Raw genomic sequence first — 56,821 nt, 5'->3', positions numbered from 1 at the left:
TTCCTGCCGGGAGCGGCCCTTTTCATTGTTCTGCGTCTGGTAGGTGGCCGTTTCGCTATCGATAGTAGCGAGTTGGCGGACGCCTTATACCGAAGCCACCATTTTTTTCCGCCCCGCCCTCAGCGCCAGCACGCCGCTGCCGACCAGCAGCAGGATGGCGACCGCGTAGATGTCGGTGGTTTCCGTATATCCCACGGCCTTTGACAGAAATCCGGCCAGGATAGCGGGAAGGCTGAAGGAGAGGTAGCTTTGGATATAGTAGGCCGAGAGCAGGCCAGCGCGTTCGTCGGGCTTGGCGAGCGGCATGATGCTGCGCACGGCGGCGAGGAAATTGGTGCCGAGGCCGGCGCCGGCGATCAGCGTGCCGGCGATAAGGATCGGCACTTGAGCTATATGCACGCCGGCAACGATGGTGAGAATGCCGAGCGTCATGGTGGATATTCCGAACGTCAGCGTCGTTGCTGCAATTTTTTTGCGCAGTAAGAATACAGTCGTCGCAGCGCTGACCGTCAGCGCGGCAACCACTGAGCCACCGACGAGGGGCGCGGTGCTGCCTGTCGTGGTACTCACCAGTGACGGAACCAGCGAGAGATAAAAGCCGGCCAAGGCCCAGACGGCGATATTGATCGGCGTCAATGCCAGCAGCGTTCGGCGGGCTTGCGGCGGGACGGTCACTTCGGGCTTCAGCGAGGCAAGCAGGCCGGCCCTGCGGCGGGTCGTTTCGGGTATCGCCCAGATCAGGATGGCTTGTGCCACGAGGAGGACGAGCGTGACGGCATAGACGAGGAACATTGGCGCCGGCGCATATTGCACCAGGGCGCTGGTGCCCAGCGCGCCGATCGCCATGCCGGTCAGAGGCGCGATGCTGTTGGTGACCGACCCCTTGGCGGGATCGAGATCGACAAGGGCAGCGCCGATGGAGCTTGCCGCCGCCCCCGTGGCAAAGCCCTGCACGATACGGGCGGCGATCAGCCAATTCGGGCCGTCGGCCATTAAAAACAGCGCCATCGCCACCATATTGAGGAGGAGTGAGACGAAGATCACCGGCCGGCGCCCGAGGTGATCGGAGATCGAGCCGACGATCAGCAGCGAGACAAGAAGGGCAAAGGCATAGACGGCGAAGATTACCGTGATCAGCACCGGCGAGAAGGCGAAGGCCTGCTGGTAAATGCGATAGAGCGGGGTCGGTGCCGAAGAGGCGGCAAAGAAGGTGGCGCTGGTGGCGGCATAAAAGAGCGGCGCCAGCCGCCGGCCGAGCGGCGTTTGTGAATTGGCGGTGGATTCGATCGGAGTCATCGATTACATCCTGCCTAAAGCTAAAAAGTTGCGTTAACCGCTATGTAGTACTTGATGCAGATAAAAGCAAATAATTTGCGTTAGTGGCGCGTCCTGTTTTTGCGCGCCGCCAGCAGCAAAGGGAAAGATTGGCATAGATCATGGGTTCCAAGGACAATCCGCGCCCCGGCGGGCGCAGCGCCAGGGTTCAGGCCGCGGTGCACCAAGCGGTTCGCGATATGCTGGCCGTGATGGATCGTGCAGAGGTGACGATCCCGTTGATCGCCCAGCGCGCTAATGTGACGCCATCGACGATCTATCGCCGCTGGGGTGATTTGCAGGAGCTTCTGGCCGACGTCGCCGCTTCGCGCCTGCAGCCGGAGATGGAGCCGGCCGAGACGGGCAGCGTCTATGAGGACCTGCAGGCCTGGGTCGAGCAATATGCCGACGAAATGTCCTCCGGTGCCGGACGGGAGATGACCCGCGATATCCTGTCCGTGCCCGACACGGCCAATGCGGAAAAATGCAGCGGCTACACCCAGCAGCAATTGCGCGTCCTCATAGCCCGGGCACAGGCTCGGGGCGAGCCATTCCCGACGCTTACTGAACTGATGGATTACGTCATCTCGCCGATCATGTACCGCATCCTCTTCGAGCAGCCACCGAACGCCGAGTGCGTTCGCAGACTGATCTCGCGGGTGATATCGACGGCAGCGGCCAAATCCTGACGCAAAGGCCTGAGCCGGGCGAATCACTCACCAGCGACACCAACGTCTTTTCATCGTTTTGGTTGTGTTACCCGCAACTGACGAACAAGTAAGCCGGTGATCGCACTTTAAAATTGCTTCATCGGGGCAGTTACCGTGGGATATACGGTCGCGCGTTAACTATCATGTTGGTTCGCTATTGAAAAATAATACAAAAGATGATGCTAATAGTTAATGATGAATTCAATGGCAACGCGAAGGGGACTAGTCAATGCTGAATGAATTCAAGGCATTTATCGCCAAAGGTAATGTCATGGATCTCGCGGTCGGCGTGATCATCGGCGGCGCCTTCGGAGGTATCGTAAAATCACTGGTTGACGATATCATCATGCCAATCGTGGGCGCGATTTTCGGCGGCTTCGATTTCTCGAATTACTTCCTTGGCCTTTCCTCGGCGGTCAATGCACCGACGTTGGCTGGTGCCCGTGCGCAGGGCGCGGTTCTCGCTTACGGTAGCTTTATCACCGTTCTCATCAACTTCCTCATTCTTGCCTGGATCATCTTCCTGATGGTCAAGGGCGTGAATACGCTGCGGGCGCAGGTCGAGCGCAAGGACAACAAGGTTGCCGAGGCAGCGCCGCCGCCCGCCGATGTCCAGCTGCTTACCGAAATCCGCGATCTTCTCGCCAAGCGCTAAGTCGCTTCGACAGATCCGTTCTTCAAAAGCCTCGGCCTCGCAAGGGCCGGGGCTTTTATTCATCACGGAAATCGATCGGTCGCTAAGGCAAAGTCATGGGATTTCGCAGCCGTTCTGCTCTATGAAGGCGAAAACCGGAGACTTTGCATGTCGATATTGAATAGCCTCAGCCCGCGCGCCCTGGCAGCGCCCGAAAGCGGGATCGTCGAAGTCGTGAATTACGCTCGTGGCCGCGACGGCCTGCTGCCGCTGTGGGTCGGCGAGGGCGATCTGCCGACGCCGGATTTCATCAATCGCGCCGCCATGGCCTCGCTCAATGCCGGCGAAACTTTCTACACCTGGCAACGCGGCATCCCGGAACTGCGTCAGGCCCTGTCGGCCTATTACGCCCGGCACTTCGATGTCTCCCTGCCAATGGAGAATTTCTACGTCACCGGCTCCGGCATGCAGGCAATTCAGCTCTCGGTGCAGGCGATCACCTCGCCCGGCGATGAAATGATCTACTTCTCGCCCGCCTGGCCGAATATCGCGGCGGCGCTGGAGATTGCCGGCGCCCGCTCGGTCGGCGTGCCGCTGCAATTCGAGAATGGTAAGTGGACGCTTGATCTCGAGCGGCTGAAGGCGGCGATCACGCCGAGGACCAAGGGCTTGTTCATCAACACGCCGTCGAACCCGACCGGCTGGACTGCGACGCACAAGGACCTCTCTGATATCCTGGCGCTTGCCCGCGAGCATGGCCTCTGGATCATGGCCGACGAGATCTATGCACTTTACTATTATGCCGGTGGCCGGGCTCCTTCCTTCCTCGACATCAAGGAAGCCGACGACAAGATCTTGTTCGTCAATTCCTTCTCGAAGAACTGGTCGATGACCGGCTGGCGCGTCGGCTGGATCGTCGCACCCGCCGAGATTGGCCAGGTGATGGAAAACCTCGTGCAGTATTCGACCTCCGGCGTGGCGCAGTTCATGCAGAAGGGCGCGGTCGCCGCACTGAACGAAGGCGACGATTTCGTCCGCTCCAACATCGCCAAGGCCACCCGCTCGCGCGATATCCTTTGTGACGCGCTGCTCGCCACCAACCGCGTCCAGACCCTGAAGCCGGACGGCGCGCTTTACGCCTTCCTGAAGATCGACGGCGTCACCGACAGCCGCAAGGCCGCCATCGACATCGTCGACAAGACCGGCGTTGGCCTCGCACCTGGAACCGCCTTCGGCCAAGGAGGCGAACTCTTCCTGCGCGCCTGCTTCCTGCGCGATCCGGCACAGGTGGAAGATGCGGCCGAGCGGTTGAGCCGGTATGTTTTGAGTTTGTGAGCCCATAGGCTTGCTGGCAGATGAATTGACTAAACCCGGCCGCTGAGCCGGGTTTTTTGTGTGTTTGACCCGGATCACTAAAATCCCACCAATCCCGGAAAACCCCTCCTAACCATAGCAACAAACTTCCCCTCCTAACGGCCCCCACAGCGCGCGCTTTTAATCAAATCGCACGAATACAACCCTCATATATCCCCTGCTTAAGACTTGGCGGGGACGCGAAGAATGACGGTGTTGGTGACGGGCGGAGCCGGCTATATCGGCAGCCATATGGTCTGGAGATTGCTGGATGCCGGCGAGGACGTCGTGGTCGTCGACCGTCTGTCCACCGGCTTTCGCTGGGCTGTGCCTTCGGCCGCGCGCTTCTATCTTGGTGATGCCGCCGATGAAACCCTGTTGCAGACGATCTTTGCCGAAAACGATATCGACGCCATCATTCACTTTGCCGGATCCTCGGTCGTGCCGGCCTCGATCGAAGACCCGCTTGGCTATTATGAGAACAATACCGGCAAGACACGCACCCTGATGAGTGCGGCGATCAGAGCCGGCATTCGCCATTTCGTCTTTTCGTCCACCGCCGCAGTCTATGGCTCGCAGCCCGCCGATAGACCGGTGAAGGAAAGCGCGCCCCTCCTGCCAGAAACGCCCTACGGTCAGTCCAAGCTGATGTCGGAGCTGATGCTGCGTGATGCTGCCACGGCGTATGATTTCCGCTATGTGGCGCTGCGCTATTTCAACGTTGCCGGCGCCGATCCGCAGGGGCGGGCCGGGCAATCGACCGATGGCGCCACCCATCTGGTCAAGGTTGCCTGCGAGGCCGCACTCGGCCGCCGCCGTCAGGTGGAGATCTACGGCACCGACTATCCGACGCATGACGGTACCGGCGTGCGTGACTATATCCATGTCTCCGATCTCGTCGACGCGCATTTGATGGCGCTCCGGCATCTGCGTGATGGCGGCCGGCCGCTTGTCGCCAATTGCGGCTATGGCGTCGGCTATTCGGTGCTGGATGTGCTGAACATGGTCATGCGCGTGCATGGCCGTGCCTTCCGGATTCACATGGCGCCGCGCCGGCCGGGCGATACCGCCAGCGTCGTTGCCGACGCCACGCTTGCCCATCGCGAACTGGGCTGGACGCCGAAGTATAATTGCATGGAGACGATCGTGCGCTCGTCGCTGGAATGGGAACTTCAGCTCGCCGACAGATCCGGCTTCGATGCTAGCGGCTTACGCAAGGTGTTCGCGGCACCCAGTCTTTGACATCGGATATTCAAGCCGATCCGTGGCCGAGAAAGGCCGGGGCATTGCGGTGCACTGCTTCCATCAGAAAATCGATAACAGTACGCACACGCGGCGACTGGCGCAGGTCGCGGTGGCAGGTGATCCAGTAGTGACGCTTCAGGTCGACGTCATCCGGCAGCACCATCTGAAGATCCGGATGCCGGCAGGCGATGAAGTAGGGTAATACGCAGAGCCCAAGCCCGTTCTTCGTCGCCGTCAATTGCGCGAAGATGCTGGAACTCTGGAATTGCGGCTTGATGCGCGGATGGATATCGCCGAGATAATCGAGACCGGGCGCGAAGATCATGTCTTCGATGTAGCCGACGAAGGCATGGTCCGGCAGATCGTTACGGCTTTCGACCGGCGGGTGGTTGGCAAGGTAGTCCCGTGATCCATAAACCTGCAGATGGTAGTCGGTGAGTTTCTCGGTGAAGTAGGGGCCGGCTTTCGGCGGGTCGAGCACGACGACGATATCGGCTTCCTTGCGCGACAGCGACATGATCTGCTGGATCGTCACCAGCTCCAGCGAAATGTTCGGATAGCGCGCGGTGAACTCCGGCAGCATGGTGGTGAAGAAGAAGTTGGAAATACCTTCCGGCGCGCTGATGCGTACCACGCCGCGCTGCGCCGCCGAGCCGACAGTCAGGTCCGCCCGCAGCCGCTCGGTTTCCTGTTCCATCCGCTCGGCCGTGTCGATGAAGCGCTGGCCCATGCCTGTCAGCACGTAACCGCGCGGATTGCGCTCGAAGAGCTTGACCTTCAAGGCGAATTCCAGCCGGTCGATGCGGCGTGAGACGGTGGCGTGGCTGCTGCGCAATTGCCGTGCGGCGGTCGAAAGCTGCCCCGTCCTCGCCACGGCCAGGAAAAATTGCAGATCGTCCCAAGTGAAATGCGGCGCGCTCTTCATGTCTTCCCTTCTGTTCAAAAATGAACAGACCTTGTTTGGAATTAGTTCCAAACACCGCTTGCGTCAACGCACGATTTCCGTGATCTTGAATGTTAGGAAAGTCGTTTTGAGGAGAACGGCTCGCCAATTTTGAACAGATTCATGTTTGCCAAATCTCTGGGAGGAGAGGATATGCGAAAGAGTCTCATTGCATCCCTGGCACTTCTGCTTGCATCCGGCACCGCGGCCTTCGCGGCTGGTGCGTCCGACGGTGTGGTGAAGATCGGTATTCTGAACGACCAGTCGGGCGTCTATGCCGACTTCGGCGGCAAGTCCTCGGTGGAAGCGGCCAAGATGGCTGCGGAGGATTTCGGCGGCAAGGTGCTGGGCGTGCCGATCGAGATCATCAATGCCGATCACCAGAACAAGCCGGACATCGCCTCCAACATCGCCAGGCAATGGTATGACCAGGATAAGGTCGATGCCATCATGGAGCTGACGACCTCGTCGGTGGCGCTCGCCGTGCAGGCCGTCGCCAAGGAAAAGAAGAAGATCGATATCGTCACCGGCGCGGCGACGACGGATCTCACCGGTAAGCAGTGCTCGCCCTATGGCTTTCACTGGGCCTATGACACGCATGCGCTGGCCGTCGGCACCGGCGGTGCTCTGGTCAAGCAGGGGGGAGATACCTGGTTCTTCCTGACCGCCGACTATGCCTTCGGCTATTCGCTGGAGCAGCAGACCGGGGATTACGTCAAGGCAAGCGGCGGCAAGATCCTCGGTTCGGTGCGCCATCCGCTCTCGACCAACGATTTCTCGTCCTTCCTGCTGCAGGCGCAATCGTCCGGCGCCAAGGTCATCGGTCTTGCCAATGCCGGCCTCGACACGGCGAACGCCATCAAGCAGGCGTCGGAATTCGGCATCACCCAGGGCGGTCAGCATCTGGCGGCGCTGCTCTTCACGCTCGCCGAAGTCCATGGCCTCGGCTTGCAGGCGGCGCAGGGGCTGACGCTGACCGAGGGCTATTACTGGAACCTCGACGACAAGAGCCGCGAATTCGGCAAGCGCTTCTTTGCCCGCACCGGCAAGATGCCGAACATGATCCATGCCGGCACCTATTCCGCCGTGCTGCAATATCTGAAGGCTGTGCAGAAGGCCGGCACCGACGACACCGAAGCGGTTGCCAAGGAGCTGCACGAAATGCCGGTCGATGACGTCTTCGGACGCGGAGGCACGGTCGGCGCGAATGGCCGCATGATCCACGACATGTATCTCCTTCAGGTCAAGAAACCCGAAGAGAGTAAGGAGCCGTGGGACTACTACAACGTGCTGGCGACCATTCCCGGCAAGGAAGCCTATATCGATCCGGCCAAGAGCGGCTGCGATCTGGTCAAGCCATGACAACGCGGGCGACCTGATGGCGATACCCGCGACAAAGCAACAGGAAGTGCCACGGGTGGTCTTGTCCGCCCGTGGTCTTCGCCGCGATTTCGGCGGCTTCACGGCCGTCAAGAATGTCGATCTCGACGTGCATGATGCCAGCGTCCACGCCCTCATCGGTCCGAACGGCGCCGGCAAGACGACGGTGTTCAACCTGCTCACCAAGTTCCTGCAGCCGACGCATGGCACTATCACCCTGCTTGGCACCGATATCACCCGAACGAAGCCGGACAAGGTGGCGCGCATGGGACTGGTGCGCTCCTTCCAGATCTCTGCCGTCTTTCCGCATCTGACCGTGCTCGACAATGTCCGTGTCGCCTTGCAGCGGTCGAACAATCTGGCGCATCAATTCTGGCTGCCGGTCTCGGCACTGGCGAGCCTTGACGACCGCGCCGAGCAACTGCTCGCGGCCGTCGGCCTGACGAAGGAGCGCGATGCCGTCGCCGCCGATCTCTCCTATGGCCGCAAGCGCGTGCTGGAGATCGCAACGACGCTGGCGCTCGATCCGAAGGTGCTGTTGCTCGACGAGCCGATGGCCGGCATGGGGCTGGAGGACGTCAACACCGTCTCCGCCATCATCCGCGAGGTGGCGCGTACCCGCGCGGTGCTGATGGTCGAGCACAATCTCTCCGTCGTCGCCAATATCTGCCACCATGTCACGGTGCTGCAGCGCGGCGAGATCCTTGCCGCCGGCGATTACGCCACGGTCAGCCAGGACCCGCGCGTCCGCGAGGCCTATATGGGCACGGAGGAGGACTGACGATGGCAGCACTGCTCGAAGTCCAGGGCCTCAACGCCTGGTATGGCGAAAGCCACATATTGCACGGCGTCGACATGAATGTCGCCGAGGGCGAGACTATCACTATTCTCGGCCGCAATGGCGTCGGCAAGACGACGACGCTGCGCACCATCGTCGGCATCGTCCGGGCGCGCAAGGGCAGGATCGCCTTTGCCGGCGCCGACATGATGCAGGTGCCGCTGCACAAGACGGCGCATAAGGGCATCGGCTTCGTGCCGGAGGAGCGTGGCATCTTCTCGACGCTCACCGTCCACGAAAACCTGATGCTGCCGCCGGTGGTGGCTGCGGGCGGTATGACCGTGGACGAGATTTTCGAGCTGTTTCCCAATCTGCACGAACGCCGCAACAGCCCCGGCACCAAGCTTTCCGGCGGGGAGCAGCAGATGCTCGCCATGGCCCGCATCCTACGCACCGGCGTCCGCATGCTGCTGCTTGATGAACCGACGGAAGGGCTCGCCCCCGTCATCGTCCAGCGCATCGGCGAGGTGCTGAGGAAGTTGCGGGAGCGCGGCATGACCATTCTTCTGGTCGAGCAGAACTTCCGCTTCGCGAGCCGCATTGCCGATCGCTTCTATCTGATGGATCACGGCCAGATGGTTGCGGAATTTCCGGTCGGCGAATTGCCGGAACGGATGGGCATGCTGCACAAGGTTCTGGGGGTTTGACGCCATGACCACGATATTCGGCATTCCACTCCAGGCGCTTCTCGGCCAATTGTTGATCGGGCTGATCAACGGCTCCTTCTATGCGCTTCTGAGCCTCGGGCTCGCGATCATCTTCGGTATGCTCCGGGTGATCAATTTCGCCCATGGCGCCTTCTACATGCTCGGCGCCTTCACCGCCTATCTGCTGCTTGCCTATGCCGGCATCGGTTACTGGCCGGTGCTGGTGCTGGCGCCGCTGATTGTTGGCCTGTTCGGCGCTGTGGTCGAGCGGCTATGCCTGCGGCAGCTCTACACGATCGATCCGCTTTACGGCCTGCTCTTCACCTTCGGCATGGCGCTGACCATCGAGGGCACCTTCCGCTATCTCTATGGCTCCTCGGGCCAGCCCTATGCGGTGCCGTCGGCGCTCGCAGGCGCGAAGAACATCGGTTTCATGTTCCTGCCGGTCTATCGCGGCTGGGTGGTCGTCGCCTCGCTCGTGGTCTGCATCGGCACCTGGCTGCTGATCGAAAAGACCAAGCTCGGCGCTTATCTGCGCGCCGCGACGGAAAATTCGGTGCTCGTGCAGGTCTTCGGCGTCAACGTCCCGGTGCTTCTGACGCTGACCTATGGTTTCGGTGTGGCGCTTGCGGCTTTTGCCGGCGTGCTGGCGGCACCCATCTACCAGGTCTCGCCGCTGATGGGATCGAACATGATCATCATCGTCTTTGCCGTCGTGGTCGTTGGCGGCATGGGCTCGATCATGGGCGCCATCGTCACCGGCTATATGCTGGGGGTTGCCGAGGGCCTGACCAAGGTCTTCTATCCGGAAGCCTCTAATATCGTCATCTTCGTGATCATGGCGATCGTGCTGCTCCTCAGGCCCGCGGGCCTCTTTGGCCGGGATGTGTGACAATGACCGATATCACCTCGCCCAAATCCAGCACACGCCCGGCATTGACAGTGCAAAAGCTGCTGCTGGTCGCCGGCCTCGTCGTTCTGATCTGGGTGCCGTTCTTCATCTATCCCATCTTCGTCATGAAGGTGCTCTGCTTCGCGTTGTTTGCCTGCGCCTTCAACCTGCTGCTCGGCTATACCGGGCTGCTGTCCTTCGGCCATGCGACCTTTTTCGGCGGCGCTGCCTATTTCACCGCGCATGCGGTGAAGGAATGGGGCCTGCCGCCGGAACTTGGCATATTGATCGGCGTCGGCGGCGCGGCGCTGCTCGGCCTGATCATGGGTTTCGTCGCCATCCGCCGCCAGGGCATCTATTTCTCCATGATCACCCTGGCGCTCTCCTACATGTTCTATTTCTTCTGCCTGCAGGCGGAGTTCACCAAGGGCGAGGACGGCATCCAGTCGGTGCCGCGCGGCTATCTCCTAGGCATTCTCGATTTGAACAACGCGTTCAACATGTATTACTTCGTGCTGGCGGTGTTCATCATCGGCGTGCTGATCATTTGGCGCTTCATCAATTCACCCTTCGGCATGATCCTGAAATCGATCCGTGAAAACGAGCAGCGGGCGATTTCGCTTGGTTATTCCGTAGCGCGCTACAAGCTCGGCGCCTTCGTCATGTCGGCGGCGCTGGCCGGGCTCGCCGGCGCGGTCAAGGCGCTGGTCTTCCAGTTCGCGACGCTCACCGACGTCGCCTGGCAGATGTCCGGCGAGGTGATCCTCATGACGCTCCTCGGCGGCATCGGCACCTTGATCGGCCCGCTCTTCGGCGCCGGCCTGGTGGCGACGCTGGAAAACTATCTCGCCACCTCGGATTTCCCCGTCACCATCATCACCGGCATCGTCTTCATGGTCTGCGTCCTGCTCTTCCGCCGTGGCATCATCGGCGAGTTCTATGCATCGCGGCTGGGACGGAAGCTTGGGTTTGAGTACCGACGGTAAGCTGGCAGAACATGGATCGTTTCGACTACATCATCATCGGTGCCGGCAGTGCCGGCTGCGTGCTGGCTAACCGGCTGTCGGCGGATCGCAACACCAGGGTGCTCCTGCTGGAGGCAGGGGGCAGTGACAATTACCACTGGATCCACATTCCGGTCGGCTACCTCTATTGCATCAACAATCCCCGCACCGACTGGTGCTTTACTACCACTCCGGAAGAAGGGCTGAACGGCCGCGCGCTGAACTATCCGCGCGGAAAGGTGCTCGGCGGCTGCTCCTCGATCAACGGCATGATCTATATGCGCGGGCAGGCGCGAGACTACGACCTCTGGCGGCAGCTCGGCTGTGCCGGCTGGGGCTGGGATGATGTTCTCCCCTATTTCGTGAAGTCCGAGGATCACCACAGGGGCAAGGACGAGATGCACGGCGCCGGCGGCGAATGGCGGGTCGAAAAGGCCCGCGTACGCTGGGCCGTGCTCGATGCCTTCCAGGCGGCGGCGCGAGAAGCCGGCATTCCGGAAACCGCGGATTTCAATCGCGGCGATAATGAAGGCTCCGGCTATTTCGATGTCAACCAGCGCTCCGGCATCCGCTGGAACACGTCGAAAGCCTTCCTGCGGCCAGCGTTAAAGCAAGGCAATCTCAGCGTCCTCACCAAGGCACAGGTGCGCCGCCTCATCATCGAGGGCGATGCCGTTACCGGCGTCGAATTCCAGCATGACGGGGTGGCGAAGCGCGCCTATGCGACCAGGGAGACGGTCTTGTCGGCCGGGTCGATCGGCTCGCCGCAAATCCTCGAACTCTCCGGCATCGGCCGCGGAGAGGTGTTGAGCGAGGCCGGTATTGAGGTGGTGCGCGAGGTGAAGGCAGTCGGCGAGAACCTGCAGGATCATCTGCAGCTGCGCATGGCCTATAAGGTAACAGGCGTGCCGACCTTGAACGAGAAGGCGACGTCGATGTTCGGCAAGGCGGCGATCGGGCTCGAATATCTCGTCCGCCGCTCCGGGCCGATGGCGATGGCCCCGAGCCAGCTCGGCATCTTCACCCGTTCCGGCCCGGACAAGGAAACGCCGGATCTGCAATATCATGTGCAGCCGGTCTCGCTCGACAAGTTCGGCGATCCCGTCCATCCCTTTCCGGCGATCACCGCCAGCGTCTGCAATCTGAGACCTGAGAGCCGCGGCTCGGTGCATATCCGAAGCCCCGATTTTGCCATGCAGCCGGCGATCAGCCCGAATTATCTCTCGGCATCGCGCGACCGCGAAATCGCGGTGCGCTCCATCCGCCTGACGCGGCGGATCGTGGCGCAGCCGTCTTTCGCCAGGTTTCGGCCGGAAGAGTTCAAGCCCGGCCCGTCCTATCAGACCGATGCCGATCTCGATCGCGCCGCCGGCGATATCGGCACGACGATCTTTCATCCGGTCGGCACCTGCCGCATGGGCGGCGATCCGCTGAGCGTAGTCGATCCGCGCTTGCGGTTCCGGGCGCTGGCAAGGCTCCGGATCGCCGATGCCTCGGTGATGCCGTCAATCACGTCGGGCAACACCAACTCGCCGACCATCATGATTGCCGAAAAAGCCGCCGAGATGATCCTTGCCGACAACCGCTGAGCGCCTATTGATTAGGGAAGCAAGGATAGGGAGATTCGAATGGACAGCACGGACGAGGTCATCATCGAGCGCCGGGGATCGGCGGGTCTCATCCGCCTCAACCGGCCGCAGGCGCTGAACAGCCTGACATTGCCGATGATCCGGGCGATTGCGACGGCGCTGGATGATTTCGCTGCCGATCCCTCCATCGCCAGCGTCATCATCAAGGGGGAGGGCGAACGGGCCTTGTGCGCCGGCGGGGACATCCGCCTGCTGCACCAGAGCGGCAAGGAAAAATCGGATGGCGCCGAGACCTTCTGGCGCGAGGAGTTCCGTCTCAACCATGCCATTGCCCATTATCCCAAGCCTTATGTGGCGCTGATGGACGGCATCACCATGGGTGGCGGCGTCGGTCTCTCGGCGCATGGTAGCCACCGTGTCGTCACCGAGCGCACGCGGCTTGCCATGCCCGAAACCGGCATCGGCTATTTCCCCGATGTCGGCGCCACCTGGCTGCTGTCGCACATGCCCGGCGAAACCGGCACCTGGATGGGTTTGACCGGTCTCGCCATCAATGCCGCCGATGCCATCCATGCGGAGTTGGCCGATCATTCCATTGCCTCTTCGGATTTGCTGGCCTTGATCGAGAGGATCGCTGCGCTGCCTTCCGCCGCATTGCCGACAGATGTGCACAGGGCAATTGCAGGCCTGGCTCTCGATGCCGGCGAAAGCCGTCTTGCTGCCAACCGCGATGCAATCGACCGGGCTTTGGCGCATGACACGGTCGAGGATATCCTGCAGGGGCTAGCGCGTGAGCCCGGCGATTTCGCCGCTGAAACGGCTGAGGCGATCCGCACCCGCTCGCCGACCAGCCTGAAATTGACCTTGCGGCTTCTGCGTGCCGGCCGGGCGAGCGCCAGCCTTGCCGAATGCCTCAATCGTGAACTCGGTGCCTGCCTCGGCATATTGTATAATCCGGACTTCTACGAAGGCGTGCGTGCCGCTGTCATCGATAAGGACCGTAATCCGAAATGGTCGCCGGCAAGCCTTGCTGATGTCGATGCCGCCGCCATCGAGCGCTTCTTCGTACCGGCGCAACCGCCGCTTTTCGCAGCGTAAGAGAGAATGGGAGGAGAGCATCATGACACGGATCGCATTCATCGGGCTCGGCAATATGGGTGGCCCTATGGCCGCCAATCTGGTCAAGGCCGGCCACGCCGTCATCGGCTTCGACCTCTCGCATGACATGCTGAAGGCAGCGGAGGCGACGGGCGTCAAGGCCGCAAGCGTGCTGACCGAGGCACTGGCGGACGCCGAAGCCGTCATCACCATGTTGCCGAAAGGTCAGCACGTGCTAACCGTCTGGACCGACATCTTGCGCTCGGTGCCGAAGGGCACCTTGCTGATCGACAGCTCCACCATCGATGTCGACAGCGCCCGCAAGGCGCACGCCATGGCCGGGGATGTCGGTTGCCTGTCGCTCGACGCGCCGGTTTCCGGCGGCACCGGCGGCGCGGCGGCGGGAACGCTCACCTTCATGGCCGGCGGCTCGTCGGAGAGTTTTGCGGCCGCCAAGCCGCTTTTGGAAGTGATGGGAAAGAAGATCGTCCATTGCGGCGATGCCGGCGCCGGCCAGGCTGCGAAGATCTGCAACAACATGATCCTCGGCATTTCCATGATCGGCGTCTGCGAAGCCTTCGTTCTCGGCGAAAAGCTCGGCCTCTCGCATCAGGCGCTGTTCGACGTCGCCTCGACATCTTCAGGCCAATGCTGGTCGATCAACACCTATTGCCCGGTGCCGGGCCCGGTGCCGACGTCACCCGCCAACAACGACTACAAACCCGGCTTTGCGGCGGCGCTGATGCTGAAGGATCTGCGCCTGTCGCAGGAAGCGGCATTGTCGAGCGGCGCATCGACGCCGCTGGGCGCCGAGGCAGCACAACTCTTCGCGCTGTTCGAAAAGCAGGGCAATGGCGGCCGCGATTTCTCGGCGATCATCGAGATGTTCCGGGAGTTAAACTGACGTCACCGCCACATGCCGCGCATCCGCGCGCCGACATCGACGCGCACCTGCCGCGCCTGGATCGCGGCGGGGCTGTCTGATCGCGCCTGCGGCCAGCCGCAGACTTCGAAGAACTGCAGCAAAGTCACCGGAATGAAGCGGGTACGCGAGGCGAAGACGTGCCGGTCGCCCTGCGAGTGCTGGCCGTGGGTGAAGAAGCGTTGCGGGATGACCAGGTCGAGGCCGTCCTTGGCGCGGGTCATCGCGACATAGAGCAGCCGCCGCTCCTCCTCGATCTCGGCGGATGATCCGACGGCGAGGTCGGCCGGGATGCAGCCATCGACAGCGTTAAGGAGGAAGACCTTCGTCCATTCCTGACCCTTGGCGGAATGAATGGTCGAGAGGATGAGATAGTCCTCGTCGAGCAACGGCACGCCGGCCTGGTCGCTGGTGGCATCCGGCGGGTCGAGCGTCAGTTCGGTGAGGAAGCGCTCGCGCGAGCCGTAGCCGCCGGCAATCTGCTCGAGCTGGATCAGGTCGGCCTGCCGCGTCGAGGCATCCTCATGCGCCCGTTCCAGATGTGGTTCGTACCATTGCCGCACGAGGCCGATTTCGGCCGGCCAGCCGGCCTTGCCGCTCTTCAGCTCCTGCATGGTCGCAACGAAACCCGTCCAGTCCTCGCCCGAGCGCGGCGGTGCCGGAAACTCGGCAAGAGCCGCCATCGGGCTGGCCTCTTCGCCGATATGGTCGAGCACGCGCTGCGCGGTCGAGGGGCCGACGCCCGGAATCAGCTGCATCAGCCGGAAGCCGGCGACGCGGTCGCGCGGGTTCTGGGCAAAGCGAAGGGCGGCCAGCATATCCTTGACATGGGTGCTGTCGAGAAACTTCAGTCCGCCGAATTTGACGAACGGAATGTTGCGGCGGGTCAGCTCGATTTCCAGCGGCCCGCTGTGACTTGAGGTGCGAAACAGCACGGCCTGCTGCTTCAGCTTCGCGCCGCTCTCGCGGTTTTTCAGCACCTGGTCGGCGATATAGCGCGCCTGATCGGCCTCGTCGCGCACCGTCACCAGCCGCGGGCGTTCGGCGCTCTGGCGCTCCGTGCGCAGGTTTTTGGTGAAGCGTTCGGAGGCGAGGTCGATGACCGCATTGGCGGCGGCAAGGATCGGCTGCGTCGAGCGATAGTTACGGTCGAGCGTGACGATATTGGCTGATGGCGTGAAGGCGGTGGGGAAATCGAGAATGTTGCGCACCGTCGCGGCGCGAAAGGAATAGATCGACTGCGCATCGTCGCCGACCACGGTCAGCCCCTGGCCATCGGGCTTCAGCGCCAGCAGGATCGACGATTGCAGCCGGTTGGTATCCTGATATTCGTCGACCAGCACATGGTCGAAGCGGCCGCCAATGTCTTCCGCGATCAGCGGTTCGTGCAGCATGTGCGCCCAGTAGAGCAGCAGGTCGTCGTAATCGAGAACGTTCTGCGCCTGCTTGGCCTCGACATAGGCGGCAAAGAGGTCGCGCAGCTGCTTGTCCCAAGTGGCGCACCAGGGGAAGAAATCGCGCAGCATCTCTTCGAGCGGCGCTTCCGAATTGACGGCGCGGGAATAGATGGCAAGGCACGTCCCCTTGGTCGGGAAGCGGCTTTCCAGTTTGGAGAAGCCGAGATCGTGCCGAATGAGGTTCATCAGGTCGGCACTGTCCTCGCGATCATGGATCGTGAAGGCGGGGTCGAGGCCGATCTGCTCGGCGTAGTCTCTGAGAAGCCGCGCGCCGATGCCGTGAAACGTGCCGGTCCAGGCGAGCGCGTCGGCCATGATGCCGGCATTGGCGCCGAGAATCTCGCGGCAGATGCGCTCGACGCGGCGGCCCATTTCGGCGGCGGCGCGTCGGGAAAAGGTCATCAGCAGGATACGGCGGGGATCGGCGCCCTTGACGATCAGATGTGCGACGCGGTGGGCGAGCGTGTTGGTCTTGCCGGAGCCGGCGCCGGCAATCACCAGCAGCGGCCCGGCAATATGGCTGCCTTCGACCGTGGTGCCGTGCTCCACCGCCAGCCGCTGCTCCGGGTTCAGCTTTTCCAGATAGGCGGCGCTCATGGGCTCTCCTGAAGGCTTCGCACGGCAGGCGCGCGAATGCGGAATCGGCGGCGAATCACGATCGCAATCATATCCGAATGTTCGATGAATGTTCCCAATTGTCCAAAACTGTCAAGTTCGGCCGGTTTTACACGCCGATGTGACCTTCCCGCCGAGGAACTACTTCAGATTTAACGAATGCCTGCTCGAAAACGGCCTTTTGCGTACTTATGTAACATTTGTGACAGTCGATTTTTGGAGCGCAGAGGTGAGGGGTCCCGAGCATGAACGAGACAATCGCCACCGGATTGCGCCAGCCTGGAGGGCCGGTTGGTCTGCCGGATGGGCGCGTCGCGCTGGTGGAGATGGGCGACAGTCGCCGCTGCCTGAGCGTGATTGCCGCCAACGGGACACGTCATGAGGTCTGCCGACCCGGCGGCCTGCCAAGCGGCCTCGCTGTCGATGGCAACAATTGCTTCTGGGTAGCCGGCGGCTCTGAAAATTCCCTGGTTCGCCTCTCGCCGGAAGGCCGGACGCTGCAGGTCATCGAAGGCGGCAGCGACGGCCCGTTTCTGTATCCGAACGATCTTGCCTTCGGCCCGGACGGCTTGCTCTATATGACCGATTCCGGTGTCCGCGCCTCCGATCTGCACGAAGGCTCCGATATCAATCCGGATTTCTTCCGAGCTCCCTATAATGGCCGCGTCTATCAGATCGACCCCGGCGAGGGCCGCGTGTTGCGGGTGCTCGCGACCGGCCTGCTCCATGCCAGCGGCATCGCCTTCGGTTCGGACGGGCGGCTCTATTACAGCGAGACCCTGACCGGGAAAATCCATCGTCAGGTCGTCGGCGCACGGCAGGAGCTGTTTGCACAGGTGATACCGACGCCCGCCGTCACGGCGCTGCGCGGCCCTGCGGGCATGGCCTTCGATCGCGATGGCGTGCTTTATTGCGCGCTCTACGGGCTGGGCGAAGTCTGCCTGATCGATCCCGCCGGAAAGATTACCGGCCGGATCCGCACCAACGGCATGCGGCCGGGCAACATCGCTTTCACGCCCGACGGAAAATATGCGCTCATTAGCGAGCAGGAAAACGGTGCTTTGGAAAGAATAGTGGCGCCACGTCCGGGGCTGCCGCTGCATATGCCGTCCATCTAGAGCGATCTAGCCTGAAGACTGCTTGGACGTGCCCGGAGACCGGGCACGTCCTCATTCATGTCGATCCGCTGCTTATTCGGCGGCCGGGATCTGCTTGTTGTCCTTGCCGGATTTCTCGTCAGCCGGCGTTGCATCGTTGGCAACCGCTTTGGCATGGCGGCGGCGCCAGTCGCCGAGGAAGAGCAGGATCGGCGCGGCGATGAAGATCGACGAGGCGCCAGCGACAAGTATGCCGAACACCATCGGGATCGCGAAGCTGGAGACGGCGCTGCCGCCCCAGATCGCCATCGGCACCAGCGCCAGGAAGGCGGTGGCGTTGGTATAGAGGCTTCGCGCCAGGGTCTCGTTGATCGACTTGTCGATGATGTCGCGCAGCGGCATCGACTTGTAGAGCCGCATGTTTTCACGCATACGGTCATAGACCACAACCTTGTCGTTCACCGAGTATCCCACAAGCGTCAGGATCGCGGCGATGGCCGTCAGGTTGAAATCGAGGCCGGTGATCGCGAAGAAGCCGATCGCCTTGGTGACGTCGAGGACCAACGTGACGATGGCGCCGACCGCGAACGGCCATTCGAACCGCACCCAGATGTAGACGAGCATCGCCAGGCTGGCGATCACGACCGACAGGATGCCGGCCCAGGCAAGCTCGCCCGAGACCTTCGGACCGATGACATCGGTGCCTTCAATGGTCGCGGCTGGGTCGATCTTGGTGATTTCTGCCTTGAGCTTGGTCACCGCGGCTGTCTGTGCCTCTTCGCCGCCGTCCTGGCGCTGGGCGCGGACAAGGATACTGTTGTTGTCGCCGAAAGACTGCAGTGAGATTTCGCCGAGGCCGAGTGTGTTCAGGCCCTCGCGGAACGTCGACAAGTCGGCCGCGTCCTTGGTCTTGACCGACATCTGGATGCCGCCGCGGAAATCGACGCCGTAGTTGAGGCCCGGATGGATGAACAGTACCACCGAGGCGATCGACAGGATCGCCGAGACGGTGACGCCAAAGAAGCGGGCCTTCATGAAGTGAATGTGCTTGTCATAGGGGCTGAAGGGGATCAGCGGCCTGATGTTGAGCACCTTCAGCTTGCGGCGACGGGTGATGGCGATCATCACGACGCGCACGAAGGCGACGGAGGTGAACATCGAGATAATGAGGCCGAGACCCATGGTGACGGCAAAGCCGCGAACCGGGCCGGAGCCAAAGTAGAACAGGATGGCAGCCGCGATCAGGGCTGTCATGTTGCCGTCGATAATCGTCGAATAGGCCTTCCTGAAGCCGTTATCGATGGCGGCGAAGGCACCGCGGCCCTTGCGGGTTTCTTCGCGGATACGTTCGTTGATGAGAACGTTGGCATCAACCGCAAGGCCGATACCGAGGACGATGCCGGCGATGCCGGGCAGCGTCAGCGTGGCACCGACCAGTGTCAGGGCCGAGAAGGTCAGAATCGTGTGGATGAGCAGTGCAATATTGGCGAGGATACCCCAGGCGCCGTAGAGTACGAAGATGAAGGCGGCAACCAAGACGAAGCCCACCAGGCCGCTATAGATGCCCTTCTGGATCGCATCGGCGCCGAGGTCGGCGCCGACGGTGCGTTCTTCGATGACCGTCAGCTTGGCCGGCAGGGCGCCGGCGCGCAGCAGGGCTGCGAGCGTGGTGGCGCTATCGGCGGTGAAGTTGCCGGAGATCTGGCCCGAACCGCCGGTGATCGGCTCGCGGATATTCGGTGCGCTCAGCACCTTGTTGTCGAGCACGATGGCGAAAGGCTTGCCGACATTTTCGCGGGTGATTTCCGCAAAGCGGTTGGCGCCGGCGCTGTCGAAGCGGAAGGTGACCAGTGGCTCATGCGTGTTCGGATCGAAGCTGACGCGGGCGTCGGTCAGGCGGTCGCCGGAAAGCTCGATACGATCGAGCACCGGATAGCTCTGGCCCTGCTCGTCCTTGAGGATCGTGACGCCGGGGCCGGGATTGTTCGGATCGACATTGTCGGCGAGCAGATGGAAGGACATCTTCGCGGTCGAGCCGAGAAGCTCGCGCAGGCGCGACGGGTCCTGTGCGCCTGGAAGCTGCACGAGAACGCGGTTGGGACCGACGCGCTGGATGGTCGGCTCGGCGACGCCCACCTGGTCGACACGCTTGCGGATGACTTCCAGGCTCTGCTGGACGGCGGAATCGACGTTGCTGGCGATACCGGCCTTCGAGAAGGACATGGTGATCGCGCCGGCGTTCGGGGCGATCGTCAGGTCGGACTGGCCGGCTGAAAGACCGGATGTGATCGTGTTGGCAAGCGTCTGCAGCTGGGTCACCGCATCGCCGCTCTGCGTCGGATCGGTGAGCGTTACGACGATCTGGTCGCCGTTGCGGACGATCGAGCGGGTCAGGATGTTCTTGTCGCGCAGGACGCGGCGCGAATCCTGCTGCAAGGATTGCAGCCGGCCGTTGGTCAGATCCTTCTCATCGACTTCGAGGACGAGATAGGAGCCGCCGCGAAGGTCGAGGCCGAGTGGTACCTGGCTATGCGGCAGCCAGTTTGGGATTTTGCTGAGGGTCGACTGCGGAAGTACGTTCGGCAAGGCAACGAGAAAGCCAAGCACGATGATCACCGAGTAGAGTGCCACCAGCCATCGTGAAGTGCGCATGGGTATTATCCTTGGAAATACACTTATGCCCGCGGCGGGGCCGCTGGCGGACGTAGGTCATGTCGGGGATGCGCCGATGGGCGCGTTAACCGGTCAGACGAGGCTGGCCGGCGGCGCGCGGGCGAGATAGGCGCGAAATGTAAAGATTTCCGGTCGCGTGACGTCGCCGCGATCGCGCGGCTGCCACGGGTCGATGAGACGTCCGAAAGACGGAATGGCCGCGAGCGTTATCGGCCCGATATCGTGCCAGGTGGCTTTCGGCAGGGCCGAGCGGTCGGCGACGACCATGCCGCGCAACGGATCGCGCTGGGCGATGTAAAGCGGTTGGCTGTCCCTGCCCGAGGAAAAGGCTTCCGCATCCGCCCGCGCGGCGAGATTGATGCCGCCACCGAGCGCCAGTCCGAGATAGGCGAAGAAGGCGACGAACAGCGAGGCGATCACGCGCGTTCCGGCGTGGTGCGTCCTCTCATCGTTCTCTTCGTTGTCGGCGGCGCCGAATTCGAACGGGTTCAACGGTTATAAAGGCCTTCATTCCTTCGTCGGAGCAGGTTCCGACGGTTCGGTCATGATATCAGGACGCTCCGCGTCTTCATAGTGCGGCCTGTCATGATGCACTTGAGCCAACCGGTCAACCATGCCCAGCGCAATTTCCCGCTCTCCCATGATGACGGTATCGGCGCCATATTGCTTGAGCACGTCGATTTCAGCGTCGGAATGGGCGCGAGCGACGATCAGGATCGATGGGTTGATGGCGCGCGCCTGTTCCGCCGCACTGCAGGCTTCGAAGGTGTTGGGGATGGCGATGACCAGACTGCGGGCCTCGGCGATATTGGCATATTCGAGGGTCTTCGCGGAGGCGGCGTTGCCGTAGATCGTCTCGATCTCCGCCAGCTTCAGCTCGGCGATGCGCTTTTCTGCATCCTCGATGACCACGAAAGGCGTTCCGGATGATTTGAGATTTTCCCCGACGATGCTGCCGACGCGGCCGTAACCGATCAGGATGGCGTGGCCGGTGAGCGTAACCGTGCGCTCCTCCTCGTCGACAGCAACGGGGGAGGGCTGCTCGGCAGCGGCCGGTGGAGCTTCGCTTGCCGAGGGTTGCTCAGCCTGCGCGGCGGGCTCGACCACCTCCGGTACTTCGCTCGGGCGCTTACCGTCCAGTCTCTTCCGCAGCCAGTCACACGCGAAGAAGACAAGCGGATTGAGGATGATCGAGATGATCGCGCCGCCGAGGATCAGGTCGCGGCCTTCGCTTGGCAATAGGCCGAGCTCGACGCCGAGGGCGGCGAGGATGAAGGAGAATTCGCCGATCTGCGCCAGACTGGCCGAGATGATCAATGCCGTACTCATCGGCTTGCGGAAGGCCAGAACAATGAAGAAGGCGGCGGCAGATTTACCGATGATGATGATGAACACCGTCGCCAGCAGCGGCAGAGGGTTTTCGATCAGGATGTTGGGGTCGAACAGCATGCCGACCGAGACGAAGAACAGCACGGCGAAAGCATCGCGCAGCGGCAGGCTTTCCTGCGCCGCCCGGTGGCTGAGCTCGCTTTCCGCGAGAATCATGCCGGCGAAGAAGGCGCCGAGCGCCAGCGATACGCCGAAGAGTTTCGCGGCCCCGAAGGCGACACCGAGCGCGATGGCAAGAACGCCGAGGCGGAAGAGCTCGCGCGAGCCGGTATGGGCGATGCGATGCAGGATCCAGGGAATGACCCGCCGGCCGACGACCAGCATCAGTCCGACGAAGGCGGCGACCTTGAAGAGCGTCATGGCGATGATGCCGGTAATGCCCATGTCGAGACCGAACAACCGGTTGAGGCCGGCCGATAGCGGCTCGACCGCGCCATGGCCGTTGCCGGAAATGCTGGCGGCGGCGGGAATGAGGACGAGGGCCAGCACCATGGCCAGATCCTCGACGATTAGCCATCCAACGGCGATCTTGCCGCGCTCGGTCTCGATCAGCCGCCGTTCCTGCAGGGCTTTCAACAGAACGACAGTCGAGGCGACGGAGAGCGCTAGGCCGAAGACCAGGCTGCCGCCGAGCGGCCAGCCCATCAGCGCGCCGAGCCCCCAGCCGAGCAGGGTGGCAAAGCCGATCTGGACGATGGCGCCGGGGACGGCTATGCCGCGCACCGACAGCAGGTCTTTCAGCGAAAAATGCAGGCCGACGCCGAACATCAGGAGAATGACGCCGATTTCAGCGAGTTCAGGTGCAAGACCTTGGTCGGCGACGAAGCCCGGCGTATGCGGGCCTGCAAGCACGCCGGCGATGAGATAACCCACAAGCGGCGGCAGTTTGAATCGATTGGCGATGGCGCCAAAAATGAATGCCAGCACAAGGCCCATGACGATGGTCGAAATCAAAGGCGTGTCGTGTGGCATGAGCCATCTCCTCGATACTGGAAATCCCGCGTAGTTTATGACATATTTGGCTTATGTTGACCAATATGGGTGGTTTCTGGTTGTGAATCAAGGCAATAAACCAATGATTCTCACTCCTGCGCTCTGCCGAGCGGCGCGTGGGCTGCTGGACTGGACACAGTCGGACATCGCGGAAAAGGCCGGCGTGTCACGAAGCACGATTCGTGACTATGAGGGCGGCCATCATGATATTCACCGGGCAACGGAAGCGCAATTACGCCTCGCCTTCGAAGAGGGCGGCGCCGTCTTCGCGGAAATGCCGGAGCTTGGCTGGGGCGTCTGTCCACGTCGCGCCCCGAAGCAGGGCCAGGACTAGGGAGCGGGCGTGAGGCAGGCTGGCGAAACGCGATAGGCGTAGATCGTCTTGCCTTTCTTGTAGCCGAACTCGGGCGACCAGCTCTTGATCAGTTCCGATCGGCCAGCCGTGCAATCGAGCGGTCCGTCGTCGACATAGAGCACATCAGCGGTCGTATTCGAGGGCAGCGAGAAATTCTGCTCGTAATAGCTCTTGGGGAAGCCGCCGAAATTGCGGGCATGGATGCGATAGGGCTTACCCTTCAGCGTATAGAACAGGTCGGCGAGAATATCCCGGTCGCTGGAGACGATGTCGGGCAAGTTCGCCTTGGTCGCGATATCGGCGACCTCCAGGCTGATGGCGCTGCGGCCGACATAGCGCTTCATCACCAGATCGCCGTTCGGCAGCTTGATGTCATAGGCAAGGACAGTGAGCACCGGCAGCAGGAAGGCAACGACGGCGCCGATGATCAGCGAAACGACGAGGCCCTTCTTCGTCAGGCGATAGAGAATCCAGACGGCGAGGATGGTGCCGGCTGCATAGGCAGCGACGGCCCAGTTGGCATAGGCCTTGGCGAACAGCGCCTGCAGCGTGATCATGGCGACGACTGGAACCGACAGCCAGATAAGCAGCTTTTCCCTATCGTCGCTTTTTCCGCGGATTAACCGCCAGGCGGCCCAGAGCATGGCATAGAAGATGACAGGGCCGACGACGCCGAATTGCGCGCCGAGGAAGCCGAGCCCGCCGAGCAGATGCTGCACCAGCCCGCCGCCGCTACCCCCGCCATTCCACCGAGCGATGCTCTCGGTATGGCGCACCGTCGCCGCGTCATGGGCGAAGTTCCACCAGAGGTTAGGGAAAACGACGATGGCGCCGACGATGGCGGCGATGAACACGTCGCGCCAGGCAATGCGCGCCGAACGCAAGGTCAGCATGGCGATGCCGACGCCCGGCAGCAGAAAAAGCACGGAATATTTCGTCAGAAAGGCGATGCCAAGGCTGGCGCCGAGGATCAGCGCCTCGAGGAGGGACGAGCGCCGGGTCAGGCCGAGAAAGGCCCAGATGGCAATGGTGACGAACAGGATCTGGATCGTATCGGTCGATACCAGCACCGCCGACAGCGAGGCGGCCGGCAGGGTGACGAAGATGACGCCGACCCAAGGCGCGATCTCTTCTCCCGTATCTCCGGCAAACAGCCGCCGCGTGGTCAGCATCAGCATCAGCGCGGTGGCAAGATGGAAGAGCGGCGCGGAAACGCGGATCCAGAAGGTCGAGTCCGATCCCGATATCGCATTGAAGAAACGGATGACCCAGGCGATCATCGGCGGCTTGGAATAATAGCCGAAATCGAGGTTCTGTCCCCAGAACCAGTATTGCGCCTCGTCGACGAACAGATCTGTCCTGTTGAAGACGAGCATGATCACGCGCCAGAGCGTGATGCCGAAGATGATGGTGAAAGCAAGCCGCAGCGAAAGTCTCTGGTGGCTAGATTCGGAATTGGTCGTGTCGGACATTGACAGGTCGATCTCGGTGCCGGGTCGTGGGGCTTCATACGGAACTATCGAGCTCGACGCCAGCTCCCGATGCGCGGGAAAGACGGCGGAAAGCGCGGCGCGATGCCGCGCACATAGGACCCTTTCATGGGGGATATGTGTCGCCTATGGGCGTTGGAAAGGAATTTTCAGAGTACCCGCGGGGAGCTCTTCACGCGCACCTCTTCGAGGCGGCTCAGAAATGTGAAGGCGGCAAGCGTCATGCCGGCGGTCAACAAGGCAGTCAAACCAAGAACAATCATTGCTCTCTCCACGTCGACATCGAAGGTGTCTCTACTTGCAGGATTAAAGCATGAAGCTTGCCCGTGACTTGCGGGCGGCCCCGGTTTTACTCGAATCGGCCAGTGAGCGAAATTGAACCGGGAACAGTTCAAATTAAAACGGAGGGTCCGACGACGGCTATTAACCTTCAAGCAAGGAATTAACCATAAACATGGAAGCTGCACGTCGGAATGGGACAATTGTTACTCGTTCTCACCAGGCATGAAGCCGCCCCGTCGTACCGGGCTCGATCCGGTATCAATCTCATCAAACAGGTCCGGGAACAGACTTTGATGAACGAGCGAGCTTCAGTGTGCCGCGATCAATCGATCGACGGCGACCTCCGCCCTTTCTCGTCCTCTCATAGCGTCTGAACCCGATTATCAGCGGTTTCGCCGGGGCTCTTTGCGCCCGGCAGTTCGGCAGGGACGATTTTGGCGCAGGATTCGCCGTCAGATCAGGCAGGGCGGACGCAGGCGGGAAGCCTTCGCGATCGCTTGCGTTTTGCGGGGCTCGCCGCCGAGCAATGCGAGATCGTGCGCCGCAATCGGCCGATGCTCGAGACTCATCTGAAAGCAGGCTTGCGCGATCTCTTTCACCGTTTCCAGACCTTTCCGGACGCCGCGCGCAATTTTGCCAGCGAGAGCCAGCTCGAACGGCTGCAGGATCTGCAATCCTCGCATTGGGACGTGCTGACGGATGCCCGCTTCGACAGCCTCTATGCGGAGCGCGTCAAGGTTCTCTCCGACAGCGAAAGCAAGATGGGGCTCGACCCGCGCTGGCACGTCGCCGGCCATGGCGTGGTTCTGGAACATATTCTGGCCGGCATCGTCGAAGAGATGGGTGGCCGGGCCGTTTTGCCGGGAACCAAGCGCCGCGCTCGTGAACTGAGCGAGCTGGTCAAGGCTGCCGTCCGTCTTGTCATGGTCGATGTCGAAATCGCGGTATCGCTGCGCTTCAACGAGCTGCGCCTCAATCATCAGCGTGCGCTGGCCGATCAGCGGGCCGCCGATCAGGCGGAAGTGGCCGGTCTCTTCGCAGATGTCATCCAGGGTCTTGCCGAGCGCGACCTCACCGTTCGCATGCCGGCCGACGCCCCGCCCGCCTACACCGAACTGGTGGAAGCGCTGAATGCCGCGCTGGACGATATCCAGCAGCAATTTACGGCCCTGTCCGGCGGCATACAGGCGGCCGAAGCGACGACGAATGCCATCGCTCGCGATTCCCGGTCCCTTGCGCAGGATTCCACGGAACAATCCAAGGGGCTCGCCACCTCCGCGAGACAGCTCGCTGAGCTTGCCGAGCAGATCGGCGGCAATGCGACGAGCACCCGGTCGGCCGAGCGCGCCGCCGCCTCCACGCGCGTTGCGGTGGAAGACAGCGGTCAGGTTGTCGGCCAGGCCATCTCCGCCATGGCCGACATCGAGACATCGGCCGAAAAGATCGGCCAGATCATCGGCGTCATCGACGAGATCGCATTCCAGACTAACCTCCTGGCTCTCAACGCCGGTATCGAGGCGGCGCGTGCCGGCGACAGCGGCCGTGGCTTCGCGGTCGTCGCCCAGGAAGTCCGCGCTCTCGCGCAGCGCTCCGCCGATGCCGCCCGCGAGATCAAGGTGCTGGTGACAGGCACCAAGGCGCAGGTCGACGCCGGCGTGCGGATGGTCGGTCGTACGCAGGAGGCGATCGGCAGTATCGTGCGCCAGGTGACCGATATCAACGACGCCATCTCCGGCATCGCCGCCGCCACCGACGAACAGGCCGCGGGCCTGCGCAGCGTGACTGTCGAGATCGGCAGTCTCAGCGAACGCGCTTCCGCTGCCCGCAGCCTCGCCGGTCGTTCGCAGGAGGGTGCCGATCACCTCCATGACACCATCCTCGACCTCGGCCGCACGATCCGCGAGTTCCGCCTTGAGCGCGAACGGCGCCATGCCGTGGCGCCGCGTTCGGCGGTCGGCGCGCAACGTCTGCCGGCCCCCAGGCGCGACGACGTCTTCGGCCTGCGTCAGGACGATGATGTCGAATTCGATTTTCCGCCTCGCAGGGCAGCAGCCGGGGGCGAACGGAATGCCTATTGACCACTCTATTACATGTGAATGCGGGCCACGGTGCTCGATTTCAGGCAACAAGGATTGAAGCGATGGCGAGCAGGAAAGGCGAAAAGACAGTCAGTCTGGCCGCGGTGCTGGACCTCAACGAGGCCTCGGCGCTTCGCGGCAAGCTGATGGGGCTGCGCGGCAGCAATGTCGCGATCGACGCCTCGGGCGTCGAAAGGATCGGCGCCTTGTGCATTCAGGTCATCATGGCCGCCGCCAAGACTTGGGATGAAGACAAGCTGTCCTTCACCTTTTCGAAGGTGTCGGATGCATTTCAAAAAACGCTGCAGATGATCGGTATCGACATCGATCACCTGCTTGCCAAGGAGATCCGGCAATGAAGAAAAAAGTGCTGACCGTGGACGATTCACGGACCATTCGAAACATGCTTCTCGTCACCCTCAACAATGCCGGCTTCGAGACCATTCAGGCTGAAGACGGCATCGAGGGGCTGGAAGTCCTCGAGGAAGCCAATCCCGACGTCATCGTCACCGACATCAACATGCCGCGCCTTGACGGTTTCGGTTTCATCGAGGGTGTGCGCCGCAACGACAAGTACCGCGCTATCCCGATCCTGGTGCTGACGACCGAAAGCGATGCCGAAAAGAAGAACCGTGCCCGCCAGGCCGGTGCGACGGGCTGGATCGTCAAGCCTTTCGACCCCGCCAAGCTGATCGATGCCATCGAGCGTGTAACCGCTTAAACAGGATCCGTCCCTCATGGATATGAACGAAATCAAAGAGATTTTCTTCCAGGAGTGCGAAGAGCAGCTCGCCGAACTGGAATCCGGTCTCCTGAAAATGAATGATGGCGACCGCGATCCGGAAACCGTCAATGCCGTCTTCCGCGCCGTTCATTCCATCAAGGGTGGGGCAGGGGCCTTCGGTCTCGATGATCTCGTCTCCTTTGCCCATGTCTTCGAGACGACGCTCGATTGCGTTCGATCCAACAAGCTGGAGCCGACCCAGGATGTCCTGAAGGTCATGCTGAAGGCCGCCGATGTGCTGGCGGATCTGACCAATGTGGCCCGCGACGGCGGCAGCGTCGATCCTGCCCGTAGCCGAGGCCTGGTCAAGGAGCTGGAGGCGCTGGCCCATGGCGAGTTGCCTTCGGCGTCCGCCACTGTCGAAGCTGCGCCCAAGCAGGCAAAGCCCGTCGCACTCGCACCGGCCCCGGTCGAGGTTGCGCCTGCCGCGACGGATGATAGCGGTTTCCAGCCGATCCCCTTCAGCTTCGATGATGATTTCGGTGCTGACGAAGCGCCCGTAGCCATGCCGGAATACCAGGTCAGCTTCAAGCCGCGCGCCGATCTCTACGCCAAGGGCAATGATGCGACGCTGCTGCTGCGCGATCTCGCGCGCATCGGTGAGCTGAGCGTTCATTGCAATATGGATGCCCTGCCGGGCCTGGACGAAATCGATGCTGAAGGCGCCTATTTCGCCTGGACGATCTCGGTCCGGACGGACAAGGGCGAAGATGCCATCCGCACCGTCTTCGAATTCGCCGAATGGGATTGCGAGCTCGATGTCCGGCGGATCGAGGATGCCGCCTCGAAGGGTGACGATGAGCTGCCGATGGTGCCCGTGCCATTCGATCTCTCTGCCCTCGACGATGATGGCGCCGGACAGGCCGCGGAAGTGGTCGAGCAAGCGCCGCAGCCAGCGAATGATGTGGCCGCCGCGGTTGCCGCCGCCGAGACGGTAAGCAATATCGCGCAGCTCGCCGCCGCCCGCGTCGAAAAGAAGGAAGCTGCGGCTGCCGCTGCCAGTGCCGCCGCGCAGAACAATGCCGCCGCTGCCGGCGTCGGCCAGACCATCCGTGTCGATCTCGATCGCGTCGACCGCCTGATCAACCTCGTCGGCGAACTGGTCATCAACCAGGCGATGCTGTCGCAGAGCGTCATCGAAAACGACAATAACGGTACATCCTCGATCAATATGGGCCTCGAGGAGCTGCAGCAGCTCACCCGCGAGATCCAGGACAGCGTCATGGCGATCCGCGCGCAGCCGGTGAAGCCGGTCTTCCAGCGCATGTCGCGCATCGTCCGCGAAATCGCCGATATGACCGGCAAGTCGATCCGTCTGATCACAGAGGGTGAAAACACCGAAGTCGACAAGACGGTCATCGACAAGCTGGCTGAGCCGCTCACCCACATGATCCGCAACGCTGTCGACCACGGCGTCGAGACCCCGGAAAAGCGCGCGGCACTCGGCAAGAACCCGGAAGGCACGGTTCGCCTGACGGCAAAGCATCGCTCTGGCCGCATCCTGATCGAGCTGGCCGACGACGGCGCCGGCATCAACCGCGAGAAGGTCCGCCAGAAGGCGATCGACAATGACCTGATCGCCGCCGATGCCAATCTTTCCGACGAGGAAATCGACAACCTGATCTTCCTGCCGGGCTTTTCGACCGCAGACAAGATCTCCGACATTTCCGGCCGTGGCGTCGGTATGGACGTGGTCAAGCGCTCGATCCAGGCGCTCGGCGGCCGCATCAACATCACCTCAAAGCCGGGACATGGCTCCGTCTTCACCATGAGCTTGCCGCTGACGCTTGCCGTCCTCGACGGCATGGTGGTGACTGTGGCCGGCCAGACGCTGGTCGTGCCGCTGACCGCAATCGTCGAAACCCTGCAACCGGAAGCCGCCGCTATCCATTCCTTCGGTGCCAACCATCGCCTGATCTCGATCCGCAACAGCTTCTGCCCGCTGGTCGATGTCGGACGCATCCTGAACTTCCGCGCCACCCAGGCCGATCCGGTCGAAGGCGTCGCGCTGCTGGTGGAATCGGAAGGCGGCGGACAGCGCGCTCTCATGGTCGATGCCATCCAGGGCCAGCGTCAGGTCGTCATCAAGAGCCTCGAGGCGAACTACACCCATGTGCCCGGCATCGCTGCGGCGACCATCCTCGGCGATGGGCGTGTCGCGCTCATCCTCGATGTCGATGCCGTGGTCGGCGCCTCGCGCGGCCAGTCGCTGAAGGCTGAAATATCCTACGCAGCGGTGGGTTGAGCCTATGTCCGACGCGATCAAGAGCCTGACCCATGGTGCCCGAGAGCTGATCGCCTTCCGGATCGGCGATCAGGAATTCTGCGTCGACATCATGTCCGTCCGCGAAATTCGCGGCTGGACGCCCGCAACCGCGATGCCGCATTCGCCCGGCTATATGCTTGGCGTCATCAATTTGCGCGGCGCCGTGCTGCCGATCGTCGACCTCTCTGCCCGGCTCGGCATGGGGCGCGCCGAGCCAACCGTGCGGCATGTGATCATCGTCGCGCAGGTCAAGCGCAAGGTCGTGGGCCTTTTGGTCGATGCCGTGTCGGATATCCTCACGGTCACCGACGACACGATCCAGCCGACGCCGGAAGTCTCTTCCGATTATGAACGGCAGTTCGCGCGTGGCGTCCTGGCGATCGACCGCCGCATGATCTGTCTCATCGAACTCGAAACCCTGTTCCCCGAACACGAAAGCCAGGCCGCATGAGCGTGATGGGAGCAATAGATCTAAGAGTATCCCCGGACGAGGTGCTGGCCAGCGGCGAATATCCGCTGACCCGCCGGGATCTCTCCGAAATCGCCGCCATGATCTATTCGGACGCCGGGATCTCTCTGAACGAGACCAAGGCATCGCTGGTCTATTCGCGGCTGTCCAAGCATATCCGCGCGCTCGGCCTGCCGGGCTTCCGCGATTATTGCCAGCTCGTTTCTTCGCCGGCAGGCGCCGTCCAGCGGCGCGAGATGCTGTCGCACTTGACGACCAATTTCACGCGCTTCTTTCGCGAAAACCACCATTTCGATCATCTGCGCGACGAGGTCCTGCCGGGCCTTCTGGCGCGCGCCAAGGCGGGCGGTCGCGTCCGCATCTGGTCGGCGGCCTGTTCCGACGGCCAGGAGCCTTATTCCATCGCGCTCACGGTTTTGTCGCTGATGCCGAATGCCGCGGACCTCGATTTCAGGATACTGGCGACGGATATCGATCCGAAGATTCTCGGCCTTGCCCGCGCGGGCGCATATGACGAGGCAGCACTCGAAACTGTCTCGCCCGCCATGCGCAAGCAATGGTTCCAGGAAGTGGAGATCCAGGGGCGCCGCAAGTTCCAGATCGACGATCGCGTCAAGCGGCTGATCACCTTCAACGAACTGAACCTCCTGGCGCAATGGCCGTTCAAGGGCAGCTTCGACGTCATCTTCTGCCGCAACGTCGTCATCTATTTCGATGAGCCGACGCAGACGAAGATCTGGTCGCGTTTCGCGGGTCAGCTGCAGGACAACGGCCATCTCTATATCGGCCATTCCGAGCGGGTCGCCGGCGACGCCAAGCACCTCTTCGACAATATCGGTATCACCACCTATCGCCATATCGGCAAGCACGGGGGGAGAAAACCATGAGCGCTCCCGCCCGCGTTCTCGTCGTCGACGACTCGCCCACCATGCGCGGCCTGATCACCGCCGTCCTGCGCTCCGATCCTGAGGTCGACGTCATCGGCCAGGCCGGGGATGCGCTGGAAGCGCGTGCCGCGATCAAGGCGCTCAATCCCGACGTCGTGACGCTCGATATCGAGATGCCGAACATGAACGGCCTCGACTTCCTCGAAAAGATCATGACGCTGAGGCCCATGCCGGTCATCATGGTCTCGACCATGACGCATCGCGGCGCGGAGGCGACGCTGGCCGCGCTGGAGATCGGTGCCTTCGATTGCGTCGGCAAGCCGGTGCCGGGCGAGCCCCGTCCCTTCGGCGATCTCGCCGAAAAGGTGAAGGCGGCGGCCCGTTCGCAGCGGCAATATGTCAAGCCTGCCGCCAGCCATGCCCCGCCGCCCGCGGTTGCCGATTTCCGTGTCGGCCGCAAGATCGTTGCGATCGGCTCCTCCACCGGCGGTGTCGAGGCGTTGATCGCGGTGCTGCAGAAATTCCCGGCCAATTGCCCGCCGACGGTCATCACCCAGCATATGCCGCCGAGTTTCACCCGCAGTTTCGCCGAGCGTCTCAACCGTCTCTGCGCCCCCGTGGTGCAGGAGGCGAGCGACGGCGCGCGGCTGGAGATCGGCAAGATCTATCTGGCACCCGGCGGTGAAAGGCATCTGCAGGTCGCCAGCTCTTCGGCGCCGCATTGCCGGCTGGTCGAGGGCGGGCCGGTCAACGGCCATCGCCCTTCCGTCGATGTACTGTTCGATTCGGTGGCCGAGCTTGCCGGCCGCAACGCCGTGGGCGTGATCCTGACCGGCATGGGGCGCGATGGCGCCGCGGGTCTTCTCAAGATGCGTCATGCCGGCGCGCGCACTATCGGCCAGAACGAAAAGACCTGCGTGGTCTATGGAATGCCGAGGGTCGCGTTTGAGCTCGGTGCAGTCGAACAGCAGTTTCCGCTGAACGCCATTGGCGAGGAAATATTGAAAGTAACAGCCGCCCGAAAGGAAGGGAGCGAATAATGTCTCTAGCGGAGAAAATCAAAGTTCTGATCGTCGACGATCAGGTCACCAGCCGCCTGTTGCTCAGCGATGCGCTGACGCAACTGGGTTTCAAGCAGATCACTGCCGCCGGCGACGGCGAGCAGGGCATGAAGATCATGCAGCAGCAGCCGCATCATCTGGTGATCTCGGACTTCAACATGCCGAAGATGGATGGTCTCGGCCTGTTGCAGGCCGTTCGCACCAATCCGGCAACCAAGAAGGCCGCCTTCATCATCCTGACGGCGCAGGGCGATCGCGCCCTGGTGCAGAAGGCGGCACAGCTTGGCGCCAACAATGTTCTCGCCAAGCCCTTCACCATCGAAAAGATGAAGGCTGCAATCGAGGCCGTGTTCGGAGCGCTGAAATGATCCTCGAGGCCACCGCCCGTCGTGTGCATATCATTCAGGGCGAGTATAAGGTCATCGGTGACCCCGAGGTGGTCCTGGCGACCATTCTCGGCTCGTGTGTGGCGGCATGTTTGCGCGATCCGGTGGCTGGCGTCGGCGGTATGAACCATTTTCTGCTGCCGGGAATGGCGTCCTCGCCGACAAGCGGCGGCGACGCCACGCGCTACGGCGTGCATCTGATGGAACTGCTGATCAACGGTCTTCTGAAGCAGGGCGCGCGTCGCGACCGGCTGGAGGCGAAGGTTTTCGGCGGCGCAAAGACGATCGCCACCTTCTCCAATGTCGGCGAACAGAATGCGGCCTTCGCCATGCAGTTCCTGCGGGATGAAGGCATCCCGGTCGTCAGCTCCAGCACGGGCGGCGAGCATGGGCGCAAGGTGGAGTACTGGCCGGTTTCCGGCCGTGCGCGGCAATATCCGCTGACCGGCGCCGAAACACAGAAGACCGTGGCCCTGGAACAGCGCCCCGTTGCAGCCCCGAAGCCTGTCGACAATGCGATCGAATTTTTCTGATCAGCGAGGACTACCCGATGACCAACATCCAGCGCGCCGACATGACCGCCATGCAGGAGACGCTCCCCGCCATCCTGATGCGGATCGTCGCGGAACTGCACGATATCGCTTACCTGATCGAGCGCATCGAGCCGCAACTGCTCGATCTCAGCGGCGTCAATGTGCTGGAATCGCCTGACGCGATGAAGGTCATGCAGGGCATCGATCTGGCCGTACAGAAGACACGCGGTATCGCCGAATTCATCGATACCATTACCGGCGACATGCCGGATGGCTGGATGGTCGATGTCGCGACGGCGCTGAGCCTGGTGAAGCTCACCGAGATGCAGAAGGCACTGGGCGGCAGCCAGCGTCACGGCCATTCCCAGCCGCTTGCCAAGGCTGCCGGCGATTTCGATTTCTTCTGACCGCAACCGCCGGTACCTGGTATTGTTTTTCCTATACTTTTTTAAATAGTTTTCTTCTCGCTTCTCTCGTTTTCCCCGCCGGACGAAACGCTCGCACAAGTTTCGATTCCTATCTTCGCTGCAGGGCACAAAGCCATCAGGTCTTTGACGAATCGTGCGAGAACAGAATGAATCTGTTAAATCAATTAGTTCCCTTGTTCAGGAATCTGCAGAATCTCGGGAGGACGCGGTTGCTGACTCTCGCCGGCGTGGGCATTTTGTCCGTGGCGCTGGTCCTGTTTGCAGCCCTTTACGTCAACAAGCCTGCCCAGGAGACGCTTTATGTCGGCCTGGATGCGACCGATCTGAATCAGATCAGCATTGCGCTTGCCGAAGCCAAGATCAATTTCCAGGTGGGGGCGGACGGCACCAGCCTGACCGTGCCGACCGGCATGACCGGCAAGGCCCGCGCGCTACTTGCCGAGCGCGGCCTGCCGAACAGCACCAATGCCGGCTATGAGCTCTTCGACAATGTCGGCTCGCTCGGCCTGACCTCCTTCATGCAGGAAGTGACTCGTGTCCGTGCGCTGGAGGGCGAAATCGGCCGGACGATCACCTCGATCTCCGGCATCAGCGCGGCGCGTGTTCATATCGTCATGCAGGATGTCGGCAACTTCCGGAAGGCGGACCAGAAGCCGACGGCCTCGGTGATGATCCGGGCCAATGCCGAAGCGGCGCGCAAGGCCGCCCAGGCCATCCGCCATCTCGTCGCCTCCGCCGTGCCCGGTCTTGAGGTCGACGACGTCACCATCCTCGATTCCACCGGGCAGCTGCTCGCCTCCGGCGACGATCAGAGCAATGGGGCTCTGAACCGCAATCTCGGCATCGTGCAGAATGTTCAGGGCGAAATCGCATCGAATATCGACAAGGCGCTGGCACCCTTCCTCGGCATGGACAATTTCCGCTCCAGCGTGACGGCCCAGCTGAACACCGACAGCCAGCAGGTGCAGGAAACCACCTACGATCCGGAATCAAAGGTCGAGCGTTCGGTCCGCACCACCAAGGAAGCGCAGAAGTCGCAGCAGCGCCAGTCGGACACGGCGGCGACCGTCGAGCAGAACATTCCGCAGGCCGCACCTCAGGCCGGCGGCAATGGGCCGACATCGAACGACCAGACCGACAAGCGCGAAGAGCAGACCAATTACGAAATCAATAGCAAGACGACCGCAACGGTCCGCAACAGCTACAGGATCGAAAAACTGTCGGTCGCTGTGGTGGTCAATAGGGGCCGTATCGCCCAGATGGTCGGTCAGCCGGCCGATCCGGCAAAGGTCGATGCCTATATCGCCGAGATGCAGAAGATCGTTGCAACCGCTGCCGGCCTCGATCCAAGCCGCGGCGACGTGGTGACGGTCAATGCGATGGACTTCCTCGACACCCAGCTGCTCGACGACAACGCGTCGGGTCTCAACATCATGGATGTGCTGAGCCGCAATATCGCAGGCATCATCAATTCGCTCGCCTTCGTCGCGGTCGCCGTCCTCATCATCTGGCTGGGCTTCCGTCCGCTGATCCGCTCGCTTGGCGGCGGTGCCAACGGCACGGCTCTGCCGGACGCGGCCGGGCTCGAATTGCCGGATTTCGCACCCGGCGCGGTCGGCGGACCCGGCGCGGCGCTGATGGACGGCTTCGGTTCGGATTTCGGCTTCGACAGTACCGACGATCTGCTGACGATGGGCGAGGACAACAGCACTTTCAATCGCCGCGTCAAGGAAGGGCCGGAGCGTCGCCTCTCGCGGATGGTGGAAATCAGCGAGGAGCGAGCCGCCAAGATCCTCAGAAAATGGGCCGTCGACAAGGCCGCCTGATAAAAGGACCGGGGAGATCCCGGTCTTTTCGCGTGAACGGATAGGATGCAACAAGGTCGTTGCAATCCTGGATTTCGCGAATATTTGCTGCAAGCCACCATCACGAAATCAGGCTGTATGAGATGTTGGCAAGTGAAGAAGAGAAGGCAAATTTCATTGCTGGGTAGAAAGAATCGACTTACAGTCTGCTCATCTGTCCGCAACAGTGCCGAATCGGCGCGAATCGGGCTGTAATCCGCCCCCGGTGAATTCAAGGTTTGAAGATGCAGGGACGCGGAGAAATCAGTTTATAGTTTGTTGATTGGGTTTCCGGCGATCTGGGCCAATGCGATTGCCGAAGTGGAATTCATGTTAGCGCTTGCGCGCCGTGCCTCCGCCGGATGCGTTTGAGGCGTAACCGTAATTTAAGTTGGCGCAGGCGCCTTTTTTGAAGATCGATGTCGGTTTTCGGGGGGGTGCCCTGGGTCCAGACCGAGCAATGCTCTCGTTGACGTCCCATCGTCCGACAGTGGCAGGAACGCAGAAAATGGACATGCAGATATCGCAGGCGAGCAAGGGCGATAAGGATGCGCGAGCAGCCGCCCCTTCCAGCGCCATGTCGCGCGATCAGCTCATTCTGCAACTGACTGCCGTTGCGGGACCGGCCTATCTCCAATCCGGCCTGCGCGTGCTGACGGATTATGTCGGCGCCTCTCACTATCTCCTGGCGCGCTGCGACCTGATTCAGGAGAGCGGGCTCGATTTCGTCGTGTCTTCGGATTGGCCCTTCGATCTCGTCCGGCGCCTGGCTTCCGAACTCACGAACGGCTATGGCCGTGCCGGCGAGCTGGAAAAATCCATGTCGCTGTTCCAACCGGTTTTTGCCTTCCTGCCCGATGATGTCGAGCCGCCGGAGGGTGTCAGCCGTCACTATTGCGCGCTGACCTTCAATGTCGGGCGCACGCGGTTCTCGCTGATGCTTCTGGCCCGTGACAGCCTGTTGCTGTCGCCGGAGCGGTTGCGCGATGTCGGGCTGCTGGCGGGCTATTTCGCCAGCTTCACCCGCAGTGTAGAAGGCAAGCTGGAGCGCGATTTCGATTTGACCGAGCGCGAACTGGAATGTCTGTTCTGGATTGCCGAGGGCAAGACCAGCGACGAGATCGCTATGATTCTTGGCATCTCGCGCAATACCATCAACAACTACATCACCAGCGTCATGCGCAAGACCGCGACGAAAACGCGATCGGAAGCCATCGCGTTTGCCGTCAGAAACAACCTCGTTTGAAGGCCTATTGAATGCGATATCAGCCGGGCAAGGCGACGGACATGTCGGGCGAGACGAAGCTTAGTCGTTTGCATCGGATTTCCGGCCGCTCCGATCTCTTCCCGAAGCTGGTGTCGATGCAGAAATTGATCGACGCGCAGAATTTCGCACTCTATCGGCTCAGCGGTTCCGGCCTGCCGAGCAAGCAGCGCCTGGTCTGCGAACTGGAGAACTGGGGTTCGGCCAATCCCGTCATGAACAAGGCCTTCGTCGAGGCCTATGGCGAAGCGATGATCGAGCATATCGAGAAGTCGCTGCTACCTTTGATGTGGAACGGCCGCGACAGCGACAGCACGGCCGAGACGCCGGATTTTGCCGCTTTCACCCAGCGCCTGAAGCCGCATCTCCTGCCTTTCGCCGGTGTTGCTTTTCCGGTGCGGCTGGGCTCGGTCGGCAATGGCTATGTCGTTTTCACCGCGAAGTTCATGGACGTGGCGAGCGACATGATCGTCGAGCTGCATGGCCGCAGCTGCCAGATCATGATGGAGCTTCTGTCGCTCGATGAGCGCCGCTCGCCGGCCGCCGAAGCATTGAGCGAACGAGAGATTGCCTGCCTGCAACTGGCCGGCGACGGACGGATCAGCGAGGAAATCGCCGAAAAGCTCGGTTTGTCGGTACATACCGTCAACGCCTATCTCGGCTCGGCGACGATCAAGCTCGACAGTGTCAATCGCATCCAGGCGATCGCGAAGGCGATCCGCTTCGGTTACATCAGTTGACGCCGACGCTCCTCAGCGGATCTTCATATCGTAAATTCCGGAATGATTCAGGCGTCCTCAGGCCGCCTGCGTTGCGCTGCCGATCGCATAGCGGGCATCCTTGAGACTGCGGGCGAGAAGTGCTGTATTCTCGTCCGGATCAGCGGATGCTTTCTCGAAGGCGATGTGGTTGATCTCGATGCCGGCATGATGGTCGGCAAGCGCGAGCTTGGCATAGATGGTGACGCCACGCGGCTTGATTTCGAGGTCGATCGTGACCTCGGCCGGGCCGCTCCAATCGAGCTTGTAATCGCCGCCGAGCCCGAAATTGACGATGCCGGGAAGGAAATAGAGCTCGGCGGCCGAGGCCACGAGGTCCGCAAGATTGCCGTATCGTTCGAATCGCAGCAGCGAAATCAGATCGGCGGCGTCGAGAAGCCGCAATTCGCTGGCGACCGGGCTGATGGCCTCAGCGAGAATGCGTTCACGTTGAGCAGAGTAGGGGCATTTTTTCATTCGATTTATCGTACCCGTGTTCTATTCGACTGTGCGTAGATCCGATGGATTAGCTCTGCGACGGCCTTGTAAAATACTGACGGGATGACACTATCGACCGAGACTTGCGCAAACATGGAGCGTGCGAGTGGCGGATCCTCGAAAACGGGAATGCCGTTTGCCTCTGCAATCTCTCTGATTTTCAGCGCGATGAGGTCCTGACCCTTGGCAACGACGACGGGCGCGTCGCCTTCCTCGCGGACATAGCGCAACGCCACGGCGAAATGGGTCGGATTGGCGATAACAAGGGTTGCGCGTGGCACCTGCTTTATCATCCGCCGGCGGGCGCGGTCGCGGGCAACCGAGCGCTGGCGCGACTTGACGATCGGATCGCCCTGCGACTGCTTGAATTCGTCCTTGATCTCCTGCTTGGTCATCTTCAGCTGATCGAACCAATGGTGACGGCTCCACAGCACGTCGGCAATGCCGACGACGGCGGTTGCCAACAGCACGATCATCAGGATTCTCTGGACGATGGTCGACAGCCGAACGAAAATCGTCTGCGGATCGGAAGCCAGCGAATCGATCGCGTGGAAGAACTGGCCGCGCAGTACGAAGAACATGATGATGCTGACCACCACGATCTTGGCGAGCGACTTGCCGAATTCCACAAGGCCGGATGTGCTGAAGATGCGGTTCCAGCCGGAAACAGGCGATATGCGCGAGAATTTCGGCTGAATGCGGTCGAGAACCGGCGTGGGCAGGTTCTGGAACATCGAGGAGCCGATCCCGAAGATGAAGAACAGAACGATGGCGGGCAACACGAGATTGCCGACTTCCCAACCGATTCGGGTAAACAGTGAAAGGGCGTCCGGCCCCGTTTCCAGCTTCCATTGATCCGGCTTCTCGAAGAGGTCTCGCAGCACCTCGCCCATGCGCCCCATGCGCTCCGGCAGGAAGAAGGTGACATAGATGACGGTCGCCAGCATGGAAGCAAAGATCGTGGCTTCCCGGGAGTGGGGCACATTGCCCTTCTCCATGGTGTCGCGGAGTTTTTTCTCCGTCGGTTTCTCTGTTTTACTGTCCTTGTCTTCGTCAGCCAAAGCAGCCGTCCTTCGCGAAACGGAAAGAGGCCGCGCAGCACGCGCGGCCCTGTTTTGAACAGTCTAGGACGATTCAGGTGAGTCGCGTCGAACTTACGCGGCTTTCTCCACAGGTGTCGTGTCCTTGGCCTTGAGTTCGATCTGGCCGGAATTGGAAAGCCGGATGGCTTCCTGCGCGATGGCGCGTCGGGCGACGGCGATTTCGCGTGCATTGACGCCGTTGCTGGGCACCTGCAGATCGGATTCGATCATGCGGCGCTGGCGTGGGCTGATCGATGCGAGCACGATTTCGCGGATGTCCATGGTCGAGCCGCGCAGCGCCATGGTGATGATATCCGAGGCGATGTCGTTGAGCAGCAGCACACGGCTCTGCTGCGGCATGAGCATGAGGTCGTCGAAGAGGAAGATCTTCGGGCGAACCTTGTCGACCGATTCCTTGCTCAGCGTTTCGAGCGACGTCAGCAGGGTATCGACCTGCGGCTTGTCGAGCTCGTTCATCAGCTCCGCCACCTTGGTCGAGCCGGATGCGTTGCGCTCGGCTTCGATCTCCGTCATCAGCCCCTGGACGCGGTTCTCGATGATCTGCGCCGCTTTCGGGCTGACATCCTTGAGATTGACCGTGCGGTTCATGATGTCGGCGCGCTGCGCCTCCGGCAGCTGCAGGAGGATCTTGGCGCCGAAGGAGGATGGCATCATCGACAGCATATAGGCGATGGTTTGCGGATGTTCGCGCAGGAAGAACTTGGCGACGAAGGCCGGATCCGCTTCGCCGAGGCGATCCCAGATCGAAGCCTCATAGGCCTGGAAGGCCGTGCGTCGGCCGAGCAGGCTATCGACCTCGTCCGGCGTCAGGCCCTCTTCGAGAATGCTCTCGATCGCCTTGGCATTGTCCATCAGGCCGGCGCCTTCGGTGAAGAGATCCTCGAATTCCGCCACGAGCTGCGCCAGTTCGTCGGGCGGAATGAGCCGCAGCGATTGCGCCGAGGCAATGATGAGCTGCAATTCATGCTGCGTGAAATATTTCAGCAGCCGTCCCGCCACTTGTTTTCCCATGGCAAGAAGAACGGCTGCGGCCTTCTCGGCCTGAGACAACGGTTTCTCGGCAAGGGCGCCGCTGAAATCGTCAAAGTCCATCATGGTCTTCATCTCCGTCCCGAACAGGGAGTGGCTTATTCTGAAAAGAAATCAGGCTTTCATTGCCCGATCCCGAAATGATCTTCGGGAATAGTATGCAAAATCAAATAAACGGAGCGAAATGACTCATTTCGCCTTGTTGTTGGACAGCTCGATCAGCTTGATGCCGAACCGGGTATCGTCGTGTTCCAGGACGGTAATTTCGCCCCGGCCGATGCAGCGGCCGTTTACGGTGATTTCGACGGGTTCACCGATCCTCTTGTCGAGGGCGATAATCGCGCCTTCGGTCAGGTTCATCAGGCCGGAAACCTGCATGCGGCTGCTGCCGAGCACGATCTGGACGTCGATCGGGATATCCATGATCAGGTCGAGATTGGCGCTCAGCGCGCTGCCGGGAGCGGCCGTTTCGGCAAAGGCGGAGGGGCCGCCGAAATCGCCTGCGCCGAAGGCGGAGCCTGCATCGTCGCCACCGAATTCATCGCCGAAGGCCGAAAGACCGGTGGCCGGCTCGGCGCCGAACGCGTCGAGATCGAAATCCGGCGCGACGCCGTCGGTATCTTTCTTCAGGACGCCACGCAGGCCGTCGATAGCCTCGTCCAATGCGGCGTCGCTGCTTGCGATTTCGAGCGAATCCTCGCTGCTTTTCTGTGTCGTCTTCGTAGCCATGAAATCACTATTCCAGTTGAAACTTGCCTCAAGCTGCCGTGGGTGCGGGCCGCACCCCGGCCGCTCAATTCATCAGGTGTCGAAGAAGCTCGTCGTCGGAATTCACGGTGTCCTTGACGCGTACCGTGTAGTTCTCGCCGGAGCGGCCGAATTCGCAGACATAGAGGTCCTTGCTGTTGGCGCTGACCTCGACCTGGACGTCGCTCGTATCCATAAAGGGAATGACATCGCCGACGGCGAGCCTGGAGATCGTGTCGAGCGTCAGCGATTGCAGCCGGATGCGGGCTTCGAGCGTCACCTGCGAGCGGCGTACCTGCTCGTTGAGTTGCTCCGCCCACGCGCCGGTCGAGGCGGATGGGTTCTTCGCTCGCGGCGCGCTGACCACGGTGCGCAGCAGCTCGTATTGCGGAACGATGACGACGATTTCCGAAACGGTCTTGCCGAGCGAGATCGTCATTGCGATGGCGGCGGCGAAATCGTCGGTCTGGCCGGCAACCGGCGTCGGACGATCCTCGATATTGTAGGGCGGATCCAGATAGGGTTCGAAGCCGCCGGTCGCGTTGACGGCCGAGCGCAGCACGTTGGCGATCTTGTCGAACACCATGACGGAGAGGTCGAGTTCGATTACCGAAAGCGGCCGCGCGGCGGGGGAGTCGATTGTCTCGGGCTGGGCGCCCAGCAGATGCTCCATCAAGGTCATGACGAAGCCCGTGCCGCAGCCGAGCAGGAAGTTCTGCGACCAGTTGCGCAGGGAGCCGTTCACCAGGGCGCAATTGCTGCCGATGCCGGCGACGAGCTCGCTCATCAGGCCCGACCGGCAGCCGGCATAGCCGACGGAGACATCCAGGCCGGTTTCGCTCTTGATGATGTCGGGGAGGAACTCGGCATAGACCTGGCCGAAGGCCGTGCCCAGCTTTGCAAGCGTCGCAGGGTCGCCAAGGCCACCGGTCAGCTTGGCGAAGAGGACGGGATCCATCGTCTGTTTTGGGTGCGTTGATTGCTGGCTCATGATCGTCAGGCCGCCTTGCTCTCACCGCCGGGGTTCATCATTTCCTGCTCGACCGCGTCGATGGACGGCCGCTCATAGGAGGAGATCGTCTTGCGGCCGTATTCGAGCGCCACCTGCGGCACGGAGCCGTTCATGTAGGCGAGCAGCGTCTGCTTCACGATCACGTAGAGGCGATGCTGCTTGTTGCGCACGATCTTGATCTGCGAGACCAGCGGCGCGCAGACGGAGTAGGACAGAATGATGCCGAGGAAGGTGCCGACCAGCGCCGAGCCGATCAGGTGCCCGAGCACCTCAGGCGATTCGTTGATATGGCTCATGGCCTTGATGACGCCGAGGACGGCGGCGACGATGCCGATCGCCGGGAAGGAATCCCCCATGATCGTGATCGCATGATAGGGCTTCATCTTGTCGTGCTGGATAGTGTTGATTTCTTCGTCCATCAGCGCCTCGATCTCGTGCGAGCGGGCATTGCCGATGATGATGAGGCGGACGTAATCGCAGATGAAGGCCGTCAGGTCCCGGTTCTTCAGCACCGTCGGAGCGGCCTGGAAGATCACCGATTCATCTGGATTGTCGATATGGGCTTCGATCTCGTTGCGCGACTTGGTGCGCAGGTCCCGCATCAGTGCATAGAGCACGCCGAGGGTGTCGAGATAGTCACGCTCTTTGGGAACCGCATGCCTGAAGGCTTCGCCCAGCGCCTTGCCGGAGTCCTTCAGGACCTTCATCGGATTGGCCATGATGAAGCCGCCGATGCCGGCGCCCGCGATGATGACAAATTCGAAGGGCTGGAACAGCGCGTTCACATCCCCACCCATCGCCATGAAGCTGCCAATGATGCAGCCGCAGGTCACTACAAATCCGATAATAATATTCATCGCCGGTCCACACCTGAACGTTGCTTCCTCAAATCAACTAGGAAACCTGCCTTGCGTGAGGCTGTTCGGCACGTCAGTCAGCAGGCCTTTTGTCGTGTCAGCCTCGCACAAGCCAATGTCGGCACAGTAACGGCTAAGGGCATCTATGCCCGGCTAACGACATGTTGGAACGCCGCGCTATCGGGCGTTTCCTGTCCCGTTATTCTCCAATGTCCGGAGGGCGTTGAAAATGCAGTCTGGTATTTATGTGTCGTTGTCATCGCAGATGGCGCTCGAGCGGCGCCTGACAACGGTCGCCGACAACATGGCCAATGTGAACACCACCGGTTTTCGTGGCACAGAGGTCAAGTTCAATCAGGTGCTCAGCAACACCGAAAACAAGCTCAACGCCAAGGTCGCCTTCGTTTCGCAGGGCAATGATTATCTCTCCACCAGCAATGGCGAATTGCAGAACACCGGCAATCTCCTCGATTTTGCCGTCAAGGGCGAAGCCTGGTTCGGCCTCAATACGCCAGCCGGCCTGGTGCTGACGCGCGACGGCCGTTTTACGATGACGGACAGCGGCGCGCTGGTCTCGGCACGCGGTTATCCCGTGCTCGATCCCGGCGGTGCGCCGATCCAGCTCGATCCCACCGGCGGCGCGCCGACCGTCTCCTCGAATGGCACGATCACGCAGAACGACAAGCAGGTCGGCCAGATCGGGCTTTATACCTCCGATGTCAGCAAGGGTTTCCTGCGCTACAACAACAGCGGCGTACTGCCCACCGATACGCCGCAGCCGGTGATCGACCGCTCCAATATCGGTGTCGCCCAGGGCTATCTTGAAAATTCCAACGTCAATGGCCTGCGGGAAATGACAGAACTGATCGAGGTCAGCCGCGCCTTCGACAATATCACGTCGCTCACCAACAGCAGCGAAAGCACGCTCTCGGAAGCGATCAAGACCCTCGGCGGCAGCCAGTAAGAAGGGCGGATCATGTTCGAGGATCGGATGCCGGAGGGGGCGTTGTCCCCAAGGTTGCCGCATATGGCCGCGCTGGCGGAGCACTATGCGATGACGGAAAACGCGGTCGCTCATGGCGGTCATGTGCGGACTATCGCGGCCGGGCACTACACGGTCGCCGGCCTTTCCAGGCATGTGCGTCTCGGCGAGTTCGTTGCCCATCGGTCGGCGACTGGCGTCCATCTCGGCGAGGTCGTACGCGTCGAACCGGAATTGACCTATGTCTGTCCGATCGAGCCGGGCGAGCCGATCGGTATCCACGACACCGTCATCCGCAAAGGCGCCTTTCGTATCGCGCCGTCGGAAAGCTGGTGCGGGCGCACCATCAATTCGCTGGGCGAGCCGATCGACGGCCTGGGGCCGCTGACGGCGGGCACGCAGCCGCGCTCGATCTCCAACACCGCGCCACCTTCCATGACGCGCAAACGCGTCGAGACGGGCTTCAAGACCGGTGTGCGCGCCATCGATATCTTCTCGCCGCTCTGCCTCGGCCAGCGTCTCGGCATTTTCGCTGGCTCCGGCGTCGGCAAATCGACGCTGCTATCGATGCTCGCCCGCGCCGATGCCTTCGACAAGGTGGTGATCGCGCTGGTCGGCGAGCGCGGCCGTGAAGTCCGTGAATTCATCGAGGATACGCTCGGCACCCACATGCAGAAGTCGGTCGCGGTCGTTGCGACCAGCGACGAGAGCCCGATGCTGCGCAAGATGGCGCCGCTGTCGGCGATCACCATCGCCGAACATTTCCGCGACCAGGGCGACAATGTGCTTTTGATCGTCGACAGCGTCACGCGCTTTGCCCACGCCATCCGCGAGGTTGCGACCGCATCCGGCGAGCCGCCGATCGCGCGCGGCTATCCGGCGTCCGTCTTCACCGAGTTGCCGCGTCTTCTGGAGCGCGCGGGGCCGGGGCCGGAAGGCACGGGCACGATCACCGCGATTATTTCGATCCTCGTCGATGGCGACAATCATAATGACCCGATCGCCGATTCCACCCGCGGCATTCTCGACGGTCACATCGTCCTGCAGCGCTCTCTCGCGGAGGAGGGACGCTATCCGCCGATCGACCCGCTGGCCTCGGTCTCGCGTCTGGCGCGCAAGGCCTGGACGCCGGATCAGGAAAAGCTGGTGTCGCGCCTGAAGGCGCTCGTGCATCGTTACGAGGAAACGCGCGACCTGCGCCTGATCGGCGGATACCGCCAGGGCGCCGACGCGGATCTCGATATCGCCGTCCGCCAGGTACCGATCATCTACGAGATCCTGAAGCAGACCCCAGGCGAGCGGCCCTCCGCCGACGCCTTCACCGATCTGGCGACCGCCCTGAAGAACGGCGCGGTCGCAATCACACCGGCAAAGAGAGGCTGACGTGAGAGAAACCGATGCAGACGAGCCGGTCGCTCCGCCGAAGCCGGCGAAAAGGCGGACCGTCACCGACAGAGCGCTGGCCTGCACTGGCCTGGTGCTCGCCGGTATCTCGGCTTTCTTCCCGTGGTACGTGTTTCTGAATCCGGACAAGTTCGGCATTCAGGTCGCCGAGGGCGACCGGACGCGGGATCTGCCGAACTGGCCGGGGCGCGAGATCGTCAGCGTCTCGCCACTTGCCATGGTCAACAAGAATCCGGGCGAGCCGAAGGACATGATCCCCGATCCGCTGACGACGGCGACGGTCAGCAGTGTCGGGCGGGAGGACGATAAGGGTCCGCCGGCGGAAGATCAGCCGTTCCCCGGCAAGTCGCCCTTCCATCTGCTGCACGTCGCAAACGGCCGGGCGCTGATCGAGGATGACAACGGCATGTTCGTCGTGCGCGTCGGCTCGCTTCTGCCCGATAACAGCCGCCTGGCCACTATCGAGCAGCGCGACGGAAAATGGGTGATCGTCACCTCCACCGGCGACGTCTACAGCCATGAATAAATACTCGAAATCGCCCGCATGCCGGGCCTTTTAAAGACTTCCGCAAGAACGCGACCACCGCAAGTCCCACGCAAGATTATCCCTCTAATGTCCCTGGTGTAAGAACGGAGAGAAGCCCATGCAACCCATTCAACTCTTTGACCTGGCCTCGCGGCAAGCCGAGTGGCTTCAGACGCGCCAGGAGGTTGTTGCCGGCAACATCGCCAATGCCAATACCCCGAAGTTCCGCGCCAAGGATGTGACGCCGTTCCAGGCTGTTCTGGACAACCAGAATGTCGGCATGGCGAAGACCAATCCGGCGCATCTCTCCGGCAACGAATTCAGTCAGAGCGGCGACATCAACGTCGAGGAAGCGTCGCTCAATCAGGAAATTGGTGTCCAGGAATCGGGTAACACCGTCGGCCTGGAAGACGAGCTCGCCAAATCGGGCGAGATCAAGCGCCAGTACAGCTTGAACACCGCACTCGTCAGCTCCTTTCATCGCATGATGTTGATGACCGTAAAACAATAGATGAAGTGAAGATGTCATGGATCCCTTATCTGCCGCATTGAAGATTGCGGGCTCCGGCCTGGAAGCTCAGTCGACCCGCCTGCGCGTCGTCTCCGAAAATATCGCCAACGCCCGTTCGACGGGCGATACGCCCGGTGCCGATCCTTATCGCCGCAAGACGGTGACCTTCGGCGCCGAACTCGATCGGGCCAACGGCGTGACGACGGTCGGAGTGAAGAAGATGGGCGAGGACACCGGCAAGTTCGTCGAGCAATACGACCCGGACAATCCGGCGGCGGACCAGAAGGGCTACGTCAAGATGCCCAACGTCAACATCCTTGTCGAAATGGCCGACATGCGCGAGGCCAATCGTTCCTACGAGGCCAATCTGCAGACGGTCCGGCAGGCACGCGACCTCATCTCCTCCACCATCGATCTGCTGAAGAATTCATAATGATTGACGCTATCAAGAATGTCTCCTCCCTCTCGGCAACCCGTGGCCTCGGCAGCATCGCGACGGATCTGAGCTCCGCCGCATCCAACGCGATCGCATCGACGCCGGAAACGGCAATCGGAAGCTCTGCTGTCGGCAGCTTCGCCTCCGTCATGTCCGATGTGGCGAAGAATACGGTCAGCACGCTGAAGGAAGCTGAAAATGCCTCCTTTGCCGGCATCAAGGGCACGATGAGCACCCGCGAAGTGGTCGACAAGGTCATGCAGGCGGATCAGACGCTGCAGACGGCGATCGCGCTGCGCGACAAGATGGTCTCCGCCTTCCTCGATATTACGAAAATGCAGATCTAGGGTGGATTGCTCCGCTCAAACTATGTGACTTGGCGTGTTCCTGTTCCAAAGCCGCTTGGCGGCTTCCGGGATCGCGCTCCAGACCGAAGGACGAAAACATGAGAGCGCTCGCTATTGCCGCGACGGGCATGGACGCCCAGCAGACCAATCTCGAAGTGATCGCGAACAACATCGCGAACATCAACACGACGGGCTACAAGCGTTCCCGCGCCGAGTTCTCGGACCTTCTGTACCAGACCGAGCGCGCCAAGGGCATCGCCAACAGGCCGAACCAGGCGGTGGTGCCGGAAGGCGCCAATATCGGCCTCGGCGTGCAGACGACGGCCGTGCGCAACATCCAGATTCAAGGCGAGCTGTCGCAGACGTCGAACGATCTCGACGTCGCGCTTGTCGGACGTGGCTGGTTCCAGATCCAGATGCCTGATGGTACGACGGCCTATACCCGCGCCGGCTCCTTCAACAAGAGCGATACCGGTCAGATGGTCACGCCCGATGGCAACGTGCTGCAGCCGGGGATCACCATCCCGAGCAATGCCAGCAACGTCGTCATCAACCAGTCCGGCCAGGTCTCGGCGACGATCGGCACGGCGACCACGCCGACGGTTCTCGGTCAGTTGCAGATTGCCAACTTCGTCAACGAGGCTGGTCTGCAGCCGATGGGCAGCAACCTCTTTACCCAGACGCCGGCGTCCGGCGATCCCGTCGTCTCCGACCCGAACGAAAACGGCTTCGCCTATATGAAGCAGGGTTATCTGGAATCGTCGAACGTCGACCCGGTCAAGGAAATCACCGACCTGATCACGGCGCAGCGTGCCTACGAGATGAATTCCAAGGTCATCACCACCGCCGACGACATGGCGCAGATCGTCAGCAAAAACCTGAAGTAATAGAGGGACGGGCCGAACATGAGGTTTCGCCGGATGAAAAGCTTAGCAATGGCCTGGTTCGCCGCAGCGGGCCTATCCGTCATGTTTGCGCCGGCTTTCTCCGCCGGCGCAACGGGTGTCGACGGAACCAGCATGGGCACCGCCGTGGTGCCGACCGAGGTGATCTATCCCGGCGATATCATCGGCAGCGGCCAGCTCGAAGAGGTCGATGTCACCAATCCGAACCTGAGCGGCGACTACGCCCGGACGATCCGGGACGTGACGGGCAGGGTATCGAAGCGCACACTTCTGCCTGGCCGCACAATCTCGATTTCCGCGCTTCGCCAGCCCTTTGCGGTGACGCGCGGTTCGAACGCCCGATTGGTGATGAGCATGGGCAGCATGACGATCACTGCGGCCGGGACGCCCCTGGACGACGGCGCGGTCGGCGACAGCGTGCGCGCCCGTAATCTGGATTCCGGCATCATCGTCAACGGCACTGTCCTCGAAAACGGCACGATCCGCGTGGTCTCGAAATGAGAAGCCTTCGTCTTTTTCTTGCGGTTCTGATGGCATTGCCCAGCCTGATCGTCTCTGATCCGGCGCTTGCGATGCAATCGCGCATCAAGGATATCGCCTCGCTGCAGGCCGGCCGCGACAACCAGTTGATCGGCTACGGCCTGATCGTCGGTCTGCAGGGGTCCGGCGATGGCTTGCGGTCTTCGCCCTTCACCGAGCAGTCCATGCGCGCGATGCTGCAGAATCTCGGCATTTCGACGCAGGGCGGCCAGTCCGCCGCCAAGAATACCGCCGCAGTGATGGTCACGGCCAACCTGCCGCCCTTCGCCAGTCCCGGCAGCCGCATCGACGTCACGGTCAGTTCGCTTGGCGACGCGACCTCGCTTCGTGGCGGCACGCTGATCATGACCTCGCTCAGCGGCGCCGACGGGCAAATCTATGCCGTGGCGCAGGGCTCTGTCATCGTTTCGGGTTTCCAGGCGCAAGGGGCGGCCGCCAGCGTCACTGAAGGCACCACCACCGCCGGCCGCGTGCCGGGCGGCGCCATCATCGAACGCGAACTGCCGTCGCGCTTCAAGGATTCCGTCAATCTCGTCCTGCAATTGCGCAATCCGGACTTTTCCACCTCGGTTCGCATTACCGACACGGTCAACGCCTGGGCGACCTCACGCTTCGGTGCACCGATCGCCGAGGCGAAGGATTCGCAGGAGGTTGCGATCAGCAAGCCGAAGATGGCGGACCTGACGCGGCTGATGGCAGATATCGAAAATCTCGCCGTCCAGACCGACACGCCGGCCAAGGTCGTCATCAACGAGCGCACCGGAACGATCGTCATCGGCGCTGATGTCCGCGTCTCGCCGGTCGCCGTCAGCTACGGCACCCTGACGGTTCAGGTCAGCGAAAATCCGCAGGTCATCCAGCCGGAACCCTTCTCCGACGGCCAGACGGCCATCCAGGACCAGACGGATATCACGGCGACCAAGAGCGGCGGCGGCGTCGCGATGCTCCAGGGGCCTGACCTGAAGACCCTCGTTTCCGGCCTGAACAATATCGGCGTCAAGCCGGACGGCATTATCGCCATCCTGCAAGGCATCAAATCGGCCGGCGCCCTGCAAGCGGAGCTCGTGCTGCAATGATCTTGATCGCTATCGCCAGAAAGATGTTGAACTCCTGCTCTGCGGCCATGGCCGCCCTGCTGTTGTCCGTCTGCGCCGCGGCGGCGCAGGAAGCGCCGAAACCGATCGTCGATCCGGCATCCAGCCAGGACGAGATCAGACAGTTTTGCACTAATATTGCCGATCCGGCCCGTGACCAGCGCTACCTTCTGCAAAAGCAGGAGCTTGAAAAGCTGCAGGCAGACGTCAACCAGCGTATCGCCACCATGGATCAGCGCAAGGCGGAATATGAAGACTGGCTGAAGCGCCGCGACGACTTCCTGAAGAGTGCCGATACCGGTCTGGTCGACGTCTATAAGAACATGAAGCCCGATGCGGCGGCGGCGAGCCTTGACGGCGTCAAGGTCACCATAGCGGCGGCGATCATCATGAAACTCTCGCCGCGCCAGGCGAGTCTCGTTTTGGCGGAGATGGATGTGCAGAAGGCGGCAGCCGTCACTAACATCATGGCCAGCGCGTCTGATCCGAATACATCGAAGTCGAAGGACCCTTCATGAACATGCGTCTTACGGCCACCTGCGCGATCGTCGCCGTCCTCGCCGGCTGCCAATCGCCGCAGGCTCTCAAGGAACTCGGCCGGGCACCCGCGATGAGCCCCATCGGCAGCGGCCTGCAATATGCGCAGACGCCGCAGATGTCGCAATATCCGAAGCGGCCGCATCAGGTCGCGCAGGGCTATTCGCTCTGGAACGATTCGCAGGCCGCCCTTTTCAAGGACGCGCGCGCGCTGAACGTCGGTGACATTCTGACCGTCACGATCCAGATCAATGACAAGGCGAATTGGGACAACGAGACCAATCGCAATCGCACGAACAAGAGCGACATGAACTGGGATATTTCGGCCAAGATTTTCGGCTGGAAGCCCGCCACCAACGCCGACGCAACCTCGGGCTCCGATACCAGCACCGACAGCAAGGGCAAGATGCAACGCTCCGAGCAGATCAACCTGCTGGTGGCTGCCGTCGTGACCGGCATTCTCGAGAACGGCAACCTGATGATCAGCGGCTCGCAGGAAGTCCGCATGAACCAGGAAATCCGCATTCTCAATGTCGCCGGTATCGTGCGGCCGCAGGACGTCACCGCGGACAACACGATTTCCTACGACAAGATCGCCGAGGCGCGCATCTCCTATGGCGGCCGTGGCCGCCTGACGGAAATTCAGCAGCCGCCGGTCGGACAGCAGGCGGTCGATCTGCTGTCGCCGCTCTGACGGTCAGACAGTATACGACATTTTTGGAACGGGCGGGTAACAGACATGGCAGAAGCCGCAGACGCATCGGCAAACAGCAAGGGATCGCCGCTGGTCATGACCATCGTCGGACTGCTCGCCCTGACGGTTCTCGGCGGCGGCGGCGGTTGGTTTCTCGGCACCATAGTCGCGCCGAAGATCAAGGCGGCGACGGCTGCCGTGCAGGCCGCCACACAGACGACCGGCGACGAAAAGCAGGCGATAGCCCCGCTGGAATCGAGCAATATCGTCCAGCTCGATCCGATCATCACCAATCTCGGCTATCCCTCGCAAAACTGGATCAGGCTGGAAATCGCGCTGGTGTTCAAGGGCCAGCCGGACGCGCAGCTTGCCCAGGCGATCCATGAAGATGTGCTCGCCTATGTCCGCACCGTCTCGCTGCAACAGATCGAAGGTCCTCGCGGGCTGCAATATCTTCGGGATGACCTTCAGGAACGTGTTGACCTGCGCTCCGAAGGACGCGTATCGAAAGTCATGTTCAGGACTTTCGTGATCGAATGATTCGATTATTACTTATTTTATCTACATTAGTATTTGCTATATTGTCGCCTGAACTGGCGATGGCGCAGCAATTGTCGCAACAGATTCCGACGGATCTCCTGAACACCCCGGTGAACGGATCGGTCGCGGCCTGGATTATCCGCACCTTCGGGCTGTTGACCATCCTGTCGATCGCGCCCGGCATCCTCATTATGGTGACGAGCTTTCCGCGCTTCATCATCGCGTTTTCGATCCTGCGCTCGGGCATGGGCCTTGCAACCACCCCGTCGAACATGATCCTGCTCAGCCTGGCGCTGTTCATGACCTTCTATGTCATGTCGCCGACCTTCGATCAGGCCTGGAAAGATGGGGCGCAGCCGCTGCTGGCCAATCAGATCTCTGAGGCGGATGCGGTTATGCGTATCGCCGAGCCTTTCCGCACCTTCATGGCAAACAACACGCGTGACAAGGACATCAAGCTCTTCGTCGACCTGGCACAGGAGCGCGGGCAGACGGTGGTGATCGACAACAAGATCGACTATCGCGTCCTGATCCCGGCCTTCATGATCTCGGAGATCCGCCGCGGCTTTGAAATCGGCTTTCTGGTCGTGCTGCCGTTCCTGGTCATCGACCTGATCGTCTCGACCATCGTCATGGCGATGGGCATGATGATGCTGCCGCCGACATCGATCTCGTTGCCCTTCAAGATCCTGTTCTTCGTGCTGATCGATGGCTGGAACCTATTGGTCGGCAGTCTCGTACGTTCTTTCCACTAATCTGCGGACGGAACTTTACCTGGATCGCCAGGCTTGCGTTCATAGCCGACACTGCAGCCCGGATTGACTTCGGCAGACGCAAATTGGCTATGGTGCAAAAGAGACGACATGCCCAGTCTCCTTGACCCGGAATAGATGCTTGGCAAGCGCGACGGATCGCGTGTATCGATCTCATGACATCTATCGTTGCGAGATATGAGCATGAAGACGCGCGACTGGATCTATGTGGGATTGCTGGCGTTTATCGCCTTTGGCTTGCTTCTTGATGCTGCGATCTGGCCTTACAGCCCACCACGGTGGATGACGGCCAACGATCTGGTCCAGATGGTCGGCAACATTCTGTTGGTTTCGTGGTGGCAAATTGCGGATGCTAACGAGCGTGGGTGTAGCCGCACCCCCATCGCCAAGCTGACGACTGTCCTGTTCGCTCCACTGGGTCAGGCCATCTATCTCTACCAAAGCAGGCCGTGGAAGCGTGCCAGCCTTTTATTTTTCGGCTTTATTGCAGGCGTGCTCGTCGTAGCGACCGGCGCCGTTTATCTTGCCGCCTGGCTTGTGAAGACTCATATCTTTCCCCCGGAGTTTACTTAGCCAGCATCGGAATAGTGACGGCGACGGCCGAGGTTGACCGCCCTGCCGCGCCTGTCGGTATTGCCGTCCTATTCTGCGGCGATCGCCGCCGCATTCCCATCTTCGGCCAGGAACGGCTCGGTGCGTATGGGCAGCGCCGGCACATCCATGTGATCAGGAGCGAGACCTTGCTTCGCGCGCTCGACCATCATCGCATATGCCGTCTCCAGGTGGCTGGTGAAGCGTTCGGCGTCGAAGAGCGGCTTGATGTAGCGGTTGGCGGCCAGCACGTCCTTGAGCCTGGCGACGCGCTCCGGCTCTCCGGCAAATTCCACGGCCATGTTCTCATAAGCCTGGACATCGGCGGCGACCAGTTCCGGCACGCCGATGGCGTTGAGCAGGCTTTCGCTGACGCGCGAGGCGAAGTTCGTGCCCTTCATCGTCAATACCGGCAGGCCGCCCCAAAGCTGCTCTGAGGTCGTCGTATGGCCGTTGACCGGGAAGGTGTCGAGACCGAGATCGGCGAGCTGCTGGCGGTCGATGTGATCTTCATAGCGAATACGGGTGGTGAAGACGACGCGCTTGCGGTTGACGCCGCGCGCCTCCAGGCGGGCCCAGAGATTGGCCTCGGCGCGCGGGCCGTTGCACAGCAGCCAGAGCACGCTGTTCTTGGTGCGCTTCAGGATATTGCACCAGACGTCGACCATCTGCGAGGTGATCTTGCGGTTGCCGTTGAACGAGGCGAAGACGAAGGCGTCTTCCGGCAGCCCGTGCTGAGCGCGGGTCGTCGGTCGCGGCTTCGGACGGTAGATCGGGTCGTTTGCCTGATAGCTTTCGGGCAGCCGGCAGAACTTCTCGTGAAAATGCGGCTTGGATTGTTCCGGCAGCACGTAGGGATCGCCGATGATGTAGTCGAGATCGATATTGACGGTGGAACCGGGAAAACCGAGCCATGACGTCTGGATCGGCGCGGCCATGTGGTTGAGGATGCGCGCGCGGCTGTCTTTGGTGTGTCCCTTGAGGTCGACGAGAATATCGATGTCGCGGGCGCGAATGACTTCGGCGGCCGCCTGATCGGTGAGGCTGCGGATATCGACCATCGCCCCCCATCTCGAATAATCGAACTCTTCCTCTCGCTGCGACGTCAACGACGAATGGTCGAAGAGGGTGATCTCGAACCTGTTCCGGTCGTGCAGCTCCAATATGCGCTGCAAAAGCTTCATGGTTGCGTGGCCTGGCCAGAAGTCCGAGGAAAGATAGCCGATGCGGATTTTGTCTGTCCACGCATGCGGCGCCTTGCGGCGGGCCTCGGCATGCCCGGCGGGCAGCGGTAGCGTGTCGTGGATGGCGAATTTGTTGATCGCTTCGTCACCGCACCAATGCAGGTGGAAGAAGGGGTTGTCCGGCGTGACGTGATCGAGATTGCCCGCGGCCAACGAGGCCTTGATGGGCGCCATGTGTTTGTCGACCATTGCGAGGTCGGACACTTCGCGCGCGAAGATCAGGTAAAGCGTGCGGAAGACGATGTTATCGGGATGGTTCTTGAACAGCGTCGCGACGATGTGCCGGTTACTTTCGTCGTAAAGGTTGTCGGTCAGCAGTTTCGCGGCCAGCAGCCGGTGCCTGAGCTCGGGTCCGTCGACCAGCACGGTCTTGAAACCGGTCAGCAGTTCCTTTTGCTGGCGGCCCAGGAAAATGCGGACGAGGGCATAGGCGAGCTCCGGATCCTTGAAGGCCAGCGGCAGGATCAGGCTGCCGATCGACAGCGCCTGGTCCTCGTTGCCGCAATCGGCATGAAGCAGCAGGGCTTCGCGCAGATAGTCCTCACGATGGGGCTTTTGCCGGCCCGCCAGTTCATAAGCTTTCGCGGCGTCCGATTTGAAGCCGAGCTTGAGCAGCGTCTTTGCCAGCAGCGCGTAGGTCTTCGGTGAAGTATCGCTGTTGAGCAGCTCGTTCAACGTTTCGAGCGCGCGCGTATACTGCCCCTTTTGGTAGAGATTGGAGGCTGTCACAAAGGCGTTTTTCATAGTCACGAGCGAGAACTCCGAGCGAAATGTTGAACAGGCACCGGCTGGAGGCCGGGGACCGTCATCATGGATTCGCCGGATCATCGCGCGCGTAGCTTGCCTGAAACCGAAGCGGCGGTTGAACCGCTCGTTTACGCACTGTTAGCTACGTTGAGGACATCCGTTGCCGCGTCCCCCGGATTTAAGGAATTCGCAAGTAATGGATGCGAGCTTACTCGTGACATGACGGGTTTGGCCCCCTAGGAAATGGGGCCGAGGAGCATGAAGCCACTCCGTCATCGCCGGTATTTGAAGTCCGGTATGTCCTCCTTTTTGTATTCAGTTTTCGGGGACACACTTATGACCAGCATTATCACCAACAATTCCGCTATGGCCGCCCTCCAGACGTTGAAGGGCATCAGCAGCAACCTGCAGGACACGCAGAACGCCGTTTCGTCCGGCCTGCGCATCTCCAAGGCTTCCGACAACGCCGCCTATTGGTCGATTTCGACTTCGATGAAGTCTGACGACAGTGCTCTCGGTGCCGTGTCCGACGCCCTCGGCCTCGGCGCTGCCAAGGTCGACACCGCATCGACCGCTGTCACCAGCGCCATCGACGTCGTCGGCCAGATCAAGGACAAGCTTGTCACCGCCATGGAAGGTTCGGTCGACAAGGACGCGGTTCAGGAAGAAATCGGCCAGCTTCAGGCACAGCTCCAGAGCGTCGCTCAGTCCGCTTCGTTCAACGGCGAGAACTGGGTCATGGCTGCCAGCGGCGACTCCGCTTCGGTCGTTTCCTCGTTCATCCGCGGCACCAACGGCACCGTTTCGGTCAGCACCACGTCCTACGCGTTCGACACCGGCGCAACCGGCAACGTTCTGTTCGGCTCGAACTCCGGCACGATCGACACGGCTTCGGGCATTCTCGGTACTGTGTCCGGCTCCTACTCGGTCTTCAGCCTGGATATCTCCAGCATGACCACGGGCCAGATCTCCAGCGCTCTCGACATGGTTCAGACCGCTCTGAACTCGTTGACCAGCATGGGTTCGAAGCTTGGTTCGATCTCCAGCCGTATCGACCTGCAGACGAGCTTTGCTTCCTCGCTTTCCGACTCGATCCAGTCGGGCGTTGGCAAGCTGGTCGATGCAGACATGGAAGAAGAATCCAGCAAGCTTTCCGCTCTGCAGACGCAGCAGCAGCTGGCCATCCAGTCGCTCTCGATCGCCAACTCTTCGACCCAGTCGATCCTGTCGCTCTTCCGTTAAGAAGTAGGACTGGCGCTCCACGCCAGCCGAAATTCCTAAACAATGAGTTAACCGCGCCTGTCTAAGGCGCGGTTTTTTTTATATTTTTTGCTGTTTCATGGTTCAGATTTTCTTAACTATATTGCTGTTTTCTAGAGCCATTGAAACGGCGAGTTAACCATAACCAAATGGGGTTAACAGGCATGATGCTGAATGCCGTTACCGGTTTTTAGGTCCGGAATGTCCCTTATTTAACCACTGCCAAAGGGGCAAATACTATGACGAGCATTCTTACCAACAATGCAGCAACAGCCGCTCTCCAGACGCTGCGCGGCATCAACAGCAATCTCGAAAGCACGCAGAACGCCGTTTCGTCCGGCCTGCGCATCTCCAAGGCTTCCGACAACGCCGCCTATTGGTCGATCGCCACCTCGATGAAGTCCGACGATAGCGCCATCGGCGCCGTTTCCGACGCCCTCGGCCTCGGTGCTGCCAAGGTCGACACGGCAACCACTGCCGTCACCAGCGCTCTCGACATCGTCAGCCAGATCAAGTCCAAGCTTGTCACCGCCATGGAAGATTCGGTTGACAAGTCGTCCGTTCAGGAAGAAATCGGCCAGCTTCAGGCACAGCTCAAGAGCGTTGCACAGTCCGCTTCGTTCAACGGCGAGAACTGGGTCATGGCTGCCAGCGGCGACTCCGCTTCGGTCGTTTCCTCCTTCATCCGCGGCACCAACGGCACCGTTTCGGTCAGCACCACGTCCTACGCGTTCGACTCCGGCGCAACCGGCAACGTTCTGTTCGG

Annotated in this window: 57 protein-coding genes; 43 read left to right on the top strand and 14 right to left on the bottom strand. The window is 61.4% G+C overall.

Annotation, left to right across the window (positions count from 1 at the left end):
- Positions 1–84: 84 nt before the first annotated feature.
- Positions 85–1,296, bottom strand: a complete 1,212-nt coding sequence (locus RRH01S_RS22545) for an MFS transporter (protein WP_034520219.1) — start codon at positions 1,294–1,296, stop codon at positions 85–87.
- Positions 1,297–1,436: 140 nt separating this feature from the next.
- On the opposite strand from RRH01S_RS22545, the gene RRH01S_RS22540 reads away from it, so the two are divergent.
- The 4 genes from RRH01S_RS22540 (at position 1,437) to galE (ending at position 5,253) form a co-directional block, all read left to right on the top strand.
- Positions 1,437–2,003 carry a TetR/AcrR family transcriptional regulator gene (locus tag RRH01S_RS22540; RefSeq protein WP_007695651.1) on the top strand — a complete coding sequence of 189 codons (567 nt, stop codon included), beginning with the start codon at positions 1,437–1,439 and terminating at the stop codon, positions 2,001–2,003.
- A gap of 250 nt (positions 2,004–2,253) precedes the next feature.
- Complete coding sequence (gene mscL, locus RRH01S_RS22535; RefSeq protein ID WP_007695655.1) at positions 2,254–2,679, top strand: large conductance mechanosensitive channel protein MscL; 426 nt, start codon at positions 2,254–2,256, stop codon at positions 2,677–2,679.
- 147 nt (positions 2,680–2,826) lie between these two features.
- Positions 2,827–3,993: a pyridoxal phosphate-dependent aminotransferase gene (locus RRH01S_RS22530; protein ID WP_007695657.1), complete on the top strand. Its 1,167-nt coding sequence runs from the start codon at positions 2,827–2,829 to the stop codon at positions 3,991–3,993.
- Positions 3,994–4,218: 225 nt separating this feature from the next.
- Positions 4,219–5,253 carry a UDP-glucose 4-epimerase GalE gene (gene galE, locus RRH01S_RS22525; protein ID WP_007695666.1) on the top strand — a complete coding sequence of 345 codons (1,035 nt, stop codon included), beginning with the start codon at positions 4,219–4,221 and terminating at the stop codon, positions 5,251–5,253.
- Between the two features lie 10 nt (positions 5,254–5,263).
- On the opposite strand, the gene RRH01S_RS22520 is transcribed toward galE, so the two are convergent.
- Complete coding sequence (locus tag RRH01S_RS22520) at positions 5,264–6,181, bottom strand: LysR family transcriptional regulator (RefSeq protein WP_007695668.1); 918 nt, start codon at positions 6,179–6,181, stop codon at positions 5,264–5,266.
- A 171-nt stretch (positions 6,182–6,352) separates the two neighbouring features.
- On the opposite strand from RRH01S_RS22520, the gene RRH01S_RS22515 reads away from it, so the two are divergent.
- The 8 genes from RRH01S_RS22515 to mmsB are packed head-to-tail and all read left to right on the top strand — an operon-like array spanning position 6,353 to position 14,551.
- Positions 6,353–7,561 (top strand): ABC transporter substrate-binding protein, encoded by a 1,209-nt coding sequence (locus tag RRH01S_RS22515; RefSeq protein WP_007695670.1) that lies wholly within the window; start codon positions 6,353–6,355, stop codon positions 7,559–7,561.
- Between the two features lie 16 nt (positions 7,562–7,577).
- Positions 7,578–8,360, top strand: coding sequence for an ABC transporter ATP-binding protein (locus RRH01S_RS22510; RefSeq protein ID WP_012650932.1), 783 nt, complete (start codon positions 7,578–7,580; stop codon positions 8,358–8,360).
- Positions 8,361–8,362: 2 nt separating this feature from the next.
- Positions 8,363–9,064 carry an ABC transporter ATP-binding protein gene (locus RRH01S_RS22505; protein WP_007695672.1) on the top strand — a complete coding sequence of 234 codons (702 nt, stop codon included), beginning with the start codon at positions 8,363–8,365 and terminating at the stop codon, positions 9,062–9,064.
- 4 nt (positions 9,065–9,068) lie between these two features.
- Entirely contained in the window at positions 9,069–9,956 is an 888-nt protein-coding gene (locus RRH01S_RS22500) for a branched-chain amino acid ABC transporter permease (protein ID WP_007695673.1), read from the top strand.
- A 2-nt stretch (positions 9,957–9,958) separates the two neighbouring features.
- Positions 9,959–10,942 carry a branched-chain amino acid ABC transporter permease gene (locus tag RRH01S_RS22495; RefSeq protein WP_034520222.1) on the top strand — a complete coding sequence of 328 codons (984 nt, stop codon included), beginning with the start codon at positions 9,959–9,961 and terminating at the stop codon, positions 10,940–10,942.
- Between the two features lie 11 nt (positions 10,943–10,953).
- The gene (locus RRH01S_RS22490) at positions 10,954–12,549 is read left to right on the top strand and encodes a GMC family oxidoreductase (protein WP_034520225.1); all 1,596 of its coding nucleotides are present in this window, start codon (positions 10,954–10,956) and stop codon (positions 12,547–12,549) included.
- 39 nt (positions 12,550–12,588) lie between these two features.
- Positions 12,589–13,647 carry an enoyl-CoA hydratase/isomerase family protein gene (locus RRH01S_RS22485; protein ID WP_034520228.1) on the top strand — a complete coding sequence of 353 codons (1,059 nt, stop codon included), beginning with the start codon at positions 12,589–12,591 and terminating at the stop codon, positions 13,645–13,647.
- Between the two features lie 22 nt (positions 13,648–13,669).
- A complete protein-coding gene (mmsB, locus tag RRH01S_RS22480; RefSeq protein ID WP_007695679.1) occupies positions 13,670–14,551 on the top strand; it encodes a 3-hydroxyisobutyrate dehydrogenase in 882 nt (293 codons plus the stop codon).
- 2 nt (positions 14,552–14,553) lie between these two features.
- On the opposite strand, the gene RRH01S_RS22475 is transcribed toward mmsB, so the two are convergent.
- Positions 14,554–16,623 (bottom strand): ATP-dependent helicase, encoded by a 2,070-nt coding sequence (locus tag RRH01S_RS22475; RefSeq protein WP_034520231.1) that lies wholly within the window; start codon positions 16,621–16,623, stop codon positions 14,554–14,556.
- Between the two features lie 263 nt (positions 16,624–16,886).
- Between RRH01S_RS22475 and RRH01S_RS22470 the strand changes: the two genes are divergently transcribed.
- Positions 16,887–17,759: an SMP-30/gluconolactonase/LRE family protein gene (locus RRH01S_RS22470; RefSeq protein WP_034520233.1), complete on the top strand. Its 873-nt coding sequence runs from the start codon at positions 16,887–16,889 to the stop codon at positions 17,757–17,759.
- A 72-nt stretch (positions 17,760–17,831) separates the two neighbouring features.
- On the opposite strand, the gene secD is transcribed toward RRH01S_RS22470, so the two are convergent.
- The 3 genes from secD to RRH01S_RS22455 all read right to left on the bottom strand — a co-directional run bounded on the left by secD (position 17,832) and on the right by RRH01S_RS22455 (position 22,772).
- On the bottom strand, positions 17,832–20,390 hold the full coding sequence (gene secD, locus RRH01S_RS22465; RefSeq protein WP_042474305.1) for a protein translocase subunit SecD: 2,559 nt from the start codon (positions 20,388–20,390) through the stop codon (positions 17,832–17,834).
- Between the two features lie 93 nt (positions 20,391–20,483).
- Positions 20,484–20,903, bottom strand: a complete 420-nt coding sequence (locus tag RRH01S_RS22460; protein ID WP_034520237.1) for a hypothetical protein — start codon at positions 20,901–20,903, stop codon at positions 20,484–20,486.
- Positions 20,904–20,918: 15 nt separating this feature from the next.
- On the bottom strand, positions 20,919–22,772 hold the full coding sequence (locus RRH01S_RS22455) for a cation:proton antiporter domain-containing protein (protein ID WP_042474303.1): 1,854 nt from the start codon (positions 22,770–22,772) through the stop codon (positions 20,919–20,921).
- 37 nt (positions 22,773–22,809) lie between these two features.
- Here RRH01S_RS22455 and RRH01S_RS22450 point away from each other — a divergent pair, with 37 nt between their 5' ends.
- Positions 22,810–23,127 carry a helix-turn-helix domain-containing protein gene (locus RRH01S_RS22450; protein WP_042474299.1) on the top strand — a complete coding sequence of 106 codons (318 nt, stop codon included), beginning with the start codon at positions 22,810–22,812 and terminating at the stop codon, positions 23,125–23,127.
- Here RRH01S_RS22450 and RRH01S_RS22445 read toward each other — a convergent pair.
- Positions 23,124–24,620 carry an ArnT family glycosyltransferase gene (locus RRH01S_RS22445; protein ID WP_042474296.1) on the bottom strand — a complete coding sequence of 499 codons (1,497 nt, stop codon included), beginning with the start codon at positions 24,618–24,620 and terminating at the stop codon, positions 23,124–23,126. The genes RRH01S_RS22450 and RRH01S_RS22445 overlap by 4 nt on opposite strands.
- 734 nt (positions 24,621–25,354) lie before the next feature.
- On the opposite strand from RRH01S_RS22445, the gene RRH01S_RS22440 reads away from it, so the two are divergent.
- The 13 genes from RRH01S_RS22440 (at position 25,355) to visR (ending at position 37,660) form a co-directional block, all read left to right on the top strand.
- Positions 25,355–26,998, top strand: a complete 1,644-nt coding sequence (locus RRH01S_RS22440; RefSeq protein ID WP_034520239.1) for a globin-coupled sensor protein — start codon at positions 25,355–25,357, stop codon at positions 26,996–26,998.
- Positions 26,999–27,060: 62 nt separating this feature from the next.
- Positions 27,061–27,357 (top strand): STAS domain-containing protein, encoded by a 297-nt coding sequence (locus tag RRH01S_RS22435; RefSeq protein ID WP_034520242.1) that lies wholly within the window; start codon positions 27,061–27,063, stop codon positions 27,355–27,357.
- The gene (gene cheY1, locus RRH01S_RS22430; RefSeq protein ID WP_007695696.1) at positions 27,354–27,719 is read left to right on the top strand and encodes a chemotaxis response regulator CheY1; all 366 of its coding nucleotides are present in this window, start codon (positions 27,354–27,356) and stop codon (positions 27,717–27,719) included. Before RRH01S_RS22435 ends, cheY1 begins: the two co-directional genes overlap by 4 nt.
- Positions 27,720–27,735: 16 nt before the next feature.
- A complete protein-coding gene (locus RRH01S_RS22425; protein WP_034520244.1) occupies positions 27,736–30,027 on the top strand; it encodes a chemotaxis protein CheA in 2,292 nt (763 codons plus the stop codon).
- 4 nt (positions 30,028–30,031) lie between these two features.
- The gene (locus tag RRH01S_RS22420; RefSeq protein WP_007695698.1) at positions 30,032–30,499 is read left to right on the top strand and encodes a chemotaxis protein CheW; all 468 of its coding nucleotides are present in this window, start codon (positions 30,032–30,034) and stop codon (positions 30,497–30,499) included.
- The gene (cheR, locus tag RRH01S_RS22415) at positions 30,496–31,404 is read left to right on the top strand and encodes a protein-glutamate O-methyltransferase CheR (protein WP_007695699.1); all 909 of its coding nucleotides are present in this window, start codon (positions 30,496–30,498) and stop codon (positions 31,402–31,404) included. Before RRH01S_RS22420 ends, cheR begins: the two co-directional genes overlap by 4 nt.
- On the top strand, positions 31,401–32,444 hold the full coding sequence (cheB, locus tag RRH01S_RS22410) for a protein-glutamate O-methylesterase CheB (protein ID WP_007695700.1): 1,044 nt from the start codon (positions 31,401–31,403) through the stop codon (positions 32,442–32,444). Before cheR ends, cheB begins: the two co-directional genes overlap by 4 nt.
- Complete coding sequence (locus RRH01S_RS22405) at positions 32,444–32,833, top strand: response regulator (protein WP_007695708.1); 390 nt, start codon at positions 32,444–32,446, stop codon at positions 32,831–32,833. The genes cheB and RRH01S_RS22405 overlap by 1 nt, the downstream gene beginning before the upstream one ends.
- Entirely contained in the window at positions 32,830–33,384 is a 555-nt protein-coding gene (cheD, locus tag RRH01S_RS22400; RefSeq protein WP_007695710.1) for a chemoreceptor glutamine deamidase CheD, read from the top strand. Before RRH01S_RS22405 ends, cheD begins: the two co-directional genes overlap by 4 nt.
- A gap of 17 nt (positions 33,385–33,401) precedes the next feature.
- The gene (cheT, locus tag RRH01S_RS22395; protein ID WP_007695712.1) at positions 33,402–33,791 is read left to right on the top strand and encodes a chemotaxis protein CheT; all 390 of its coding nucleotides are present in this window, start codon (positions 33,402–33,404) and stop codon (positions 33,789–33,791) included.
- A gap of 167 nt (positions 33,792–33,958) precedes the next feature.
- Entirely contained in the window at positions 33,959–35,638 is a 1,680-nt protein-coding gene (gene fliF / locus RRH01S_RS22390; protein WP_007695713.1) for a flagellar basal-body MS-ring/collar protein FliF, read from the top strand.
- 526 nt (positions 35,639–36,164) lie between these two features.
- Entirely contained in the window at positions 36,165–36,902 is a 738-nt protein-coding gene (visN, locus tag RRH01S_RS22385; protein ID WP_007695715.1) for a transcriptional regulator VisN, read from the top strand.
- A gap of 11 nt (positions 36,903–36,913) precedes the next feature.
- Entirely contained in the window at positions 36,914–37,660 is a 747-nt protein-coding gene (gene visR / locus RRH01S_RS22380) for a transcriptional regulator VisR (RefSeq protein ID WP_007695717.1), read from the top strand.
- A gap of 57 nt (positions 37,661–37,717) precedes the next feature.
- On the opposite strand, the gene RRH01S_RS22375 is transcribed toward visR, so the two are convergent.
- The 6 genes from RRH01S_RS22375 to motA form a co-directional block, all read right to left on the bottom strand.
- Positions 37,718–38,155 carry a BspJ family T4SS effector nucleomodulin gene (locus tag RRH01S_RS22375; protein WP_007695718.1) on the bottom strand — a complete coding sequence of 146 codons (438 nt, stop codon included), beginning with the start codon at positions 38,153–38,155 and terminating at the stop codon, positions 37,718–37,720.
- A 5-nt stretch (positions 38,156–38,160) separates the two neighbouring features.
- Positions 38,161–39,237 carry a flagellar biosynthesis protein FlhB gene (flhB, locus tag RRH01S_RS22370; protein WP_007695720.1) on the bottom strand — a complete coding sequence of 359 codons (1,077 nt, stop codon included), beginning with the start codon at positions 39,235–39,237 and terminating at the stop codon, positions 38,161–38,163.
- A 93-nt stretch (positions 39,238–39,330) separates the two neighbouring features.
- Positions 39,331–40,374 (bottom strand): flagellar motor switch protein FliG, encoded by a 1,044-nt coding sequence (fliG, locus tag RRH01S_RS22365; protein ID WP_007695722.1) that lies wholly within the window; start codon positions 40,372–40,374, stop codon positions 39,331–39,333.
- 123 nt (positions 40,375–40,497) lie between these two features.
- Positions 40,498–41,037, bottom strand: a complete 540-nt coding sequence (gene fliN / locus RRH01S_RS22360; RefSeq protein ID WP_007695724.1) for a flagellar motor switch protein FliN — start codon at positions 41,035–41,037, stop codon at positions 40,498–40,500.
- Positions 41,038–41,101: 64 nt separating this feature from the next.
- On the bottom strand, positions 41,102–42,049 hold the full coding sequence (locus RRH01S_RS22355) for a FliM/FliN family flagellar motor switch protein (protein WP_374188763.1): 948 nt from the start codon (positions 42,047–42,049) through the stop codon (positions 41,102–41,104).
- Between the two features lie 2 nt (positions 42,050–42,051).
- On the bottom strand, positions 42,052–42,924 hold the full coding sequence (gene motA, locus RRH01S_RS22350) for a flagellar motor stator protein MotA (protein ID WP_007695731.1): 873 nt from the start codon (positions 42,922–42,924) through the stop codon (positions 42,052–42,054).
- 229 nt (positions 42,925–43,153) lie between these two features.
- Here motA and flgF point away from each other — a divergent pair, with 229 nt between their 5' ends.
- The 14 genes from flgF to RRH01S_RS22280 all read left to right on the top strand — a co-directional run bounded on the left by flgF (position 43,154) and on the right by RRH01S_RS22280 (position 52,786).
- Positions 43,154–43,888, top strand: a complete 735-nt coding sequence (gene flgF / locus RRH01S_RS22345; protein ID WP_007695733.1) for a flagellar basal-body rod protein FlgF — start codon at positions 43,154–43,156, stop codon at positions 43,886–43,888.
- Between the two features lie 12 nt (positions 43,889–43,900).
- Positions 43,901–45,289, top strand: a complete 1,389-nt coding sequence (gene fliI / locus RRH01S_RS22340) for a flagellar protein export ATPase FliI (protein WP_012650939.1) — start codon at positions 43,901–43,903, stop codon at positions 45,287–45,289.
- A 1-nt stretch (position 45,290) separates the two neighbouring features.
- Positions 45,291–45,836 (top strand): hypothetical protein, encoded by a 546-nt coding sequence (locus RRH01S_RS22335; protein WP_007695742.1) that lies wholly within the window; start codon positions 45,291–45,293, stop codon positions 45,834–45,836.
- A gap of 118 nt (positions 45,837–45,954) precedes the next feature.
- Positions 45,955–46,347 (top strand): flagellar basal body rod protein FlgB, encoded by a 393-nt coding sequence (gene flgB, locus RRH01S_RS22330; protein WP_007695746.1) that lies wholly within the window; start codon positions 45,955–45,957, stop codon positions 46,345–46,347.
- A gap of 16 nt (positions 46,348–46,363) precedes the next feature.
- A complete protein-coding gene (flgC, locus tag RRH01S_RS22325; RefSeq protein WP_007695748.1) occupies positions 46,364–46,780 on the top strand; it encodes a flagellar basal body rod protein FlgC in 417 nt (138 codons plus the stop codon).
- Positions 46,780–47,130, top strand: a complete 351-nt coding sequence (gene fliE, locus RRH01S_RS22320; RefSeq protein ID WP_007695750.1) for a flagellar hook-basal body complex protein FliE — start codon at positions 46,780–46,782, stop codon at positions 47,128–47,130. The genes flgC and fliE overlap by 1 nt, the downstream gene beginning before the upstream one ends.
- A 98-nt stretch (positions 47,131–47,228) precedes the next feature.
- Positions 47,229–48,017: a flagellar basal-body rod protein FlgG gene (flgG, locus tag RRH01S_RS22315; RefSeq protein ID WP_007695760.1), complete on the top strand. Its 789-nt coding sequence runs from the start codon at positions 47,229–47,231 to the stop codon at positions 48,015–48,017.
- Between the two features lie 33 nt (positions 48,018–48,050).
- A complete protein-coding gene (gene flgA / locus RRH01S_RS22310; RefSeq protein ID WP_007695762.1) occupies positions 48,051–48,536 on the top strand; it encodes a flagellar basal body P-ring formation chaperone FlgA in 486 nt (161 codons plus the stop codon).
- A complete protein-coding gene (locus RRH01S_RS22305; RefSeq protein WP_007695764.1) occupies positions 48,533–49,651 on the top strand; it encodes a flagellar basal body P-ring protein FlgI in 1,119 nt (372 codons plus the stop codon). The genes flgA and RRH01S_RS22305 overlap by 4 nt, the downstream gene beginning before the upstream one ends.
- Positions 49,648–50,187: a MotE family protein gene (locus tag RRH01S_RS22300; protein ID WP_007695766.1), complete on the top strand. Its 540-nt coding sequence runs from the start codon at positions 49,648–49,650 to the stop codon at positions 50,185–50,187. The genes RRH01S_RS22305 and RRH01S_RS22300 overlap by 4 nt, the downstream gene beginning before the upstream one ends.
- The gene (flgH, locus tag RRH01S_RS22295; RefSeq protein WP_007695767.1) at positions 50,184–50,900 is read left to right on the top strand and encodes a flagellar basal body L-ring protein FlgH; all 717 of its coding nucleotides are present in this window, start codon (positions 50,184–50,186) and stop codon (positions 50,898–50,900) included. The genes RRH01S_RS22300 and flgH overlap by 4 nt, the downstream gene beginning before the upstream one ends.
- Before the next feature lie 45 nt (positions 50,901–50,945).
- Positions 50,946–51,440: a flagellar basal body-associated FliL family protein gene (locus tag RRH01S_RS22290; protein ID WP_007695769.1), complete on the top strand. Its 495-nt coding sequence runs from the start codon at positions 50,946–50,948 to the stop codon at positions 51,438–51,440.
- Positions 51,437–52,195 (top strand): flagellar type III secretion system pore protein FliP, encoded by a 759-nt coding sequence (fliP, locus tag RRH01S_RS22285; RefSeq protein WP_012650941.1) that lies wholly within the window; start codon positions 51,437–51,439, stop codon positions 52,193–52,195. The genes RRH01S_RS22290 and fliP overlap by 4 nt, the downstream gene beginning before the upstream one ends.
- Positions 52,196–52,396: 201 nt before the next feature.
- Positions 52,397–52,786, top strand: coding sequence for a hypothetical protein (locus RRH01S_RS22280; protein WP_007695781.1), 390 nt, complete (start codon positions 52,397–52,399; stop codon positions 52,784–52,786).
- A gap of 68 nt (positions 52,787–52,854) precedes the next feature.
- Here the strand turns inward: RRH01S_RS22280 and RRH01S_RS22275 are convergent, their stop codons facing one another.
- A complete protein-coding gene (locus tag RRH01S_RS22275; RefSeq protein WP_007695783.1) occupies positions 52,855–54,798 on the bottom strand; it encodes an O-linked N-acetylglucosamine transferase, SPINDLY family protein in 1,944 nt (647 codons plus the stop codon).
- Between the two features lie 333 nt (positions 54,799–55,131).
- Here RRH01S_RS22275 and RRH01S_RS22270 point away from each other — a divergent pair, with 333 nt between their 5' ends.
- On the top strand, positions 55,132–56,037 hold the full coding sequence (locus tag RRH01S_RS22270) for a flagellin N-terminal helical domain-containing protein (RefSeq protein WP_037221086.1): 906 nt from the start codon (positions 55,132–55,134) through the stop codon (positions 56,035–56,037).
- Positions 56,038–56,294: 257 nt separating this feature from the next.
- The coding region (locus tag RRH01S_RS22265; protein ID WP_042474314.1) for a flagellin N-terminal helical domain-containing protein at positions 56,295–56,821 on the top strand (527 nt) is incomplete at its 3' end.

It is taken from the genome of Rhizobium rhizogenes NBRC 13257, assembly GCF_000696095.1.
In the GTDB taxonomy this organism is placed as follows: Bacteria; Pseudomonadota; Alphaproteobacteria; order Rhizobiales; family Rhizobiaceae; genus Rhizobium; species Rhizobium rhizogenes.
The sequence above is the reverse complement of the archived record's forward strand: the minus strand, read 5'-3'. Positions and strand labels throughout refer to the sequence as shown.

Coding starts and splice junctions, on each gene's coding strand:
- RRH01S_RS22545 (WP_034520219.1), bottom strand. CDS start 1,296: ATGACTCCGATCGAATCCACCGCCAATTCACAAACGCCGCTCGGCCGG.
- RRH01S_RS22540 (WP_007695651.1), top strand. CDS start 1,437: ATGGGTTCCAAGGACAATCCGCGCCCCGGCGGGCGCAGCGCCAGGGTT.
- mscL (WP_007695655.1), top strand. CDS start 2,254: ATGCTGAATGAATTCAAGGCATTTATCGCCAAAGGTAATGTCATGGAT.
- RRH01S_RS22530 (WP_007695657.1), top strand. CDS start 2,827: ATGTCGATATTGAATAGCCTCAGCCCGCGCGCCCTGGCAGCGCCCGAA.
- galE (WP_007695666.1), top strand. CDS start 4,219: ATGACGGTGTTGGTGACGGGCGGAGCCGGCTATATCGGCAGCCATATG.
- RRH01S_RS22520 (WP_007695668.1), bottom strand. CDS start 6,181: ATGAAGAGCGCGCCGCATTTCACTTGGGACGATCTGCAATTTTTCCTG.
- RRH01S_RS22515 (WP_007695670.1), top strand. CDS start 6,353: ATGCGAAAGAGTCTCATTGCATCCCTGGCACTTCTGCTTGCATCCGGC.
- RRH01S_RS22510 (WP_012650932.1), top strand. CDS start 7,578: ATGGCGATACCCGCGACAAAGCAACAGGAAGTGCCACGGGTGGTCTTG.
- RRH01S_RS22505 (WP_007695672.1), top strand. CDS start 8,363: ATGGCAGCACTGCTCGAAGTCCAGGGCCTCAACGCCTGGTATGGCGAA.
- RRH01S_RS22500 (WP_007695673.1), top strand. CDS start 9,069: ATGACCACGATATTCGGCATTCCACTCCAGGCGCTTCTCGGCCAATTG.
- RRH01S_RS22495 (WP_034520222.1), top strand. CDS start 9,959: ATGACCGATATCACCTCGCCCAAATCCAGCACACGCCCGGCATTGACA.
- RRH01S_RS22490 (WP_034520225.1), top strand. CDS start 10,954: ATGGATCGTTTCGACTACATCATCATCGGTGCCGGCAGTGCCGGCTGC.
- RRH01S_RS22485 (WP_034520228.1), top strand. CDS start 12,589: ATGGACAGCACGGACGAGGTCATCATCGAGCGCCGGGGATCGGCGGGT.
- mmsB (WP_007695679.1), top strand. CDS start 13,670: ATGACACGGATCGCATTCATCGGGCTCGGCAATATGGGTGGCCCTATG.
- RRH01S_RS22475 (WP_034520231.1), bottom strand. CDS start 16,623: ATGAGCGCCGCCTATCTGGAAAAGCTGAACCCGGAGCAGCGGCTGGCG.
- RRH01S_RS22470 (WP_034520233.1), top strand. CDS start 16,887: ATGAACGAGACAATCGCCACCGGATTGCGCCAGCCTGGAGGGCCGGTT.
- secD (WP_042474305.1), bottom strand. CDS start 20,390: ATGCGCACTTCACGATGGCTGGTGGCACTCTACTCGGTGATCATCGTG.
- RRH01S_RS22455 (WP_042474303.1), bottom strand. CDS start 22,772: ATGCCACACGACACGCCTTTGATTTCGACCATCGTCATGGGCCTTGTG.
- RRH01S_RS22450 (WP_042474299.1), top strand. CDS start 22,810: ATGACATATTTGGCTTATGTTGACCAATATGGGTGGTTTCTGGTTGTG.
- RRH01S_RS22445 (WP_042474296.1), bottom strand. CDS start 24,620: ATGTCCGACACGACCAATTCCGAATCTAGCCACCAGAGACTTTCGCTG.
- RRH01S_RS22435 (WP_034520242.1), top strand. CDS start 27,061: ATGGCGAGCAGGAAAGGCGAAAAGACAGTCAGTCTGGCCGCGGTGCTG.
- cheY1 (WP_007695696.1), top strand. CDS start 27,354: ATGAAGAAAAAAGTGCTGACCGTGGACGATTCACGGACCATTCGAAAC.
- RRH01S_RS22425 (WP_034520244.1), top strand. CDS start 27,736: ATGGATATGAACGAAATCAAAGAGATTTTCTTCCAGGAGTGCGAAGAG.
- RRH01S_RS22420 (WP_007695698.1), top strand. CDS start 30,032: ATGTCCGACGCGATCAAGAGCCTGACCCATGGTGCCCGAGAGCTGATC.
- cheR (WP_007695699.1), top strand. CDS start 30,496: ATGAGCGTGATGGGAGCAATAGATCTAAGAGTATCCCCGGACGAGGTG.
- cheB (WP_007695700.1), top strand. CDS start 31,401: ATGAGCGCTCCCGCCCGCGTTCTCGTCGTCGACGACTCGCCCACCATG.
- RRH01S_RS22405 (WP_007695708.1), top strand. CDS start 32,444: ATGTCTCTAGCGGAGAAAATCAAAGTTCTGATCGTCGACGATCAGGTC.
- cheD (WP_007695710.1), top strand. CDS start 32,830: ATGATCCTCGAGGCCACCGCCCGTCGTGTGCATATCATTCAGGGCGAG.
- cheT (WP_007695712.1), top strand. CDS start 33,402: ATGACCAACATCCAGCGCGCCGACATGACCGCCATGCAGGAGACGCTC.
- fliF (WP_007695713.1), top strand. CDS start 33,959: ATGAATCTGTTAAATCAATTAGTTCCCTTGTTCAGGAATCTGCAGAAT.
- visN (WP_007695715.1), top strand. CDS start 36,165: ATGGACATGCAGATATCGCAGGCGAGCAAGGGCGATAAGGATGCGCGA.
- visR (WP_007695717.1), top strand. CDS start 36,914: ATGCGATATCAGCCGGGCAAGGCGACGGACATGTCGGGCGAGACGAAG.
- RRH01S_RS22375 (WP_007695718.1), bottom strand. CDS start 38,155: ATGAAAAAATGCCCCTACTCTGCTCAACGTGAACGCATTCTCGCTGAG.
- fliG (WP_007695722.1), bottom strand. CDS start 40,374: ATGATGGACTTTGACGATTTCAGCGGCGCCCTTGCCGAGAAACCGTTG.
- fliN (WP_007695724.1), bottom strand. CDS start 41,037: ATGGCTACGAAGACGACACAGAAAAGCAGCGAGGATTCGCTCGAAATC.
- motA (WP_007695731.1), bottom strand. CDS start 42,924: ATGAATATTATTATCGGATTTGTAGTGACCTGCGGCTGCATCATTGGC.
- flgF (WP_007695733.1), top strand. CDS start 43,154: ATGCAGTCTGGTATTTATGTGTCGTTGTCATCGCAGATGGCGCTCGAG.
- fliI (WP_012650939.1), top strand. CDS start 43,901: ATGTTCGAGGATCGGATGCCGGAGGGGGCGTTGTCCCCAAGGTTGCCG.
- flgB (WP_007695746.1), top strand. CDS start 45,955: ATGCAACCCATTCAACTCTTTGACCTGGCCTCGCGGCAAGCCGAGTGG.
- flgC (WP_007695748.1), top strand. CDS start 46,364: ATGGATCCCTTATCTGCCGCATTGAAGATTGCGGGCTCCGGCCTGGAA.
- fliE (WP_007695750.1), top strand. CDS start 46,780: ATGATTGACGCTATCAAGAATGTCTCCTCCCTCTCGGCAACCCGTGGC.
- flgG (WP_007695760.1), top strand. CDS start 47,229: ATGAGAGCGCTCGCTATTGCCGCGACGGGCATGGACGCCCAGCAGACC.
- flgA (WP_007695762.1), top strand. CDS start 48,051: ATGAAAAGCTTAGCAATGGCCTGGTTCGCCGCAGCGGGCCTATCCGTC.
- RRH01S_RS22305 (WP_007695764.1), top strand. CDS start 48,533: ATGAGAAGCCTTCGTCTTTTTCTTGCGGTTCTGATGGCATTGCCCAGC.
- RRH01S_RS22300 (WP_007695766.1), top strand. CDS start 49,648: ATGATCTTGATCGCTATCGCCAGAAAGATGTTGAACTCCTGCTCTGCG.
- flgH (WP_007695767.1), top strand. CDS start 50,184: ATGAACATGCGTCTTACGGCCACCTGCGCGATCGTCGCCGTCCTCGCC.
- RRH01S_RS22290 (WP_007695769.1), top strand. CDS start 50,946: ATGGCAGAAGCCGCAGACGCATCGGCAAACAGCAAGGGATCGCCGCTG.
- fliP (WP_012650941.1), top strand. CDS start 51,437: ATGATTCGATTATTACTTATTTTATCTACATTAGTATTTGCTATATTG.
- RRH01S_RS22280 (WP_007695781.1), top strand. CDS start 52,397: ATGAAGACGCGCGACTGGATCTATGTGGGATTGCTGGCGTTTATCGCC.
- RRH01S_RS22270 (WP_037221086.1), top strand. CDS start 55,132: ATGACCAGCATTATCACCAACAATTCCGCTATGGCCGCCCTCCAGACG.